Origin of the sequence: Labrys sp. WJW (assembly GCF_001676615.1) — a bacterium.
GTDB lineage: Bacteria > Pseudomonadota > Alphaproteobacteria > Rhizobiales > Labraceae > Labrys > Labrys sedimenti.
Window position 1 is genome coordinate 1 of record NZ_LYXZ01000025.1, and the last position, 56496, is coordinate 56496.

Below are 56496 nucleotides of genomic sequence, written 5' to 3' on the forward strand. Positions count from 1 at the left end.
GAGCCTGATCTGTGAATCAGACTCGATGCTGTAAGTTCTTGTTGTCGCATCTCTTTTGCCGAAAACCGGCACCCACTTTTCGGCGCGATGCTCTAGAACGATCAGCTACCTAAACCGTCGGATGGAAGTGCCGACCTTTGTCATGCCCGGGCTTGACCCGGGCATCCAGAACCTTGGCAACCAGGTCGGTGAGGTAAGACTGGATTGCCGGGTCAAGCCCGGCAATGACAAAGGTCGAGCCGCCATGGTGCAGGAAGGCGTTTGCCGATCTAGCGGCGCAGGTCCGGAGGGGTCGCTTCCTTGGTGAGTTCGGCGATCGCCTCGTCGAGCGGCAGCACCGACTGGGCCTGGGAGCCGAGGCGGCGGATCGAGACGGTGCGTTCCGCGCCTTCCTTCTTGCCGAGGGCGAAGATGACCGGGGTCTTGGCGAGCGAATGCTCGCGGACCTTGTAGTTGATCTTCTCGTTGCGCAGATCGATTTCGGCGCGCAGACCCGCAGCCCTGAGGGCCGCGACGACCTCCTGGGCATAATCGTCGGCATCCGAGGTGATCGTGCACACCATCACCTGCTCGGGCGCCAGCCAGAGCGGGAAATGCCCGGCATGGTTCTCGATCAGGATGCCGAGGAAACGCTCCATCGAACCGCAGATGGCACGATGGATCATCACCGGAGTCTTCTTCTCGCCGTCCGAATCCACGAAGAAGGCACCGAAGCGTTCCGGCAGATTAAAGTCGACCTGCGTGGTGCCGCACTGCCAGTCACGGCCGATGGCGTCCTTGAGGGTGTATTCGAACTTCGGCCCGTAGAAGGCGCCTTCGCCCGGATTGATGCCGGTCTTGATACGCCCGCCGGACTGCTCCTCGATCTGTTCGAGCACCCGCATCATCACCTCTTCGGCACGGTCCCAGAGCTCGTCGGAACCGACGCGCTTCTCCGGCCGGGTCGAGAGCTTGACCACGATCTCGTCGAAGCCGAAATCGGCATAGGTCGACAGGATGAGATCGTTGATCTTCAGGCATTCGGCCGCCATCTGCTCGTCGGTGCAGAAGATGTGGGCATCGTCCTGGGTGAAGCCGCGCACACGCATCAACCCGTGCAGGGCGCCCGAGGGCTCATAGCGATGCACGGCGCCGAACTCGGCCAGGCGCATCGGCAGGTCGCGATAGGACTTCAGGCCGTGCTTGAAGATCTGCAGGTGGCCCGGGCAGTTCATCGGCTTGATCGCGAAGATGCGGTCGTCATCCGTGTCCTCGCCGGCCGATTTGGCCATGAACATGTTCTCGCGGTACCAGCCCCAATGGCCGGAGATCTCCCACAGATGCTTGTCGAGCAGCTGCGGGGCATTGACCTCCTTGTAGTCGGCCTTCAGGCGCCGGCGCATATAGGCGATCAGCTCCTGGAAGATCGTCCAGCCCTTGCCGTGCCAGAACACCACGCCGGGGCCTTCCTCCTGGAAGTGGAACAGGTCCATCTCCCGGCCCAGGCGGCGATGGTCGCGCTTTTCGGCTTCCTCGATCTGCTTGAGATAGGCGTCCAGTTCCTCCTGGTTGCGCCAGGCGGTGGCGTAGATGCGGGTCAGCATCGGGTTGTTCGAGTCGCCGCGCCAATAGGCGCCGGCCACCTTCATCAGCTTGAAGGCGGTACCGATCTGGCCGGTCGAGACCATATGCGGGCCACGGCAGAGATCGAACCAGTTGTCCTGGTAATAGATCTTCAGGTCCTGGTCGGCGGGGATGGCTTCCACCAGCTCGACCTTGAACTTCTCGCCCTTGTCGGCGAACACCTGCTTGGCCTTGTCACGGCTCCAGATCTCGCGGGTGAAAGGGGCGTTGCGCGCGATGATCTCGCGCATCTTCGCCTCGATCTTCGGGAAGTCTTCCGAAGAGAAGGGCTCGGCTCGATGGAAATCGTAATAGAAGCCGTTCTCGATCACCGGGCCGATGGTGACCTGGGTATCGGGCCAGAGCGACTGCACGGCCTCAGCCATGACATGCGCGGCATCATGGCGGATCAGCTCCAGGGCTTCCGGGCTCTCGCGGGTGACGATCTCGATGCGGGCATCGCTGCCGATCTCCTCGGCGAGGTCGGTCAGGACCCCGTCGAGCTTCATGGCGATGGACTTCTTGGCGAGGGATTTGGAGATGCCCTCGGCAACCGCCTTGCCGGTCACGCCGGCCTCGTAGGAACGCTGATTGCCATCGGGAAAAGTCAAAACAGGCATAGTTTTCTCCAGGCTCACTCCTGCCAACCAAGCAGGTAAGCGATTTCAGGTGATAGAGGAGAGGCTACTGCCCCTCGTCGCAGGTAAAAGGCCGCCGGCGGCCATAGCGCCACGGTCTATACCAGCTGGTGTCGGCGGGCAATCGTTCCGGCACGGGATCGATGCCCGATCCACCCCAGGGATGGCAGCGGCAGATCCGGGCCAGGCCCATCCAGCCGCCTGCCCACAGGCCATGGCGTTCGATCGCCTCGTCGGCAAATTCCGAGCAGCTCGGAAAATAGCGGCATTGCCGCCCGATCAGGGCCGAAAGCGTGACCTGATAGGTGCGGATGAGGAGACGGGCGGCGGTGCGCGGCCAGGTCGTGGCGAGAGGCGACAGGTGCAAGGCCCTCCGGATGGGACCGGCGTCAAAGTTCGAGTGCGATGTCGGTCTGGAGGGTCTCGACGATCTCGATCATGCGCCGGACCTGGTCGAAGGCCGATTGCAGCCTTTCTTCGAGCTCGATGAGTTCGTTGAGTGAGGTGACGGTGAACTTGGTTCCGCGCAGGAATTCGCTGCGCTTGAGGGAAAGGCTGCGATCCGCCCAGATGGATTTATAGGCGAGCACCAGTTCATCAGGATACCCCTTGAACAAGGCGACAAGATCCTTGTCCGTCTCGATACGGCTATGAACTTCGAACTTCTTGCCGCCGATCAGCCCCGACTTGACGTTTCGCCGCAGGATCAGTTTCAACATGGGCGCCCCCGTCCTTACCTAGAGCAAAGCGCGTTCAAGCGTGAACGGCAATTGACTCAAACTTCTCGTTCCGGCGCGTCTTTGCGATTCTTGATGATGTCGCTAAATCACAAAACGCTCGAAACGAGATGCTCATTTCCGGAAAAACCGGCAAGTTCAAGGGCAGAATGGGGCTTTTCCGTTACAATGCGCAAGAGGCCGTGTGTTTCCTGGGATCGCTGGCTTCCAGCCTGCATCTTCCTCTCCAGCGGACAAAGCGTTCCCAAGAGCAGGCTGGAAGCCTGCGATCCCAGGAAACGCGCTGGAAGGACCAGCCTACTCCGCAGCCTTCGCCTCGATGCTGTCGAAAGCGGAGACCACTGCATCGAAAGTGAGCAAAGTGGAGGCGTGACGGGCCTTGAAGTCGCGCACCGGTTCCAGCACCGCAGCTTCGGCAAAACGGCCCTCGGGAGGCGGACCGTTTTCCTTGAGCATGCGACGCATGGTCTCGCGCGCCGCGCGCAATTCATCTGCGCTGGCACCGATGATGTTGCGGGCCATGATGGAGGAGGAGGCCTGTCCGAGGGCACAGGCCTTTACGATATGGGCGAAATCGGAGACCTTGCCGTCCTCAACCGCCAGCTCCACCGAGACGGTGGAGCCGCACAGTTTGGAATGGGCCGTGGCTGCGGCATCTGCGCGCGGCAGATGGCCGATACGCGGAATATTGGCTGCCAATTCGAGGATACGTTTATTATAGACGTCGTCGAGCATGGGGGACGCTTGATTGTATGCGCTTCGTTCTCAACTATATAGGCATGAATGGGTCGGTTGGGGAGGGGTGTTCTCCAGGCCGGTATGATCTAAGGCCGCAAGGCGGATTTTGACGATCTGTCTTGACGGTGGGAGTAGCTTTTGATGGATGCACTGGTGGATAAGCCTGCGGCCAAGTTGGAACGTGATGACACGGTCCATGCCCCGCTGCCTCGCCCGACGCGCAAGGAAGCCGAAGCCGCCGTGCGGACGCTGATCCAGTGGGCCGGCGACGATCCGGATCGCGAAGGGCTGGTCGATACGCCCAAGCGGGTGGTCAAGGCCTGGCGCGAGATGTTCAAGGGCTACGAGCACGACGCCGGCGAAGAACTCGACACCATCTTCGAGGAAGTCGGCGGCTATGACGACATGGTGCTGGTGCGCGACATTCCCTTCTACTCCCATTGCGAACACCACATCGTGCCGATCCTGGGCCACGCCCATATTGCCTATTACCCGAGCGGTGGCGTCGTCGGCCTGTCCAAGCTGGCGCGCGTGGTGGAGATCTATGCCCGGCGCCTGCAGACGCAGGAGCATCTCACCGCCAACGTCACCCAGGCCATCGAGGAACGCCTCAAGCCGCGAGGACTGGCCGTGATGCTGGAAGCCGAGCATATGTGCATGGCCATGCGCGGCATCCAGAAGCAGGGCGTTTCGACGGTGACGACTGGCTTCACCGGCATCTTCAAGTCCGAACCACAGCAGCAGATGCACTTCCTGAGCTTGGTACAGCGCGCCTACAAGGCACGCTGAGCGACACCCGGCAGCGGGGCTGCTCGTCACGAGCGGTTTCGTTCGGCGTCCGAGCGTCTTATTCCCTTTATGAGTCGTGCTGCACGCTGGAGCGCGTGTGGCATGGATCGTGCACGGGGTGGGGCAGCCATGTCTCGAAGGAGTACCGATGATGCTGCAATCGACTGAGCTCAAAACGCTGTTCCCGGAAGCCGAGGATATTCCTGCCGAGTTCCGTCTTCCGGGCGAGATCCATCAGGATCGCGTGCTGGTGAACGGCCAGTTGCAGGCATGGACCGGCGAGAGGCAGAGCGTGATCTCGCCCATTCACCTGCGCGATGGGGAAGGGCGGTTGCTGCCGGTCACGCTCGGCTCGATTCCGGTCGGCGGCATCCCGGAGGCAGATGCCGCGCTGGCCGCCGCGGTCGGCGCCTATGACAATGGCCGCGGCGCCTGGCCGACGATGCGGGTCGCCGATCGCATTACCTGCATGCTCGATTTCATCCGCCAGATGGTGGCGCGTCGCAGCGAGATCGTGCGGCTGATCATGTGGGAGATCGCCAAGTCGCTGCCGGATGCCGAGAAGGAGTTCGACCGCACCGTCGACTATATGCGCGCCACCGTCGATGCCGTGCGCAATCTCGACAATGAGAATTCGCGCTTCCAGATCGTTGAGGGCACCATCGGCCAGATCCGCCGCACGCCTCTCGGCGTCGTGCTCTGCATGGGTCCCTATAATTATCCCTTGAACGAGACCTTCGCCACGCTGATCCCGGCCCTGATCATGGGCAACACCCTGGTGTTCAAGCCGCCGCGCTTCGGCGTCCTGCTGTTCGAACCGCTGCTGGAGGCGTTCCGGAGCGCCTTCCCGCCCGGCGTGATCAATTTCGTCTATGGCAAGGGGGCGGAAATCGTGCCGCATCTGCTGGAATCGGGGAAGGTGAACGCGCTCACCCTGATCGGCTCCAGCAAGGTTGCGGACCATCTCAAGAAGTTGCATCCCAAGACCAACCGGCTGCGCGCCATTCTCGGGCTCGATGCCAAGAATGCCGCCATCGTCCTGGCCGATGCCGATCTGGAACTGGCCGTGAAGGAATGCCTCGCCGGTGCGCTATCCTTCAACGGCCAGCGCTGCACCGCGCTGAAGATGCTGATCGTCCACCGCTCCATCGTCGATCGCTTCCTGGAACGCTTCACCGAGGAGCTTGCCAAGCTCAAGATCGGCATGCCCTGGGACAAGGGCGTCAGCATCACGCCGCTGCCCGACAGGGCCAAGACGGACTATATGGCGGCCTGTGTCGAGGATGCCGTGGCCAAGGGCGCCAGGGTGGTCAATGAAGGCGGAGGGGACGAGGTCGAGACGCTGTTCCGGCCGGCCGTGGTCTATCCGGTCGCCGAAGGCATGAAGCTCTATCGCGAGGAGCAGTTCGGGCCGATCGTGCCGGTGATGCCCTTCGACGACATCGAGACGGCGCTCGACTATGTCATCACCTCCGAGCACGGCCAGCAGGTCAGCATCTTTTCCACCAGCGCCGATGACATCGGCACCCTGGTGGATCCGCTGGTGAACCAGGTCTGCCGGGTCAACATCAACTGCCAGTGCCAGCGCGGACCGGATGTCTTCCCCTTCACCGGCCGCAAGGATTCGGCCGAGGGGACACTCTCGGTCACCGATGCGCTGCGCTCCTTCTCAATCCGTTCCATGATCGCCGCCAAGCAGACCGAGCCCAGCAAGAAGCTGCTCGACGAGATCACCCGCAGCCACAAGTCGAAATTCATCCATACGGACTTCATCTTCTAGGGAAGCGCCGATAAATAAGTGCTGCTGTCATCCCCGGGCTGAGCCGATCTTGAGCGAAGCGAGAGAGGGCGAGGGAAGGGGATGATAGTCTGGAAGCAGTGCATTTATCCCTCAACGTTTCCTAAGCCCGTGCAAATCCTGTCATCCGTTCCGCGAGTATCAGCATGACGACCTCGTTCCCCGCGCCCGGCGACAAAGCCTCCCTGGAGGAAGGCCTCGTCTTCACGCCGAAATTCGATCGTGACGGCCTGATCACGGTGGTGACGCTCGGCGCCGAACATGGCGAGGTGCTGATGGTCGCGCATATGAACGCGCAATCCCTGGCCCGCACGCTGGAGACCGGCGAAGCCTGGTACTGGTCGCGCTCGCGCCAGGCACTCTGGCGCAAGGGCGAGACCTCGGGGCAGTTGCAGCGTGTGGTGGAACTGCGCACCGATTGCGACCAGGACGCCCTGGTCATGCGCGTCGAGGTCGGCGGCGATGGCGGCTGTTGCCACACCGGCCGCCATTCCTGCTTCTACCGCGTGGTCAAGAGCGAGGATGGCGGGCCGGCACGGCTGGTGATGGCGGAATAGTGCCAGCCTGCAAGAAGACTGACCAATCGAAGTTGGGCGGTCCCAGGAAGTGTCTTCCCAGCAGGGTACACATCCTCCGTTCACTTCTCCACGAAAGCCTTGAGGCGGGCGAAGGCGGCATCCCACTGCGCGGAGACTTCGTCGAGATAGGAGCGCGCGGCCTCGATCGGTTCCGGGCGATAGGCAAACTGGGTCTCGCGCCCGACACGAAGGCTGGAGACCAGTCCCGCCCCTTCCAGGACATGCAGATGCTTGGTGATGGCCTGGCGCGTCAGGCGCGTGTCGGTCGACAATTTGGCGATCGATTGCGCCTGCCCGCCGCTGAGCCGGCCAAGCAAGGACAGCCGGGTCGGGTCTCCCAGCGCGGCAAAGGTCGCCGCATGGTCTTGGGGCGGTGGGGCGATATCAAGTCTCGACATGGGTTTTGATGTTTCTCACTTGCTCCGCCCAGCCGCCATCGTTCATGCGGAAGGCTTCGGCCCGGCGGTGGGTCGGAATGGCGTCGAACCCGGACTCGATCACGCTGAGATGCGTCCCTGCCCCTTCCGGCCGTAGATGAAATTCAACCAAAGTCGGCTTTTCTTTCGAATAGTCGACATCCGGATCGACGGCGTAGGGATGCCAGGTGAAGGAGAACAGGCGGGGCTTGTCCATGCTGACGACCTTGGCCTCCCAGGCGACATGCTCATAGCCTGGATAGGTGATGTGGCCGCGCGAGATCTGGCCGGGCACGAAAGGTCCGTCCAGCTTGACCCGGAACCACGTGCCGAATTCCTCGTGATCGGTCAGGGCACGCCACACACGGTCGATGGAAGCGTTCAGCGCGATGGTCTTTTCGATACGATCTGACATAATTGCAACCTCCTGGTTGCGCATTTATGCCAGATCGCTTCATGTTGTGCAACCTTTTGGTTGCTTAACGTGCCGATATATCAGCCGGTCCGTTTCATGCTGAGTACCGCCAGGAAGCTGATGATCGCCGCCGCACTGACATAATAGCCCACCCAGGGCAGGCCGCCGTTCTGCAGCAGGATCTGTGCCAGATAGGGCGCGAGCGAGGCGCCCAGGATGCCGCCGAGATTATAGGCGCTGGAGGCGCCGGTGTAGCGCACCCTGGTGGGGAACAGGTCGGGCAGCAGGGCGCCGAGCGGCGCGAAGGTCAGCCCCATCAGGGCGAGCGACAGCGACAGGAAGGCGAGGACCTCGAAGCTGTTGCCGCTGCCGAGCAGGAGGGGCAGGCAGAAGCCCGAAGCCGCCGCCAGTGCGCTCGAGATCAGCAGCACCGGGCGGGCGCCGAAACGGTCGGACAGGGCAGCGGAGATCGGGGTAGCGATCGCCATGAAGACGACGGCAATGCAGAGCAGGCCGAGGAAGTCGCCGCGTGCGATATGCAGCGCATTGACGCCGTAGCCCAGGGCGAAGACGGTGGAGATATAGAACAGGGCGTAGCACACCACGATGGCGAGGGAACCTTGGATCAGGGGGACCCAATGGTCCCGGAGCACCTCGAGCAGCGGCACCTCGACGCGCTCGTTGCGGGCCATGGCTTCGCGGAATTCCGGCGTTTCGGTGATGGAAACCCTGAGATAGAGGCCGATGGCCACCAGTGCCGCGCTGATCAGGAAGGGGATGCGCCAGCCCCAGGAGAGGAAGCTTGCCTCGCTGAGGAACATCAAGAGCAGGAGGAAAAGGCCATTGGCCATGAAGAAACCGATCGGCGGCCCAAGCTGGGGGAACATGCCGAACCAAGAGCGCCGCCCCTGCGGGGCGTTCTCGGTCGCAAGCAGCGCCGCGCCACCCCATTCGCCGCCAAGGCCGATGCCCTGGCCGAAACGCAGGATGCACAGCAGCAGCGGCGCCAGGAAGCCGGCCTGCTCATAGGTTGGCAGCGCGCCGATCAGCGTGGTCGACAGGCCCATCACCAGCATGGAGGTGACCAGCGTCGATTTGCGGCCGATGCGATCGCCGAAGTGGCCGAACAGGATCGAGCCGATCGGGCGGGCAAGAAAGGCGATGCCGAAGGTGAGGAAGGCGTTGAGGGCCTGCGAACCGGGCGCCGTCGACGGGAAGAAGGTCTGCCCGATCACCAGCGCCGCAGCGGTGCCGTAAATGTAGAAATCGTAGAACTCGATCGTGGTGCCGACCAGGCTCGCCAGGACGATGCGGCCGATTCCACCCGGCACCGCTTGGGTACCGGAGCCCCCAGCAGAGCTGGCTTCAGCGTTTCCTGCCATGTTATTTTCCGTCTATTAATTGTGAAATATCGCGAGAGACCTGATTCGGCGGAAGGCCGAAACATTGACGTTATCGCGCCCGAGCCCTGGAAGTGAAACAGGAAACGCAAATGTCTGCCAAAGATGATGTGACGATTGCTTTCTATGCTGAACAGGCGGGCGCCTACACCAAGCGGGGACAAGTGGCGCAGAAACGGCGCCTCGATCAGTTTCTGTCCCATGTCGTTCCGGGCGGAGCCATCCTGGAACTTGGTTGTGGTGCTGGGCAGGACAGCGAATACATGCTGGCAGGCGGCTTCGACGTCACGCCGACTGACGGCACGCCGGAAATTGCGCATGCCGCCGCCCAGCGCCTCGGCCGGCCGGTCGACGTGCTGCTGTTCGAGGCGATTGAGGCCGTCGAGATCTATGACGGCGTCTGGGCCAATGCCTGCCTGCTCCATGTGCCGCGCACTGAGCTGTCCGCAATCATCGCCAGGATCCATCGAGCCTTGAAGCCCGGCGGCGTCTTCCACGCCAGCTTCAAGGCCGGCGAGGCCGAGGGCAGGGACCAGTTCGGCCGCTATTACAATTATCCTTCGGCCGACTGGCTCGGGCAGGTCTATCGGCCCGGTCCCTGGGAGAGCATCGCGATCGAGGCCGCCAAGGGCGGCGGCTATGACAACAAGCCGACCGACTGGCTCTTCGTCCTGGCCCGCAAGGCTGGACGCTGAGATGGCGCCGACGCAGAGCATGAGGCACCGATAGCCGAGGCTATACTACTTGCTCTGGCCTTACGACAGCTTCCGGGAGTAGGGACCTCGCATCGGCACAGGCCTTTGCGGAGGTGCTGCGCATGAACCAGGAACCATCATGAATCGCGCCCAGAAAGCCGCCCTTGCCAGCGCCGGCGTCGGCCTCGTCGTCCTTGCGCTCAAATTCGGCGCCTATTGGCTGACGGGCTCGCTCGCGCTCTATTCGGATGCGCTGGAGAGCATCATCAACGTGGTTGCGGCGGGCGCCGCCTTCATCGCCTTGCGGGTGGCCTCCAAGCCTGCCGATGGCGGCCATCCCTATGGGCATCACAAGGCGGAATATTTCTCCGCCGTGATCGAGGGCGTGATGATCGTGCTGGCGGCGATCCTTATCCTGGTCAAGGCCTATGACGGCATTCTCGCACCCAGGCCGCTGGATGCGCCTGCGCTGGGCCTGGCGGTGAATGCCGTAGCGACCGCGATCAATCTCGGCTGGGCCTTGACGCTGCTGCGCTGGGGCCGGGCTTGGCGCTCGCCGGCCCTCGCGGCCGACGGTCGGCATGTGATGACGGATGTCTGGTCGTCCGGCGGCGTCCTGATCGGTGTTGCCCTCGTGGCCGTGACGGGCTGGCTGATCCTGGACCCGATCCTGGCGGCGATCGTCGCCGTCAACATTCTGTGGTCGGGCTGGGTGATGATCCGCGATTCCGTCTCCAGCCTGATGGATGCCTCCGCGCCGCCGGAAATCCTCGACCAGATCGCCAAGATCATCGCCACCCACAGCGAGGGCGCCCAGGAGGCACACGATGTCAGGACCCGTCAGGTCGGCAGCGTCATCTTCATCGATTTCCACCTGGTGGTGCAGGGCACGATGTCGGTGACCGAATCGCATGCCATCTGCGACCGCATCGAGCTGGCGCTCCGCCAGGCGATCGAGGGCGCGCGGGTGACCATCCATGTCGAGCCCGAGGAGAAGGCCAAGCATAAGGGCGTGCCCGTCCTGCTGGCCTCCTGAGGAAAGCGATCCGCGATCAGGCTTTGCGCACCTGCCGCAGCATGGCGCGCACGATCACGCGGTGAAAAGGCAGCACGGCGGCGAGATAGGCCCGGCCGAGACGGTTGTGGGTAAGGACCAGCGTGGTCAGCGTGATGCGCTGGCGCTCGCGGCGCCGCGATATGTCGACGACGATGCGAAAGTCGAGATGGCTGTCGTCGAAGCCGGCGACCAGCCGATCCGGCGTCTGGCTGAGGACGGGAAAGATGCCGAGGACGCCCAGGCCCGCCGGCGAGGAGGGCGGCCGGGTATGCAGGCCGAAGGGTGCGGCGACGAGGTTCCTCAGAGCCAGAAGCGTGGCGATCCAGCGTGGTGAGCGGGCCATGATGCGTTTGGCCGCCCGTCTTGCGTCGAGTTTTGAGGGAGCCATGTCCAGCGCATAGGCGTCGGCGAACTGGGCGCCGGGAAGAAGGCTGGCAAGACCGGTGTCGGGCGCGACGGCGACGGTGTTCATGGAAACGATGCTCCACGCGCTCCAAGGTCTCGGCAGAACGGAGCGATGCCGCAGAGTATAGAGCCGCCGAGGACGAGGGGCGCGTGCTGCGATGTCGCACGCGCCCGTAGGTTCAGACCATATCAGGCAGCGGGGCTTCCTCCGGCGCGGGCGCGGAGGGCAGCACGATGACCTTGGTGCCCGTCGGTACGCGATTATAGAGGTCGATGATGTCCTGGTTCATCAGGCGGACGCAGCCCGAGGACACTTTGGTGCCGATGGTCGCCGGATTGGTGGTGCCATGCAGGCGATAGAGCGTGTCCCGGCCGTCGCGGTAGAGATAGAGCGCGCGCGCACCGAGCGGGTTGTCGACGCCACCGGGCATGCCGTTGCGATAGGGCTCGTTCAATTCCGGATCGCGGCGGATCATGTCGGGCGTCGGGGTCCAGCGCGGCCATTCGGCCTTGCGGGATATGGTGGCCTCGCCCTGGAAATTGAACGCCTCGGTCTTGCCGACGCCGACGCCGTAGCGGATCGCCCTGCCATTTTCCTGGACGAGATAGAGGAAGCGCTGGTTGGGATCGACGACGATGGTGCCGGGCTGCTCCGCGGTCTCGTAGGGAACCTCGCGGCGCCAATATTTCGGCGGTACCTTGGCGAGGTTCACGGCTTGGACGGGAAAGCGGTCATCCTCGATGCCGCCGTAGAGGGAGACATAGTAGGGATCAGGTGTAAAGGCCGCCTGCTGCAAATTGGCATTTCTTCGGCCGCCTCCCGTTGCACAACTGGCAAGAAAAAGCGGTGCACCCAGAAGAAGTATGCGTCGCGTCAGTATCATTTCAACCCCGAATATCCAGTACCATGTTTCAATGGTAACTATCAGCCGACAAATCTGAGGAGCGGTTGCTCCAATGAATTGGGGCGATAGAGGCGCATTGCGGCAGGATTGCGCATTGAAGCGAGACACAACGGCGTGATCGGCAAAAGCGCACGCAACTGTGATCGAATGGCAACAGAATCGCGCCCGGCAGCTGGTGTTCCGCCTGTTCGGCCGCTGCCCGTCCATGCTTCGGGTGCAGAGCGAGACAACGGAAGACACGACCTTTGTCATGCCTGGCGTGATCCGGGCCTCCAACGGCCTCGCTCTCTTCCTTATCCGCAAGGGGCTGGGTTGCCGGGGCAAGCCCGGCAATGACAAAGGTCGAGCAATTCGGTTCGATTATCTTGCGCCGCGCCCTCAGCGCGCGATCACCTCGACATCGCCGTCATGACCGGCCTTGACGTCGAACTCGCGCGTATAGACCCGGCCTTCGTGGCGAGCCACCACGGTATAATTGCCCTCGGCCAGGATCAGGGAGGGAAAGGCGCCGATGGATTCGCGGATGACGTCGCCGCCCGGCGTCAGCACCGACCAGGCCGTGTTGGCGATCGCCTCGCCGCCGGCCTGGCTCACCAGCTTGAGCGTCAGGGTGGCCGCCATCTGGTGGAAGTTGGCCTCCGTCAATTTGCCGGCGCCGATGGAGATTTCGGCGGAGACGGTGGCATTGGAATCGCCATAGGTGCATTCGACGAAATAGCGGCCTTCGGGCAGGCGCAGAATGCTGGTGGCAGGCACGCCCTCGGCGATGAGGCGGCGCTCGCCGGTGGGCTGGATCACCATGACGCGTGCGGTCAATTGCTCGGCCGGGATGGGCTTATCGAGCACCGAGGCCTCGACCTGCAGACCACCGGCCTTGATCACCAGGCCCTGACGCACGGGTGCCTTGTCGACCTCGAACTCCTTGGTCGCAGCGGCGAGTCCATAGGCGGCGTGCACGACATAACGCCCGGGTGCCAACGAGAATTCCGGAGCCGGTTCGTCGGATTCGGCCATCTTCACCGCATCGGCTTCGCCCTTGCCGAGGCGGAACACCCGCCATTTCAGACCCGAGGTGATCGGCGCGCCTTTTTCGGCGAAACTGGCGGAGAGTTCGACCTTGCGCGTGACGGCCGGCTCCTCCGCCGCAGCCGGGGGCGCTGCCTGGGCAGGTGCCTGCGGCGCTGCTGCGGGGACGGCTGCAGGACCCGGCGGCGTCTGCGCGGCCGCGGGCAGGGCCATCAGGGCGCCCGCCAGCAGGAGGACCGGAGTCTTGAAGATTGAAGTCTTGGCAATCATGGCCGCCACGATTCACGGAAAGGCGGCGATTTCAAGCCCCATCTTCACGGTGGGGGTGGTCGCCCGCTGCCTTGGCGGAGGATAAGGCGTCGGACAAGTCCTCGGCTTGGCGCTGTAGGCGCTCCGCCCGGGCGGCGGCCAGGATCGCGGCGAGCAGGCCGGGGAAGCGCGATTCGATGTCGTCGGCGCGCAATGTGATCAGGCGATGCGTGCCCATGGGGCGCGTGCGCGTCAGGCCGGCTTCGCGCAGCCGGACATAGTGATAGGTCAGGTTGGTCTTGGAGCTCAGGCCGTTGAAGGCGGAGCAATTCTGCTCGCCATCCTCGAAGAGGCCGAGAATGATGTCACGGCGAATGGGATCGCTGAGCGCTTCGAGGACCGTCGTCAACTCGATCTGGTCGGTCTCCGGATGAAAGATCGTCTTGGCCATGACAAGGACATATCGACTGAATGCCATTGGTTCAAGAGTCATTGAACTCATTGACAGGGAGAGGGAAGAGTCCATAAGTTCAATAATTATTGAACTTATGGACTCGCCATGTATCGAACCCTGGCCTGGCTCGCACTGGGCGCCTTCGCCATCGGCAGCGAAGGCTTGATGATTGCCGGCATCCTGCCGCGCATCGCCGAGGATCTCGGCATTCCGGTCGCCCATGCCGGTCACCTCGTCACCATTTTTGCGCTCGCTTACGCGGTTGGCTCGCCCCTGATCGCGGTGGCGACGGCACGTTGGGAGAGACGTACCCTGCTGATCACGGCCATGGCCGTGTTCGGCCTCGCCAATCTGGCAGCGGCCTTCGCCACCGGCTTTCTCACCTTGGCGGCGAGCCGCGTCGTCCTGGCTCTGTCGGCCGGGACCTTCATGCCGGCCGCCTTTGCCTATGGAGCGATGTCGGTCGAGCCGGCCAAGCGCGGGCGGGCCCTGTCCTTCATCTATACCGGCATGACTGTGGCACTGGTGATCGGCGTGCCCTTGGGCACCGCCATCGCGGCACATCTGGGCTGGCGGGCGACGTTCGGCATGGTCGCCGTCATGAGCCTGCTGGTGCTGGCCGGCATCGTCCTGAAGCTGCCGGCGGTGTCGGGGCCGCCGGCACCGAGCCTCGCCGATCGCCTGGCCGTGGCCCGCCGTTCCGACGTGCTCGAAGTCATCGGCCTGACGGTCGTCGTCCTGGCTGGTGCCTTCGGCGTCTACACCTTCATCGGAGCCTATCTCGAGACCGTACTGGGTGCCTCGCCCGAGGCGGTTGCCGGTTTCCTCATTCTGGCAGGCCTGGCGGGGGCCGCCGGCAATACATTGGGCGGCCATGCGGCCGACCGCTGGAACCACCGGCGCTTTCTCACCCTCGTCCTCACGGTGCTGGTCGTGAGTTTCGGCATCCTGCCGCTGATCCCGACCTTCCTGCCGGGGCTGGCCGGCTGGATCGGCGCAGGGCTGGTGCTGATCCTGTGGGGGCTTTTCGGCTGGGCTTTCCCGGCCGTGCAGCAGGTGCGCCTGCTTGCCATCGACCAGCGCCTGGCCTCGGTCGTGCTCGCCCTGAACGCTTCGGCCATCTATCTCGGCACCGCGGCCGGGGCGGCTGTCGGTGCCGTGGTGGTCGAGCGCTATTCGGTTCAGGCCATCGGCTGGGTGGGAGCGGGCACCGAGGTGCTGGCGCTCGCCTTCCTGCTGGCGACACCCTATCGCCCGGCGCGAGAGATGCCGGCGGGAGCGGAGACCGGCGTCATTCCCCGCCAGGATGCGGCGGAATGACCCTGCCGCAACCCGATGAACGAGAAGGGACGACAATATCCTTCTTATCAGACAGATAGGCGCGATTGCCTAACCGCATCCCGCAACCGTCCGGCCGCAAAGATGGGGAGGACTCGGGCTTATCGCGCCGGAGGTCCTACCCAAGGCCTGCGGCAGGGCTTATGTGAGCGTTCGTCTCCTCGGGCAAGGCGCGTTCGATCAACACGCCGCCTCGCTCCAACGCCGCGCCTGGACGCGGCTTTGCGATTTTCGGCATAGGCGCTGGATCGCAATGCAATGGGAATGTACGCCATGGATGCCATCGAGCTTCTGAAGACCCGCCGCTCTGTGCCCCCCGCCATGTTGTCGGCGCCGGGACCGGACGCCGCCCAGCTCGAGACGCTGCTTGCCATCGCCACGCGCGTGCCGGACCACGGCAAGCTTCATCCCTGGCGCTTCGTGATCTATCAGGGCGCTGCGCGCGAGAAGGCCGGGCAGGTCGTCTACGATGCCTTCATGGCAGCATGCCCGGATGCGGAGGAAGCGGCCCGTAAGAAGGAATCGACGCGCTTTACCCTGGCACCGCTGGTGATCGGCGTGGTCTCGACCGCCGCCAACCATGTGAAGATCCCGCTCTGGGAGCAAGAATTGTCGGCGGGAGCGGTCTGCGAGAATCTCGTGATTGCCGCCCATGCGCTGGGCTTCGGCGCGAGCTGGCTCACGGGCTGGATGGCCTATGACGAGCGGGTGCTCGCCAAGCTCGGCATCGGCTCGCATGAAAAGCTCGCCGGCTTCGTGCATATCGGCACGCCCAGGGAAGCCGTGCCCGACCGGCCGCGCCCCAAACTCGAAGATCTCGTCACCTATTACGGGCAATATGCAGGTAATTAATTACCGTATATGTAAGCTATTGTTTTCAAACAGATAATTCTTGCGTCTGTCTGAATTATCGCGTTGACGTCCTTCCGGCTCTCGTGTAGAAGCACCCCAACTCGGCGGCCGTCTGGCCGCCTTGTCGTTTTCAACCGTCGGATCGACAGCGCAACCATAGGCGACACCATGTCCACCTTTACGCTCAAGACCGCCGATATCGAGAAGAAGTGGGTCATCATCGACGCCAAGGGTCTGGTTGTCGGTCGTCTGGCTTCCGTGATTGCCATGCGCCTGCGCGGCAAGCACAAGCCGACCTACACGCCCCATCTCGATTGCGGCGACAACGTGATTGTCATCAATGCGGAGCAGGTGGTGTTCACCGGCCGCAAGTACAATCAGAAGGTCTATTATCATCACACCGGCCATCCGGGCGGCATCAAGGAGCGCAGCGCCAGGTTCATCCTGGAAGGCAAGTTCCCCGAGCGCATCGTCGAAAAGGCCGTGGAACGCATGATCCCGCGCGGCCCGCTCGGCCGCAAGCAGATGCTCAACCTGCGCGTCTACAAGGGTACCGAGCATCCGCACGAGGCTCAGCAGCCCGAAGCGCTCGATGTCGGCGCCATGAACGCCAAGAATGTGAAGGGCTGATCCGATGGCCGATACGCTCAATTCGCTGCAGGCTCTCGGCGAGGCTGCTGCCGCTGCCGAAGCGCCCAAGCATGTCCAGAAGCTGGACGCCCATGGCCGCGCCTATGCCACCGGCAAGCGCAAGAACGCCATTGCCCGCGTCTGGATCAAGCCGGGTGCCGGCAAGGTTACGGTCAACGGCCGTGAACTGGCCGTCTACTTCGCCCGCCCGGTGCTGCGCCTGCTGATCCAGCAGCCGCTGACCGTTGCCAACCGCACCGACCAGTACGACATCAACATCACCGTTGCCGGTGGTGGTCTGTCGGGTCAGGCTGGCGCCGTGCGTCATGGCGTCTCCAAGGCCCTGACCTATTACGAGCCCGAACTGCGTTCGGCTCTGAAGAAGGAAGGCTTCCTCACCCGCGACAGCCGCGTGGTCGAGCGCAAGAAGTACGGCCGCGCCAAGGCTCGCCGCTCCTTCCAGTTCTCGAAGCGCTAAGCTTCCGGACAGCACTTTCGAAACCCCGCTTCGGCGGGGTTTTTTGTTGGCTGTTCAAGGCTTGGGCGGAGCCGTCGACCCGCGGACCACCAGTTCCGTCGAAAATTGCTGCCGGCCGGTTTCTTCGGGCGTGTCGAGAATCATCTCGACGGCGAGTTGGCCCATCGCCGTGATCGGCTGGGCGATGGTGGTGAGCGGCGGTTCGGAGAAGGCGCTTTCCGGCACGCCGTCGAAGCCGATGACCGAAACGTCCTGCGGTACCGACAAGCCTTGCTGCTGCAGCCATTCGAGGGCGGCGAAGGCGATGCGGTCCGACATGGCCAGGAGAGCGGTCGGCGGGGCAGAGGTTGCAAAGAGCTGGGCCATCGCATCGAGGACGTCCGCCTCCTCGTTCTGCGTTTCGAAGATCGGCACGCCGGCGGTATCGATGTCATGTTCGGCAAGGGCGGCGAAATAGCCGAGCACCCGGTCGCGCGAACTCGAATAGATCGCGGCATCGACTTCCCGCATGGTGGCAGGGCCGGTGCGCTCGTCTGCAAAGGGCATGGACAGGATGGCGAAGCGTCGATGGCCGAGGCCGGCCAGGTGGTCGGCTGCTGCCTTGGCTCCGGCAAAATTATCGACGCCGATGGCCGCGATGTTCTCGTCGCGCGTGCCCAGATGCAGGGCCACGAAAGGCAGCTGGCGCTCGCGCGTCAGCTCGACCAGCCGCGGCCCCTCGTCGATGCAGAACAGGATGAAGCCGTCCACCAGGGCGCTCTGCACGTTCCAGGCGAGTTTCTGGTCGTTCATGGCCGAGACCAGGGCGATGCCGGCACCCCTTTCGTCGCAGGCCTTGGAAATCGCCGCCATCATCAGGCGGGCGAACGGGTCCTCGAAGAAATAGGAAAGGGGTTCGGCCGTGACGATGCCGAGCGCGTTGACCTTGCCGGCACGCAGCAGGCGTCCCTTCGGATCGGGTCCGCGATAGCCGAGCGAGGCGGCGATCGCTTCGACGCGTTCGCGCACTTCCGGTCGCACCAGGCGCGGTCGGTTGAAGACGTTGGAAGCGGTGCCTTGCGACACGCCCGCCGCCTTGGCCACATCCGCGAGCCGTATGACCTTGTCCAAAGGCTTCTCCCATTGCGTTTGCGCGATGCTCGGCGTGCCTGCCGCCCCGCTCGCTCCCTTCGATGGGACGGCGAAGTGATGCGTCCGACTGTAGCATGTCATTGGATCGATTCAATTTTGCTTGACCCTTGGTGGATTTTCCGCTAGATTTTGAATCGATTCAATCATGCGTAAAAGAGTTTTCTGCCCGCGGCTTGCGGGTTGTTTTTGCATAGTTGATTGAATCGATTCAATAAATTCACGCGCGGAGCATCCGTCATGATTCCCTCGAGCTATTTCTTCAAGACGGCCTATCGGCGGCGCTGGGAGCAGCCGGTCTCGCCGGAAGCCATGCCGGCGGTCCAGCCGAACCGGGCCTGGTACAGCACCCTGGCAACGGTGATCAGCCACTGGCGCGTACCCAAGCCATCCGGGCGAGGCGGTCGCAAGGGGCGGTGAAGGAGGCGGGCTCCTCTGCGGGGCACGAGTGCTCGGGCCGGGCATCCGCAGCCGGCAACGGCCGGGCTGGAATATCGGGATGGGCAGGGAAGGTGGAGGGACATCGAAGCGAACTCCGAACTCGAGACCCGGCTCCGCTCGCTGCACGATGGAAAGATGCCGCCCGAAACCGCTTCCGTGGCAAGCTCGACCCTTGTCGATTCGGAGCGGTGCCATGTCCGTCAGCGTCAGCGATATCTGGTTCAAGGGGTATCGCTCCCTGCGCTCCATCCATTTCGAGGTCGGTGATCTCAGCGTGTTCGTCGGCGCCAACGGCACCGGCAAGACCAATCTCTACCGGGCGCTGCAACTGATCCAGGCGGCGGCACAGGGCAGCTTCGCCCATGAGCTGGCCCGGGAGGGGGGATTGGCCGCTGCGCTATGGGCCGGTACGCGCCCGAGGAACGAACCTGCCCGCATCCATCTCGACGTCGGCTTGAGCAGCGAGAGCGCCCGCTATCGCTACCGGATCGAGGCAGGGCTGGTGCAGCAATCCGGCGGCGTCATTCTCGGCACCGGCTTTCTCGGTGAGCCCCAGGTCAAGGTCGAGACCCTCAAATTCAGCCATCGCGGGCGCGAGCAGACGGTGCTGGAGCGCAAGGGACCGGTGGTTACCATTGCTGGCCAGGACGGCAAGCGGCGACCGTTCGGTGTTCCCCTGCTTGCCTCGGAAACCGCACTCGCAACGCTGCACGATGCCGATCGCCTGGCCGACATCGCCGCGGTGCGGCGTGCCCTCCTGGAATGGCGTTTCTATCACGGGCTGCGCACGGACCGCGATTCCGCGCTTCGTCGGCCCTGCTATGCGGTCACGACGCCAACCCTGGCCTCCGACGGCCATGATCTGGCGGCCGTGTTCGCCACGCTCGTCCATATCCGAGCGGATGCCGAAGCCCTGCAGACCTGTATCGCCGAGGCCTTTCCCGGCGCGCAGCTGGTGGTGCCCATGCCCGATCGCATGGCCTCTTTCGGCATGATATTCCCCGATAATCCCAAGCGCATCTACGAGGCGAGCGAACTCTCCGACGGCACGCTGCGCTATCTCGCGCTGGCGGGCGCGCTGCTGTCGGCCCGCCTGCCGCCCTTCATTGCCCTGAATGAGCCGGAAGCCAGCCTGCACCCCGATCTCCTGGTTCCGCTCGCCGGCATGATCGCGCGCGCCTCGCAGAGGGCCCAGATCTGGCTGGTGACCCATTCGCAGGTCCTGGCGGATGCCATCGAAGACCTTTCCGGCATGCCACCGCACCGCGTGATCAAGCGCGATGGCGAGACCTGGCTCGAAGGCCTACGGCTGTCGGGCGATTTCGGCGAGGATGACTGAGGGCGGGGTCCTCAGCGCGCACCATATTGTTCGTCGCTGACCTTTTCGAGCCAGTCGACCGCCTTGCCGTCCAGCTGCTCCTGGATGGCGATATGCGTCATTGCCGTGGTGCTGGCGGCGCCGTGCCAATGCTTCTCGCCGGGCGCGAACCAGACCACGTCGCCCGGCCTGATCTCCTCGATCTGGCTGCCCTCGCGCTGAACCAGGCCGCAGCCGGCGGTCACGATCAGGGTCTGGCCGAGGGGATGGGTATGCCAGGCGGTGCGGGCGCCGGGTTCGAAGGTGACGCTGGCGCCGATGGCGCGGGCCGGCTGAGGTGCGCTGAACAGCGGATCGATGCGGACAGTCCCCGTGAACCAGTCCGCAGGCCCGCGTCCGGAAGGCTGCGAGCCACTCCGTTTGATTTCCATGACGATCCTCGCGCTCGATGTGAGAAGGCCGGATCTTAGCGGCGAAGGCAGCATGGCGATAGCCCATTCGAGCCCGCCTCCCGCCACTGATGACGAGAAGCGGGTCCGGCCGGGAACAATGTCGCGGAATCAACCAGCGAGCCCGCGATCACCTGAAGCTCGGCCAGCACTATGGGAGCGACTTATTGGGTCACCGCTTCCGAGGCGTATTTGAAGGCGGGCGCCGCCTCCAGCTGCTCCTTGGTCATCGCCAGCATGCCGCGGGCGGGATAATCCCGCACCTGGTTGACAGGCTGGGCCTCGGGAGTGCCAGGTGCTGCCGACGGGGTGCCGGCAGGTGCTGGAGCGCCCGCACCAGGCTGGGCCGGGGCCGGTGCCATGTCGGACCAGGTTATGGCGGTGTAGGGCAGGGCGACATTCTTCTCGCCGATGCCCAGGAAGCCGCCGACGCCGATGACGACGCCGACGACCATGCCTTTCTTGTCGACCAGCACGTCGTTGACGTTGCCGACATTCTCATCCTTGGCATTGTAGATCTTCACGCCGACGAGCTGGCTGGCCCGGTATTGGCCGGGCTCGGCCTTGGTGACGAAGGAAACGGCACCAGTCGGCGCGGGGGTAGTCTGCTGTGCCAAGGTTGCGGTGGGCAGCCCCAGCAAGGTGACGAGGGCGAGAGTGCAAGTGGCTTGTCTCAGGATCATGGAAACCTCCTTTGATGAGCCGTTCCACCCCACCGAACCAAACTGGCGATGCGATGTTCCGATCGGGCTGCTTCGACGGCCCCGATGCGGAGCCGCAGCCATTGCCATCGGGCATATTCCCTTTGTCACGCATTGCCCTTAAAGCCAGGGGCGACATTCGTTAAGCAAAGCAGCGCCAGAGCAAAGTGCGATTTCTTCGAATCGCACTTTCTCTCTACCTCTTTGTTTTGACGCGTTTTCTTAGTCGAAAAGTCCATCAACTTTTCTGAAAAACGCTTTGGAGGAGATTCCCATGGCTGGCCCGACCGACGATCCGCTTCGTCCGCGCCCGACCGATAATGCCGTCTTCCGCAAGGAGGTGCTCGGTGGCGCCACCGAGCCGACCTATGGCGGTATCCTGTCGTTCATGCGCCGGCGTTTCCAGCGCGACCTCACCGGTATCGACGTCGCCGTCTGGGGCATTCCCTTCGACGCGGCCGTCTCCAACCGGCCCGGCGCCCGCTTCGGACCGCAAGGGGTTCGGCGGGCCTCGGCGATCTTCGACGGCGACCCGCAATATCCTTTCCACGCCGATCCGTTCGAAAACCTCGCCGTGGTCGATTATGGCGATTGCTCCTTCGACTATGCGCGCCATGGCGAGATCCCGGCCTGCATCGAGGCGCAGGCGCGCGATATCATCGACACCGGCACCATGCTGTGCTCCATCGGCGGCGATCATTACGTCACCTGGCCGTTGCTCAAGGCCCATGCCGCCAAGCATGGCCCGATGGCGCTGGTGCATTTCGACGCCCACCAGGACACCTGGTATGATGACGAGGGGCGCATCGACCACGGCTCCTTCGTGGCGCGCGCCGTGCGCGAGGGCATCATCCGGCCCGATCGTTCCATCCAGATCGGCATCCGCACCCATGCTCCAGACGATTGCGGGATCGAGATCCTCTATGGCGAGGATCTGGAAACCCTCAGCGTCGCCGAGGTGGTCGAGCGCGTGCGCCAGCGGGTCGGCGATGCCAAGGCCTATATCACCTTCGACATCGACTGCCTGGACCCGGCCTATGCGCCCGGTACCGGCACCCCGGTCGCCGGCGGTCCATCCTCACGCCAGGCCCTGATGATCCTGCGCCGGCTCGGCTTCCTCGACATTGTCGGCTGCGACCTGGTGGAGGTCGCGCCCGCCTATGATCATGCCGATATCACCTCGATTGCAGGTGCAACGGTGGTCCAGCATTATCTGGGCTTGATTGCTGAGCGGAAGCAGGGCAAAGCCGGGACATGAACAAAGATCGCAAAAACTCACTGACCTACGCCGATGCCGGTGTCGATATCGATGCCGGCAACGCCATGGTCGATGCCATCAAGCCCTTGGTCCGGGCGACCCGCCGCGTCGGCGCCGATGCCGAGATTGGTGGTTTCGGCGGCCTGTTCGACCTCAAGGCCTGCGGCTTCAAGGATCCCGTCCTGGTTGCGGCCAATGACGGTGTCGGCACCAAGCTGAAAGTGGCGATCGAGACCGGTATTCATGACACGGTCGGGATCGACCTGGTGGCAATGTCGGTGAACGACCTGGTGGTGCAGGGCGCCGAGCCGCTGTTCTTCCTCGATTACTTTGCCACCGGCAAGCTCGCGCCGGGGCAGGGCGTTGCCATCGTCAAGGGCATCGCCGAAGGCTGCAAGGATGCCGGTTGCGCGCTGATCGGCGGCGAGACCGCCGAGATGCCCGGCATGTATGCCGATGGCGACTATGACCTTGCCGGCTTCTCGGTCGGCGCCGTGGAGCGCGATGCCATCCTGCCGCGCGGCAGCGTGGCCGAAGGCGACGTCATCCTTGGGCTGGCTTCGTCGGGACCGCATTCCAACGGCTACTCGCTCATCCGCAAGATCGTCGAGCTCTCCGGTCTCGGCTGGGACGCGCCCGCCCCCTTTGCCGAGGGCAAGACTCTCGGCGAAGCGCTGCTGACGCCGACGCGCATCTATGTCAAGCCGCTGCTGGCGGCGCTGAAGGCGACGGGCTCTGCCGTGAAGGCGCTCGCCCACATCACCGGTGGCGGCTTCCCGGACAATATTCCGCGCGTGCTGCCGGATGGTATCGCCGCGTCCATCGACCTCTCCTCCTTCACGCCGCCGCCGGTCTTCGGCTGGCTGTCGCGTACGGGCGGCGTCGAAGCCCACGAGATGCTGCGCACCTTCAATTGCGGCATCGGCATGATCGTGGTCACGGCCGCCGCCGATGCGGCAGCGGTGGAGTCGGCTCTCGCTGAAGCCGGCCTGCCGCCGGTTCGCCTGGGCACGGTGGCAAGGCAGGAAGGTGCCGAGCGGGTCGTCTATCGCGGCACGCTGACGCTATGAAGGGACGCAAGCGCGTTGCCATCCTGATCTCGGGGCGCGGTTCCAACATGGCCGCGCTCATCGAGGCTGCGAGGGATCCGTCCTATCCGGTTGAGATCGCTGCCGTTATCTCCAATCGACCGGAAGCACCGGGTCTAGCACGGGCGCGCGAGGCCGGCCTCATCGCCGAGGCTATAGACCACAAGGCTTTTGCCAGCCGTTCCGATTTCGAAGCGGCGCTGGAAGCGCGACTGGAAGCGCATGTCGTCGATCTCGTGGTGCTGGCAGGCTTCATGCGCCTGATGACGGCGCCTTTCGTCCAGAGCTGGGCTGGGCGCATGATCAACATCCATCCGGCCCTGCTGCCGGCCTTTCCGGGGCTCGCCACCCATGAGCGTGCGCTCGAGGCGGGGGTACGCCTCCATGGCTGCACCGTCCACTATGTCACGCCCGGCATGGATGAAGGGCCGATCATTGCGCAAGCTGCAGTGCCCGTACTGCCTGGCGATACGGCTGCGGATCTCGCGGCGCGCGTGCTCCATGCAGAGCACAGGCTCTACCCGGCCGCTCTTGCCCGCGTGGCGCGCGGCGAGGCACCGGTCATGGGCGAGCGCGTCGAGATCGCGCCCGGCGATCTCCTGTTCTGCGAGTGACATCGGCGGCCGCGTTGTCGCCCTATTAAAGCGCGTTACGGGCTTAGCCTTTTCATATGGAATTTTCGAGGAACCAGAATGTCGATCATCAACGGTGTCGCGCTTCGCATGAAGAAGGGAACGGCTCTGTCATCAGCCGCAGCGTGCTGTGCCGTCATGCTGGCTCTCGCGGGTGCTGCGCCGGCCTTGGCCGAACCGGCCACCGCCGAAGGCGCGCGCAAACTGACCGAGACATTCCAGTCCTATATCGGTCCCGTGCCGTTCGAGAAGGGCTTCATCACCATCGCCCCCAAGGACGATGGCTATGACGTGACGCTCTCCTTCGACGGCAGCAAGCTCGACAAGGGCAAGGGCGTCGGCGAGGTGGCCCGTATCAATCCCTATGTCGTCAGGCTGACGCCACAGCCCGACGGCAAATGGGCGGTGAAGAGCGGCCCGGCTCCCATCGCTGTGGCCTGGAGCAGGGAGTGGGAGGGCAGTACGGAGACCGGCAGCCTGAATTTCGCTGCCTGTGCCGGTCAGGGCGTGTTCGCTCCCAAGCTGATGAGCTTCGAGACCCTGGTGGCGGGCTGCGACGGCAGCACCGCGGCCGTTCGCAATCACGATGCCGATGTCGATTTGTCGACCGGCAAGTTCGGTTTCCAGACCACCAGCAAGGCCGACGAGGCCGACGGCGTCGACGTCAAATTCGACAGCAAGCTGGAGGGGCTGAAGGGCAAGGTCCAGGACAAGAAGGATCGGCAATTCCCGGTTGCGTTCGAACTGGTCGGTGGCCAGCAGACGCTTTCGGCGACCGGCATGCGCTTTGCCGCGATCTACGATCTCGTCGCCTTCCTGCGCGACCATCCCTCCAAGGGGGAAATCGTGCTGGCGCAGGACGAGCTCAAGACCAAGCTGCGGACCGCGTTGCCGTTCTGGCGCGAGGTCTCCAGCACCTCGAGCATCGAGGGCCTTGGCGTCAACCTGCCTTTCGGCCAGGTCAAGCTGGCCAAGGCGACCCAGGCCTATAGCCTCACCGGGCTGGTGAAGCAGGGCTACTATTCCGATGCGCTGAACTATTCCGGTCTGGTGATCCCGGAGGTGATAGTGCCCGAATGGGCCCGCTCGCTGATCCCGGCCGAGGCGAACTATTCCACCAAGCTGTCCTTGAACGGTCTCGACGGCATGGCGGACGTGCTGATCCGCGGCCTCGATGCCACGCAGGACCCGCCTTTCAGCAAGATGATGGCCGTGGCGCTGATGACCCGGCTGCTCGACGGCGATCTCAACTACAAGGTTGATTTCAACGTCGCCGCTCCCGCCTATACCGTTAAGGGCGACGGCAGCGCGGCCGTCAATCCGGAGCCGACGGCGAGCCTTGCAGTCGCCGCCACCGGTTTCGATGCGGTACTCGAAGGCCTCAGCAAGGCTGATGCCGAGGACGCGCGCAAGGCGGTGTTCTTCCTCTCCTTCGTGAAGGGGCTCGCCAAGGAAGAAGGCAACGGGCAACTGGTGTGGAACGTCTCGTACGACATCGTCACCCATAGCGTGAAGGTCAACGACCAGGTCTTCCGCCTGCCGCAGCCCGATTGAGTCAAGCCTAAAGCGTTTTGTGATTTCTCGGGATCACCGAGAATCGCAAAGACGCGTGAGCCAATCCGTTGGATTGGCCCGGGAACAAAGAGTTAGAGCAAACAAGCGTTCGCGTGTGAACGCGCTTTGCTCTAGCGGGCGGTGCGCCTGCGGCCGATGACGGTCGTGAGGCCACCGACCAGCAGGAATGCCGCGCCGAGCAAGGCGGCAAGACCTGCAAAGAACCAGCGCCCAAGCAGACCGTCGAGCGTGGCGTCGGTCGGAACGGCCGGGTTATAGGCGACGGTCACGCTGTCGCCTTCGTGCAGGAAGGAACTGCGCACGAGGTTGGTGAAGCGGATGACACTGCCCTGCGGTGTCGAGAAGCTGACGACCGGATAGGGATTGACCGAAACGATGGTGCCGGAGGCAGAAGCCGTGCGGGGGCTACGCCATTCGTTCATGCCGAGCACGGGAGCGGTCAGCAATCCGACGAAGCCCAGGATGAGGAAGCTACGCCCCACGACACGCAGGACTGCCGGCCCCCGGACACGTTTTACACTCACCATCGCTTCGTTCCAGTCGCAGTTCCGATGCCCCGGGGTTTACGGCACTTGCTGCCCCAAGGGAACAGCTACAGCATCGAACCTGATTTCTGAATCAGGCTCGATGCTGAAATTCCTTGTTGCCGCATCTTTTTTGCCGAAAACCGGTACCCACTTTTCGGCGCGATGCTCTAGGTTGCGAGATCGGCGGGCTGCGGTCCGGCAGGAGTGAAGCAGCCGTCATTGCGAGCGCAGCGAAGCAATCCAGACTTGGCTCACACGGAGGACTGGATTGCTTCGCTGCGCTCGCAATGACGAAAATCCAGCTCGGCCATCAAAACGGCTTTCGTCCTAGAACAGGATGCGCCTCAGAGGGGCGGGTAGGGAGGACATATGCCGCAGCAACCTGTCCAGCGACAAGCTGCCGGATCCGGCAATCGATAGGACGAACATGCCCCCGGCGATGGCGAGGTCCTTCTCGAAATGCAGCAATTCGTTCTGGCTTGAGAAGTCCATGTGGAAAAGCGTTGCCGTCGCGAGGCAGAACAGGCCAAGCATGATGGCCCCAATGCGGGCAAGCACGCCGAGGGCAAGGGCCAGGCCTGCACCCAGTTGCAGCGTGATGACGCCGACGACCAGGGGCGCGCCGATGCCGATCACCGCCATGGCCTCCACGGTGCGCGTGAAATGCAGCGCCAGGGTCGTGCCTTCGTGAACGAAGATCAGGGCGAGCAGCAGCCTGCCGGCGAGCAGCATGGCATCGGCGAGCCCGGCCTTAATCTTGCTGATTGGGGTCATTGCAGCCACCTCCGGGAGAGAGGGCCGGCAAGTGCCTTGGCGCCTGCCGGCTCACACGTCACTTCGTCACCTTGGTATCGATGGCTTTCTGCAGGTCTTCGAGTTCCTCGCAGCCTTGGGGACACAGCTTGCCGAGTTCCGACAACTGCACCTTGGCCTTGTCGACGTCGCCTGTCTCGACATAGAGCTCGCCGAGATATTCCCGGGCGGCCTTGTGCCCGGGCTGCAGTTCCAGTGCCTTGGTGTAGTAGGTCACTGCCGTCTGGTAGTCGCCGGTCTTGCGCAGCGTGAAGCCGAGCAGATTGTAGACGTCGGCCTGCTGGGTGTCTTCGGCCAGGCCCCGCAGTTCCTCCAGCGCGCCGGTATAGTTCTTGGCCTCGATCTTGGCCTTGACGGAGGTCAGGTCGGGGGCATCGGTGGACTCGATATTGTCGACGGCATAGGCGGGTATCGAGAGCAGGGTGGTGGTCACCGCGGCCAAAGCCAGCGTGGCCACCGCGGTTGCGATTGCATATTTCAGCATGGTTTTCTCTCCTGAGGGCAGGGATATCGGGTTTCAGAGCTGCGTGGTCGGCGTGAAGCCATAGGCATTGCCGTCCTTTACGAAGGTCCCGCTGCCGGGGAACGGGAAATGCGAACCGCAGATCCTGACATTGTCGGCGATTACCCGGTCGATGAGCTTGCGCCGGGTGGCGATGGCCATGGGGCCATCCTGGTCATAGGCGCCTTGCCAGTCCGGATGCGGGGCGAGAAGGGCGGGCACGTACATGATGTCGGCCGAGACCATGAACTGCTCGTTGCCGGAACCGAGGAGGTAGACCGAGTGCCCCGGCGTGTGGCCTGGTGCCGACAGGATCTGGATGCCGGGCGCGACTTCCGCACCGTCCTGCACCAGCTTCCAGTTCTTCCATTTCGGAAAGTTCTCGACGATGCGCTTGCCGGCGGGCCGCCGCCCCTCGGCGAGCTTCTCGACACGCGACGGGTCCGTCCACCAATTATACTCCGTGGCGCTGACGATCAGTTCCGCATTGGGGAAGACGGGCGCGTTGGTGCCCTTTTCCATCAGCCCCCAGACATGATCGGGATGGAAATGCGAAATCATGATGGTGTCGATGGCCTTGTAGTCGATGCCGGCTGCGGCCATGTTGGCCGGCAGATGCGTGGCATTGGCCTGCCATTGGCCGACACCCGAGCCGGCATCCATCATGATCAGCTTGCCGTTGACCTTGAGCACGACCACCGTGAGGGGGATCGGCATGAACTCGGTGGTCAGGCCGGCCTTCGACAAGGCCGCCTTGGTATCCTCCACCGAGGCATTCTTGATGAAGGTCGGGTCGTGGGGCTTGCGCCAGATGCCATCATAGATGGCAGTCACCTCGATGGATCCGACCTTGTATTTGTAGAAGCCCACGCTTGGCTCGACCGGCGTCTGGGCGAGGGCAGGGGCTATGAATTCAAGTCTTCCCGCCAGGCCGAACGCCGCGGCGGCCGCCGCAGAACCCAGCACCGTACGGCGCGTCATCTTCAGCATTTTGGTCACTCCTGTTCAACGGCTCATGCCGGACGGCGCACTGGCAATCAGTGCCTCCGCTGAGTGACCAGACCCGAAGGCGCCCGGAGTTATTCCCGCGCGATGCAAAGTTTTTTCGAGAGCCCGTATCCGGCGCGCTGGGGTCGAGATACGCCGGGGCAAGGTCCCGCCCGTTCTAGACGGACGGCAGCGGCGTTTTTCCGCGTAGGGGCGATGCCTCCAGCAGGAGGCCCTGCAAGGATTGGCGGAGGGCCGGGGTGCAGGCGAGAACCTCGTGGTCCTCCAGCAGGCCGGGACCGTGCGGAAAGCCGCCGGTCCAGCCGCCGGCCTCTTCGACCAGGAGCAGGCCGGCGAGAACATCCCAGCTCTTGAGCGAGAGTTCGCAGAAGCCGTCGATGCGGCCGCAGGCGAGCGCTGCCAGTCCCATTGCCGCAGAGCCGTTCTGGACGAAGGCGTAGCCCTGCGCGAGGAGGCCATGGACCAGCCGTAGATAATCAGCCGCAGGGTGCCTGCTCGAATATCCTGCATCGACGATCGCATCCCATGGGCCTTGCGTGGTCCGGACCCGGATGGGCCGGCCGTTGCAGAAGGCGCCATGGCCGCGCCGGGCGGTGAAGATTTCGTCGCTGACGGGATCGTAGACGATGCCGCTCTGCGTCCGGCCATCGATGCAAAAGGCGATCGACACGGCGAAATGGGCTAGGCCGCGGGCGAAGTTCAGGGTGCCGTCGATCGGATCGATGACCCAGAGATGCCGCGCGGGAGCACCGCCGGTTTCCTCGGTCAGAATGCCGTCGGCCGGGAACGCCCCGGCGAGTTGGTCGATGAGGAAACGATCGATTTCCAAATCGGCCTGGGTCACCGGATCGTGCCGGCCTTTTTCGATGTTGGACGCGGCCTCGCAGGAGCGGAAGTGGCGACGTGCGATCGCTCCGGCCTCACGGGCACAGTCCTGGGCGAAGTGATGCCGCCGGTCGATATCGTCACCGGTCACGATTTCCGCTCGCGCCTTGCCAGCAAAGAGCGCCTGACGTCTTCCTCCGCCTCGTCGAGCAGGGAGGTGATGGCCTTGGCCGTGGCGGCCGGATCTCGCCTGGCGATGTTGTCGACGACGGCCTGATGCAAGGCGAGCGAATGGCCCTGGCCCTCGGGATTGTCGTCCGTCAGACGGAAGCTGATCACCAGGGCCGTCTCGATCAGCGCCGCGAGCGAGCCGATCAGTTCGTTGCCGGATATACGCAGGATGGCCTGGTGAAATGCCAGGTCCGGCACGGCGAAGCGTTCGCTGTCGTCGCCGGCCTGTTCCATTTGTGAGATCAGCCGCTGCAGCTGCGCAATCTGTTCGGCGCTGGCCCGCTCGGCGGCGAGGGCGGCTGCCATCGGCTCGATGGCGCGGCGCAGTTCGAACAGGGAACGCGCCTCTTCAGCCGTGGTTCTCGACCCGTAGCGCCAGACCAGCACGTCGGGGTCGAGAAAGTTCCAGTCCTGCCGGGGGCGTACGCGCGTGCCTACCTTGGGGCGCATTTCCACCATGCCCTTGTTGGCAAGCACCTTGACGACTTCCCGCAGCACCGTGCGGCTGACGCCATGGGCCGCGCTCCAGTCATCGGCATTCGGCAATTGATCGCCGGGCGCGAGTTCGCCCCGCACGATGCTCTGGCCGATGTCGTTGAGGAGGCGCGAATAGAGGCTTGTGCCGGTGGCATTCCCTCCCCGCGAAGTCATGGGCGAAACCTTGGAAGGAGGGACTGCATTCTTCATTCTATCCTTGTTGGCTAGATATCATGCCGCCGATATGCATCTCAGGACGATATGACGGTGGGGTGGAACGGCAAGCTTGCCTTGGTAAAGCTGCCGCGTCCAATCCCCACCGCGCCTGGATTCTTCAGATCACAACTTCATGTCGAGATTGATCCTGAAGGCATGGCCCTGGGTGTGGCTGGCAAGCTGGCCGGAATAGGTGGCGCCCAGGGTTGCGTTCGCCGAGAGCGCGACGTCGACGCCGGCCTCGACAGCCAGCGCATCCTTGGCGAGCGGCGCGCCGGCTATCGTGAAGGACGCGCCATTGTTGAAGGCGAGCTTTGCGTTCTGGGTCACGTCGTCGAAGGCGTGCTGCCAGCCAAGCGTGCCGCGCAGGGTCAGCGTGGTCCCGGCAAGGTCGAAGGCGGTCGAGGCATGGAGCCCCAATGTGGTGTAAACCATGTCCGTCGAGCTCTTCGGACTGGCCAGCGCAGCCGTGGTGCCGCCCTTCTCGGCAAAGCCATTCGTGTCCAGATGGACATAAGCGAGATTGGCGAAAGGCTCGAAGACGTTACGGCCCAGATCGAAGCGATAGCTGAGTTCACCAAAGGCCTGCGCCGTCGCGGCGTCGTAATGCCCCGAAAGCGTCTCGCGGAAGGCGGGGAACACCACGTTGCGCTTGGTGTCGACATTGTGCCAGCCATAGATGGCGCCGGTTCGAAAGCCGAGCTGCCCCCATCGCGTGCCGCCATAGAGGCCGACCTGGTAGTTGTTGCTGGACCCGTCCGAACTCCGGGCGGAAACGTCGAAGCTGGTGTGGCTGTAGCCGGCGAGGACGCCGAGGCGCCAGTCCCCGACCGGCGCATCGATGCCGCCGATGAAGCCGCCGCTGGTGCGGTCAAAAGAGGCGGCGTCACCCGAGCCTTCGGCCCTGCCAGTGGCGGCGAAGGGCGTGCCCCAGACGACGATGCCGTCGGTGCTGCCAGTGGCGACCCCGCCGGACGTTCCGGCGATGCCGCCGAAGGCCGAGCGCAGGCGCCGGTTGGCCGCATCACGCGGGTAGCGGCTGTCTTCGATAAGGGCACCCTTGATATCGGCGTGGATCTCGCCCGAAAGTGCGTTTCCGAACGGGCGCACGTAGCGGTAGAAGCCGATTGCGGTCTCACCGGGATGGTTCGGGTCTTCCTCCCGGTTCAGAATATGCATCGACCAGCCGTCGGGCGTGTTCTTGAAGACCAGCCCCTCGATCTCCTGCTCGCCGTCGATCTTGAGATTGCCGATGAGCTCGACCTGCCCCGTCAGCAGATTGGCGCGGTAGATCAGCTTCTGGTCGTTATCGGTCGAAAAATACATCCAGCCATTGAAGATCTTGCCGCCTTGCGCCTGATCGATGGTCTGCGACAGGGGAATGTATTTCTGGAACGACCAGTCCGAAATATTGTAGACGGCGAGTTCGGTCGCGTTTTCATAGGCCATGCCGTAGCCGACACCGTTCTTGGCGTCCACGGCCACCCAGCTGGCGACGTCATGCGTACCGTGCGGTGGATTGAGCGCGAATGCCTGGCCCAGATAGGTCAGTGTCTTGGCGTCATAGATGGCGAAGACCGGTCGTTCGTATTTCTCGTTGGTGGTCGGCGAGCGGTTGCTCGTGTCCAGGGAGATGTAGAGCTTGCCGTCGGCATAATCGATGTCGCCGATATGGTTGAGCCCGATATCCGAAAACTGGGAGGGGTTCTTCAGGATGTCCGGAATGGCGGGCGTGACCAGCAATTTGGGATCGAAGGAGCCATTGGTCATTTCCAGGGCATTGGTGCCGGAAAAATACCAATTGGTGCCATCGGTGGTGACGCCTTGCCCACGGGAGGCGTCCACACCCGAGAACATCGTCTTTTCGACCATGATCCACGGCTCGACCGCGAGGGCCGGCAGGCTGGTGGCAGCCAGCAGCGACAGGCCGGCAAGGCATGGCCATGCGGCCCTGCGCAGCCGATATTTGGGGTGGGCGCAGGTAAGGGGAGGGCAAGGAGCGGCGTCTTCAGGCGGCTTGCTCGGCCTGTCAGGCGTTGTCGCGGTCATGGTCTCGATCTCTCGGGGTAGGGGTCTTGTGGTTGCGCGGCAGGCGCGCGGCAGCATCCGCCGGCCCGCAGGTCGGCGATGACGTTCGAAAATTTGGCTAAGGCAACGTGACCCGGCCGGGGCGTTAACCGCCCGGCCCTGGACATTGGCAGGGACTGGGAAGAGGCGCGCCATTACGGGCAAATTCGTATCGGCGCGAGGAAGGTACAGTCAGAGCTTCGGCTTGCTGAAGCGTGCCGTCATCCGCAGTGCGGAGAGGGGGATCCCGGCGAAATGGCGAGCTGAGTGAGAATTTCCTATCGATGGTCATTATGCGCGGTCGCGAGCAGACTGCTTCGATGCACAGTCCGATGAGCGGCCTGGCCCAGTGCTTGCTCGACGAGGTGCTTCATAGAGATCGCTCGTGACAATAGTATGAATAATATGAAGAATAGAAGGGGGCATCGTCGAGCCTGGCCGAGGCGGCTCGGCTGGCGAACGCGACGTCGGAATTCCGGCAGATAGCCTGGGAAAAAGAGCGGAACTATTCCGCCGCTGCCCGATTGAGCGAAGCGATCAGGTCGGTGAAGCGCTCGCCCTGCACCGCGACATGGTCATAGAGGCGCGTGGAGGCGAGGGTGCTGTCGCCGGCCAGCAGGGCATCAACGATGGCTTCATGCTCGGCCAGCGACGTGCGCATGCGGTTGCGCACGCGTAGTTGCAGCCGGCGGAAGGGGGCGAGGCGCTTATGCAGGGCCGTGGCTTGCTCGGCGATGAAATCGTTGCCGCTTGCCACATAGATGGCGCGATGGAAGCGCTCGTTCTCGTAATAATAGACGTCCATGTCGCCGCTGTCGGCCGCCTTGCGGCAGGCTTCGAGCGTCTCCCTCAGTGCGGCCTCGTCGCTCGGCAGCAGGCGGCGGGCGGCGAGGCGCCCACAGATCGCCTCGAATTCGGCCATCAGGCTGAACATGTCGATCAGGCGCTTGGGGTCGGGCGCGCTGACGATGGCGCCGCGATGCGGGCGAATCTCGACCAGGCCGGCTGCCGCCAATTGCTGGAGAGCCTCGCGGATCGGTGTGCGCGAGACCCCGAACCGGGCCGCCAGCGAGACCTCGTCGAGCCTGTCGCCGGGCTTGAACACGCCGGTGGCGATTTCCTCTTCGATCTGGTTGCGCAGGCGGGTCGCGGGTTTTTCGCTCATGGCCGATATCCTCCGCAATCTCGTACGACTCCCGGCACGAGGGAGTCAATCTCGTAAAACTTGTATACAATTTTATTGTAACTGTTTCAAAATTGCAATAATGATGAATGCAACCGCAGGCGGAACCAGCCAGCCTCGGATGGATTGAAGAGGAAAACGCCATGTCGCTCACCCGGAGGCAGATCCTGACTGCCGCACTCGCAACGCCATTGGTCATCCGGTCCGCCGGGGCTGCCCGCGCCGCCACCACGCTGAAGATGTCGCACCAGTTTCCCGGCGGCACCATCGAGCAGGGTGATTTTCGCGACCGGCTCTGCCGCATCTTCGCCGCCGAGGTGGAGAAGCGCACCGGCGGCGCCCTGAAATTCGACGTCTATGCCAATGCCTCGCTGATGAAGACCAACGCACAGTTCTCGGCCATGCGCCGCGGCGCCTTGGACATGTCGCTGTTTCCAGTCGCCTACGCCGGCGGCGAACTGCATGCCACCAATCTGGGCCTGATGCCCTGCCTGGTGACGAGCTATGAGCAAGGTGCGGCCTGGAAGAATGCCGAGATCGGCAAGGCGCTCTCCGGCATCCTGGAGGCCAAGGGCATCAAGATCATCGCCTGGGTCTGGCAGGGCGGCGGCGTGGCCTCGCGCGGCAAGCCGGTATTGACGCCGGACAGCTCCAAGGGGCTGAAGATCCGCGGCGGCAGCCGGGAAATGGACCTGATGTTCACCGCCGCCGGGGCGCAGGTCTCCACCATGCCCTCGAACGAAATCTATATCGGCATGCAGACCAGTGCGCTCGATGCGGCCGTGACATCCTCGACAAGCCTGATCTCCTTCCGCCTGGAAGAACTCGCCAAATCGCTGACCTCGGCGCGGAAGGGTTCCTTCTGGTTCATGCTCGAACCGCTGCTGATGTCCAAGACCATCTTCGATGCCCTGCCTTCCGATCAGCAGAAGACACTCCTCGATGTCGGCGCCGAGATGGAAGGCTGGGCCACCAAGCAGGCGCAACATGACGACGAGGAGGTCGCCAAGGTCTATGCCGCCAAGGGTGTCGAAGTCGCCGATTTCAGCGCGGCCGATCTCGCCGAATGGCGCAAGATCGCCGAAGCCAGTTCCTGGAAGGATTATGCGGCCCGTTCGAGCGAGGCCGCGGAATTGCTGAAGCTCGCGCAGAAGGTGGCGTGAGATGAGCGGCTCGATCCAGCACGACGCCATCCTCGCTGGCGACGAAGCCGGTCCGGCCGAGCGGGCGGGGATCGTGCATCGTGCCTTCGCCGCGGTCAACGCCGTCGCCTTCCGGCTTTCGGCCGTGGCTCTGCTGGCGGCGGCAGTCGTCCTCACCTTCGGCGTCATCACCGGCCATATCACCCGCCAGTCGGTGCTGTGGCAGGACGAGGTCACCATCTACCTGATCGCCGGCGCCATCTTTCTGTCGGCGGCCTCGGTGCAGGCTGTGCGCGGCCATGTCGGCATCGATATCCTCGATCATTGGCTGCCGGCTGCCGCCGGTACCAGGCGGCTGGTGGTCGATGCGCTGGTTCTCTTCTTCTGCATCCTGTTCGCCTGGAAATCCGGCTCGCTGCTGCATGAAGCCTGGGTGGACGAGCAGACCTCACACTCGGCCTGGGGGCCGCCTCTGTGGATTCCCTATTCCCTGTTGACGGCGGGCATGGTGCTGCTGGCGGCGCAAGTCGCCCTGCAGGTGGCGGAACGCTCGCTGCCGATCTTCGTCATCGTGCTGCTCGCCTTCGCCGCTTTCGCCCTGTGGTCGCGGCCGCCGCTGCCGCTGCTGACCGGCTTGCCGCAATGGGGCATCGGCGTCGCCTACTGCACCGCGACGCTGATCGTATTGTTCTCGGGCATGCCGATCGCCTTCGCGCTCGGCGTGGTGGCTCTGACCTTCATGATCCTGTTCATGCCGGCGGCCTCGATCGATACGCTGGCGCAGAACTTCTACGAGGAACTGGCCAATGTCATCATCCTCGCCATTCCGCTCTTCATCCTGAAGGGCGCGGCGATCGGTCGTTCCAATGCCGGCAAGGATCTCTATTCGGCCTTGCATGCCTGGCTCTATCGCATTCCAGGCGGCCTCGGCGTCGCCAACACGGTCGCCTGCGGCCTGTTCGCCGCCATGGCGGGCTCCTCGCCCGCCACCTGCTCGGCCATCGGTGCAGCCGGCATCCCGGAGATGCGGGCCCGTGGTTATTCGGGCGGCTTTGCCGCCGGCATCATCGCGGCGGGGGGCACGCTCGGCATCCTCTTGCCGCCCTCGGTGACCATGCTGCTCTATGCGGTGGCGGCCGAGGTTTCGCTCGGCAAGCTGTTCCTGGCCGGAATCGGCCCCGGCCTGCTCTTGATGACGATGTTCGCCGTCTACGCCATGCTGCATTACCGCAAGGAGAAGCGGCAGGCCCTGGTGCAGGCTGAGCGCACGGGCATTCGTTCGGCCATCCTGCACGAGGAGAGCTACACCTTCGCCCAGAAGCTGCGCATGATCGGCTGGGTGGTGCCCTTCGTCTCGATCCTCGCTGGTGTGATGGTGGTGCTCTATGCCGGCTGGGCCACGCCCTCGGAGACGGCCGGCGTCGGCGCCGTGCTCGCCTTGGCGGTGATCTCGGCCATGTACGGCATCTGGCGGCCTTCCAAGGTGATGCCGATCCTGTCGGGCACGCTGCGGGAATCGACCATGCTCCTGATGATTATCGGCATGTCGCTGCTCTATTCTTATGTGATGAGCTATCTTCAGATCAGCCAGTCGGCGGCGGCCTGGATCATCAGCCTGGACCTGTCGAAGTGGCTGCTGCTCACCGCCATCCTGCTCTTCGTGGTCGTCCTCGGCTTCTTCCTGCCGCCGGTCTCGATCATCCTGATGACGGCGCCGATCATCCTGCCGCCCTTGAAAGCGGCCGGCTTCGACCTGATCTGGTTTGGTGTGGTGATGACCATCGTCATGGAGATGGGCCTCATACATCCGCCGGTCGGGCTCAACATCTTCGTGATCAAGAATATCGCGCCGGACATCCCGCTCGGGGATATCATGCGCGGGACGCTGCCTTTCGTCGGATTGATGGCGTTGGCGGTGGTGCTGGCCTGCCTGATACCCGGCCTCGCCACCTGGCTGCCCGGTCTGATCATGGGGTAATCCAATGAATTGGCATGGTGAACAGCGATGAGCAGAAATTTCCTGCAGGAATTCCTGGAAGCAGTGGCCGAGCGGGGGAGGGGGCTCATCGGTCTTGAGCGCCCTGCATCCCCGGTGCGATCGGGCGATCTGCTGGCGCTCAGCAATGCGCTGCTGACGGGCCGGGGCGAGGTTTCCGGCGTCGCCCTGGCGCAGCAATGGCTCGACGCTTATGCCGCAGCCGACGAGGAGCAAAGGCGGCGCCATCTGGCGGCGCTGGCTGACGGCTTCGGTCCTGACCAGCCGCGCCTCGATGCGGCGATAGAGGCCTATCTGCAGGACAAGTCGCCCCGGGCGATGGCCGAGCTCAGCGTGGCCGCAGAGCCGAGACGCCAGGAGCTCTTCCGCCGGCTCAACCGCCCCGCCGGCGGCACGGCCGCCCTGGTGCGGCTGCGCGAGGACGTACTCGCCGACCTGCAGGGCAATGCGAAGCTGGAGGCCCTCGATGCGGACCTTGCCCATCTGTTCTCGTCCTGGTTCAACCGGGGCTTCCTGATGCTGAAACGGATCGACTGGACGACACCGGCGAACATCCTTGCCAAGATCATCCAATATGAGGCCGTACACACCATCCATAGCTGGGAGGATCTGCGCAGCCGGCTGGAGCCTTCGGATCGGCGCTGTTTTGCCTTCTTCCATCCGCAGATGGCCGACGAGCCGCTGGTGTTCGTCGAGGTGGCGCTGACGCGGGACATACCGGCGACGATCGCGCCGCTGCTCGCTCTCGAACGCAAGCCGATCCGGGCCGAGGATGCGACCACCGCGGTGTTCTATTCGATCTCCAATTGCCAGACCGGCCTGCGCCGCGTCTCCTTCGGCAATCTCCTGATCAAACAGGTGGTCGAGGAACTCCGGCGCGACCTGCCGAAGCTGAAGACCTTCGTGACTTTGTCGCCGGTTCCCGGCTTCATGGGCTGGCTGAAGCGGGAGCTCGCCAAGGAGGACCCCCATATTCCGGGTGTCGCCGACCTCTCGGTGCTGGAGGGGCTGTTCCAGCCAGCCGAACAGGGCGGCACCGGGCCGACGGAAGCCATGCGTGAGGCGCAGCTGGCCGCCGCCGCTCATTATTTCCTGGTGGCCAGGACCCCGTCGGGTGCGCCGATCGACCCGGTGGCGCGGTTCCATCTCGGCAATGGAGCCCGCCTCGAGCGCATCAACTGGCGGGGCGACGTCTCGCCCAACGGATTGCGCCAGGCCGGCGGCTTCATGGTCAATTATCTCTATGACCTCGATGCCATCGAAGCCAATCATGAGGCCTTCGCCAATCAGGGCGTGATCGCCGCCAGCGCGGCCGTGCGCAAGCTGCTGAAAGCCACGGAAGCGAAACCGGCGCGTCGCAAACCAGCCGTACCGGCCTTGCCGCCGCCCGCCCGCAGCGCCGATGCGGCCCAGCGGCCTCGTCCCAATTCTTGAGGAAATTTGCGTGTCGAACCATCTGTTCAGCCTGATCCGTTCCCGGATGCCGGAAGCGGGAAAACCCTTCCTCACTCTCGCCGATGGCCGCGGCTTTGATTATGGCGCCGTGCTTGCCTGGTCGGGCCGCTATGCCAATGCCTTGCGCGGCTATGGGGTCGAAACGGGCGACCGCGTGGTCGTCCAGGTCGAAAAGAGCCCGCAGGCGGTGTTTCTCTATCTGGCCTGCCTGCGCGCCGGCGCGGTGTTCGTGCCCCTCAACACCGCCTATACCAAGGCGGAGCTCGATTATTTCGTCGGCGATGCCGAACCGCGACTCCTGGTCTGCGCGCCGGAAAAGGCGGATGAACTCGGCGAGATCGGCACCCGGCTCGGTGCTGCCGTCGCGACCTTGGGAAGCCATGATGACGGCTCGCTCGCCGAAGCGGCGAAAGCCGCACCGGAGAGCTTCGACGATGTCGCGCGCGGCGAGGACGATCTGGCGGCGCTGCTCTATACCTCCGGCACCACGGGGCGTTCCAAAGGCGCGATGTTGACGCATGGCAACTTGGCTTCCAACGCCGTTACCCTGGCTGCCTATTGGCGCTTCAGCCAGGCCGACGTGCTGCTGCACGCCCTGCCGATCTTCCACACCCATGGCCTGTTCGTGGCCATCAATACCACGCTGATGGCGGGATCCTCGCTGATCTTCCTGCCGCGCTTCGATGCGGCAGAGGTGCTGCGCCATCTGCCCGGCGCCACCTGCATGATGGGCGTGCCGACCTTCTATGTGCGCCTCCTGCAGCAGGAGGGCCTCACTGCCGAGGCGACCGCCCATATGCGGTTGTTCGTATCGGGATCGGCGCCACTGCTGTCGGAGACCCATGAGCAATGGAGAGCGCGCACCGGCCACGCCATTCTCGAACGCTATGGCATGACCGAAACCAACATGATCACCTCCAACCCCTATGACGGGGCACGCGTGGCCGGCGCCGTCGGCATGCCGCTGCCGGGCATCGCGCTGCGCATCGTCCAGCCGGAGACGGGCGAAGCCTTGCCGCAGGGCGAGATCGGCATGATCGAGGTGAAGGGTCCCAATGTGTTCAAGGGCTATTGGCGCATGCCGGAGAAGACCAGATCGGAATTCCGGCCCGACGGCTTCTTCATCACCGGCGATCTCGGCAAGATCGACGCCCAGGGCTATGTCCACATCGTCGGACGCGGCAAGGATCTGGTGATTACAGGTGGCTACAACGTCTACCCCAAGGAAGTGGAGACGGAAATCGACGGCATTCCCGGCGTGTTCGAGAGCGCCGTGATCGGCGTGCCGCATGCCGATTTCGGCGAGGGAGTCACGGCGATCGTGGTGCGCAAGCCCGGCGCCACCGTGGAGGAAAGGACGATCCTTGCCACCCTGGAGGGGCGCCTCGCCAAGTTCAAGCAGCCCAAGCGCGTGCTCTTCGTCGACGAATTGCCGCGCAACACCATGGGCAAGGTCCAGAAGAACGTGTTGCAGACAACCTATCGCGATCTCTACGCGCGGGGGTGAGGCGTGAAAGCCTTCTCCCCTTGTGGGAGAAGGTGCACCGAAGGGGCGGATAAGGGGAGAAACGCACCCTTGAAAGGTATGCGCCAACACCCCTCATCCGTCATTGCTGCGCAATGCCACCTTCTCCCACAAGGGGAGAGGGTTTATCGCGCGCGCGATTTCCGCGTCAGCCCAGCTTCGGCTCGAGCTGCGTCGACCACAGCGAGGCGTCGGCGGCGTCGCGCAGCGTGACGGTCATCACCCGCGTGTCGGCGGCGATGGCGACGTGGCCGAAGAATTGCAGGCCGGCTGCGGGCGACAGGTTCTGCTGGCCGCCTTCCGGCGCCTTCACATATTTGAGCTCGGGACCGAAGGTCATGTCGAGGTCGTTGGGCCCGAACGTGCCCGAATGGAGCGGGCCGGAAACGAATTCCCAGAAGGGATCGAAGTCCTGGAAGGCCGCCTTGTCCGGATTGTAGTAGTGGGCGGCGGTGTAGTGGACGTCGGCCGTCAGCCACACCGTGTTCTTCACGCCGGCCGCCTTGATGAAGCGCAGGAGATCGGCGAATTCGAGTTCGCGGCCGAGCGGCTTGCCGTTGTCGTTGTTGGAGACGGCTTCGAAGCCCTTCTTCTGCTCGGCCTTGTCCCACACCACCAGCGCCAGCGGCATGTCGGCTGCGATCACCTTCCAGGTCGCCTTGGAATTGGCGAGTTCGCGCTTGAGCCAGGCAAGCTGCTCGGCGCCGAGGAAGGCCGCTTCCCCGCCTTCCGTGGTCTGCAGATTGGCGCCGTTCGGGCCGCGATAGGTGCGCATGTCGAGCATGAAGACATCGAGCAGCGGGCCGTAGGGGATCTTGCGATAGACGCGGCGCGGCTCTGCCAGCGTGGTGGCGATCGGCATATATTCGTGGAAAGCCTGCGCAGCGCGTGCCGCCAGGGCCGCGATCGACTTTTCCTTGTAGCGATCGTCGCTGAGCAGGTCCTTGGACGAGGACCAGTTGTTGGTCACCTCATGGTCGTCCCACTGGGTGATGACCGGAACCTCGCGGTAGAGCGCGCGGAAGTTCTTGTCCATCAGGTTGTATTTGTACTGTCCGCGATACTCGTCGAGGGTCTCGGCGACCTTGGACTTTTCCGGCGTGACGATGTTCTTCCAGACGGTGCCGTCGGGCAACTTCACCTCGGGCTTGATCACGCCGTCGGCATAGATGTTGTCACCGGAATGGATGAAGAAATCCGGGTTGTGCTTGAGCATGGCCGAATAGATCTTCATGCCGCCGCGATCGGCATCGATGCCCCAGCCCTGGCCGGCGGTGTCGCCGGACCAGACGAAGGAGACGTCGCGCAGCCCGGCCGGGGCCGAACGCAGGTGCCCGGTGACCACTTCGCTCTCGACGCTGGTATGGGCGAGGTCCTGGAAGCGCACGCGGTAGAAGATCTCCTGGTCCGCCGGCAGGCCCTCGGCCAGGATCTTCACGGTGTAGTCGGTCTCGGGGGAGGCGGTCACCGTCGGCAGCCGGTTCACCGTCTTGAAGCTCTCGGTCGTCGACCATTCGAAGATCGCATTGGCCGGGCGGTCCGTGCGCGACCACAACACCGCCCTGTCGCCGGCAACGTCGCCCGACTGCAGGCCGGCCGTAACCTCGGGGCGGTCGGCAGCGCGGGACAGGCCCGGCACGGCGAACGTGCCCGTGGCTCCGAGGAGGCCGGTTGCTGCGGTTGCGGTGAGGAAGCGGCGGCGGGACAAAGGTCTTTCGATGAAGCGCATGGCGACTCTCCAGCTTGAATTGCGCTCCTTCTTGGCCATCGACATGACAGTGGCATGTCAAATGGTTGGAGGAATTATAAACTGTGTGCAGTGAGGCGGGTTCAGAACAGGCCCTGTAGAAAATTTCACAGGCAGCACGCTTTCACCTGTGGCACAAAGCGTTTGGGGATTTGGCGGAAACGTCAAGAATCGCAAGACGCGCCGAACCAAAGAGCTGAAGCAAAGAAGAGTTTCCGCCCAAATGGCTTTGCTCTCGGGGATAGGGATCTTTCATCTAGCAGACCGGGTATTTTATGATTTTCCTGAAGAAATCTGAGCGTAAATGCGGTGTTCGTCGCTGGGTCATCCTGGCCAGTGTGGCGCTTGTCGCGCAGGCCTCATCACAGGCCCTGGCCGAACCCGCCACCGAGCAAGGTGCCAAGGCGATCCGAGACGAGATTGCCCGTTATCTCGGCCCGAAAGTGTTCGAGAAGGGTATCGTCGCCGTCAAACCCAATGGCGAGAGCTATGATCTCACCTATGATGTCAGCAGCAGCAAGCTCGGCCTGCCTGCAGACGGCGCCCAATTCAGCTTCGGTCCGTTCACCGCCCGCCTGATCCCCCAGGGAGAGGGCAAGTATGCTTTCGAGCAGAGCAGTCCTTCGCTCGATATGGTCTACAAATCGGGCAAGGCCGGACCGCAGAGCGAACTGGTCCAGCGCTTGAAGAATTGTACCGGGAAGGGGATCTATGACCCCAAGGCCGAGCAATTTACCGATCAGACCATGCGTTGCGAGTCAGCCGTTCTTACGATGCGCACGCCGCTCGAGGACATCGACGCCACCGTTGGCAAGATCGATTTCACCATCACCGGCAAAACGGGGGAGGCCGGCACGGCGGATCTGAACGTGACCGGTGACCTGCTGGACCTGGTCGAGACGGTCACCGTCAAGGATCCCGCCAATCCCGCGCCGCCGATGGTGCTGCGCGCGGATCGCGTGCACGAGACCTTCGTGGCCAATGGCTCCAGCGGTTCGCAATTCATGCAGGCCCTGGCCTATTTCGCGGGCCGCAAGGCTGGGGACAATGGCAAGGCGGCCCAGGAGCAGGCGCGGGCCAAGCTGAAGGCCGTGTTGCCGCTGTGGAAAACACTGTCCGCGCAGATCCGTTATGACAACATGACGGTGGGAACACCCAAGGGCATCATCCGGATTGCCACGGTGGATACCAACCTCGCTTCGAACGGCCTGGTGAAGACGGGCAATGTCGGCCTGAATCTGGCCATGAGCGGTCTTGTGCTGCCGGACGGCATGCTGCCCGACTGGGCCAGGTCCCTGGTGCCGGAAAAGGCGACGCTCGATTTCAACCTGACCGGTCTCGATCTCGAGACGATCGCCGGCAAGATGATCGAGGTTGGCACCGACACCAAACCGGCTCAACCGGATGCGCTCAAGGCGGCGTTGATGCCATTGCTTCTGGCGGGCCAGCCCAAGCTCGCTTTCGGCCAGAGCCTGACGGCACCTGCCTATGATGTGAGGGGACAGGGGGAGACCTCGCTGCTGCCAGCGCAACAGGGCAAGGCGACGGTTTCGGCTTCCAACCTGGACGAGATCACAGCCTCTCTCGGCAAGGCCGGTGCCTCCGATGCCGGGCCGCAACGTGCGGCCATGGGCATCGCCTTCCTCAAGGGGCTGGCCAAGACCGGGCCGGACGGCCGGCTGACCTGGGACATCGACTTCGACAGTCTTGCTCGCAAAGTCACGGTGAACGGTCAGTCCTTCGGGCCGGGCGCGCAGAAATAGAGCGCTTCCAAACAGCCGGCAGGATTCCGAGGGCGGCCTTTATCGAAAGGCCGCCCTCTTTGCGTCCGGAGCAGGGCGAGAGGTCAGGCCAACTCCTTGGCCAGCAAATGGCGAACTTCCGCCACAAGGGCGGATTCGCCGGCCTGGGGCGGCAGGATGGAGAATTCGATGTCGGGCATGGCCGGCAGGCCGAAACCGGCATCGAGAATGGCCATGCCGGCGGGTATGGCGGAACGGTTGAGGCAGGCCACGCCCAGGCCGGCAGCGAGCGCCAGGTGCAGGCCGGCAACTCCGGCGGCCGAATGGGCGATCTCATAATCGATATCGCTTTGGTTGAGCGCGCGGATGATCAGGCGCTGGAGGGCACAGGCCTCTGGAAGCACGACCAGCGGCAGGCGCTGGGCAGCATCAAGGGCGAGGGCCGGCGAGGCGACCCAGCACAACGGCTCGCGGCCGAGCCGGATGCGGCCGTCTTCGTCGGACGCACTGTCCTTGTCGAGAAGGCGCATGGACAGGCCGATGTCGAAGTCGCGACGGCTCTCGATCATCAGGCTCTGGCGGGTCGCGACATGCAGCCTGAGCTGCGGGTAGCGCTCACGCAGGCGCTTGAGCAGGAGCGTGATCGTCGCCGGGCGGAAATAGTCGGTGATGGCCAGGCGCAGATCGCCGGCGAGCGGCATGCCCATGACATCGCGGAAAGCCTCCTCGCTGAGTGCCAGCAGCCGGCGCGCATGCACGACCAGGCGCTCGCCGGCCGGTGTGAGGCTGGCGCCGAGCTTGCCGCGCACCAGCAAGGGTACGCCGCAATGCTGCTCGAGCTTGCGCATCTGCTCGCTGACGGCCGATTGCGAGCGATGGACCCGTGGCGCCGCTGCCGACAGGCTGCCCGTTTCGGCGATGGCGACGAGGGTCTGCAGGAGATCGAGATCGAAAGGGCGCATTTATCCATCCGTTTTTCCGATGGATGATATCATACATTCCCGGTTTTCCGATTGAAAGCGTGCCCTTATACAACCGCGATCCGCGTTGGAGGAGCCGACGGGTTGTCGGAGTTTCGAATGTCAAGTCTACGATTGTATATGTTCCAGTCCGGCACCCAGCGCTGCAAGCTGCACCACATCAAGATGAACCAGGGCGAGGGGGACGACTACGAGATCCCGGTGCCCTGGTTCCTGGTGATGCATCCGGAAGGCGCGGTGCTGATCGACGGAGGTCTGGCGGCGGAAGGCCTTGCCGATCCCAGAGCCTATTGGGGCGGCAGCGTCGAGGTCTTCCGCCCGGTGATGACACCGGAACAAGGCTGCCTCGCCCAGCTCGAAACTCTCGGCATCCGGCCCGGCGATATCCGCTTCGTGCTGCTCTCGCACCTGCATTCGGATCATACCGGCGCCGTCGGGCGCTTTCCCAATGCCACCTACATCGTGCAACGTCGGGAATATGAATATGCCTTCGCTCCGGACTGGTTCTCGGCGGCCGCCTATGTCCGCCGGGACTTCGACCGGCCGGACCTTGCCTGGCAGTTCCTGGAGGGCGAGGCCACGGACGACTTCGACCTCTATGGCGATGGCGTCATCCGGATCCTGTTTACGCCGGGCCATTCCCCCGGCCACCAATCCGTCATGGTCGATCTTCCGAACAGCGGGCCGTATCTACTGGCGATCGATGCCGCCTATACCTGGGACCACTGGAACGAGAAGGCACTGCCAGGCCTGATGAGCTCGGCCAGCGATGCGGCGCGCTCGGTACGCAAGCTGCGTTTTCTCGCCGACCGGATGGGAGCGACGGTGGTACCGGGCCATGATCCCGAGGCCTGGGCCGGTTTCAGGCAGGCGCCCCGCTTCTACGATTGACCGCCACTCAGGCCTCCAGCGCCTGGGCGAGATCGGCGATCAGGTCCTCGGCGTTCTCGATGCCGACACTCAGGCGGATGGTGGCGTCGGTCACGCCGAGCTGCGCCCTCAGCTCGGCCGGAACGCCCGAATGGGTGGTCGAGGCGGGATGGCTGGCAAGGGACTCGGTGCCGCCGAGGCTGACGGCGAGCTTGAACACTTTCAGCGCGTTGAGCATTCGGAAGGCCTCGGCCTGGCCGCCCTTGATCTCGATGGAGAAGGTCGAGCCTGCGCCGGTGCATTGCCGCTCGAATACCCGGCGTGCCGGACTGTCCTCCGGCAGCGCATGCAGGGCATGCACGGCGACGACGCCGGCATGGGCGGCCAGGAAGTCGGCGACGGCCACGGCATTGCGCGCGGCGGCCTGCATGCGCAGCGACAAGGTTTCGAGCGAGCGGCCGAGCATCCAGCAGGTGTGGGGATCCAACTGGGTGCCGACGGCGCTACGCAGGGCTCGCACCGGCTTCAAGGCCGTTTTGCTGCCGATCGCCGCGCCGGCGATGAGATCGCTGTGGCCGCCGATATATTTGGTGGCCGAATAGACCACGATATCGACGCCATGGCCGAGAGGCCGCTGGAAGAGCGGCCCCAGCAGCGTGTTGTCGCAAATGATCACCGGGCGTGCACCCTGCATGTCGGCAATGCGATCGGCAACGGCGCCGACGAGGGAGAAGTCGACCAGCGTGTTGACCGGATTGGAGGGCGTCTCGATCAGGATGGTGCTGACCCGGCCTGCCGCCATCGCCTTGTCGGCAGCCTGGTTGATCGAGGCGGCATGAAGGCCGTCCATGAAGCCCGCATGCCCGATGCCGAAATCGGCGAGGGTGCGGGCGAGCAGCGTCTCGGTGCCGCCATAGAGCGGCTGGCTGTGCAGCACGACATCGCCGGGGCGGGCATAGGCCAGCACGGCCATGGAGATGGCGGCCATACCCGAGGAGAACAGAAGGGCGGCTTCGCCGCCTTCATAGATGGCGAGGCGGTCCTCGACGATCTCGGTATTGGGATGGTTGAAGCGCGAATAGACCAGCCCGGCCGCGCTGCCGGCGGGCGGGGTGCGCCGGCCCGAGGTGTAGTCGAAGAAATCGCGCCCGTCCTCGGCCGACTGGAACACGAAGGTGGAGGTGAGAAACACGGGCGGCTTCACCGAACCTTCCGAGAGGGCCGGGTCATAACCATAGCCCAGCATCAGGGTCTCGGGATGCAGGGCGTGGTTGTTGAGCATATGTTTGTGGCTGCGATCGACGGCCATGACCGGCTCCTTTCACGTGTAACGTCGGAAGCGGTGGTGTGGCACGTATGGTGCGGTCGGCCATGAAGTCTGTCAAAGGGAAGGAGTCGATCGCCGGATCGACCGACTCCTTCGGCGAATTGGGAGGGCATCAGGACCTCGACTCCGCTGCCAAGGGCTCAGCAACGAAATCGGGTGCTTCATGCCGGCTCAATACTCGACGACGCCATCGAGCGCGTAGTGTTTGATGGTCTTCCGGTTGGCGATCAACTCGTCGATCGTGGGCTCACCGGTCATGGCGCGGCGGATAGCGAGCTTGGTCGCCTCGTAGTTGGTGCGATAGAGGTCGGCCTTGTCGAGATTGGGGTCCGCCGGGCAGCGCGGATCGAGCCAGATCGTGATGATGATGCAGATCTTGTCTGTCTGGTCCTTTGGCAGCACGCCCTCGATGACGCAGTCGACGATCGCGTCGCCGGTCGCTCCTTGAACGACTCCGCCGAGAAGCTCGACATAGGCGGCATTGTGGATCGTCACCTTCGTCGTCATCATGGTGGCGGGACGGACGAGCTGGTTGAGGTCACGCACCACGAACATGCGGGTATGTCCGACCGTCTGGCCGAGCATGGCGGCGAAGCCGTGGCCGACCGGCCCGTCGACGGAGCCGATCAGCACCTCCGGCATGGCATCCGTGTATTGGCCTTCCTTGGCGAGCACGGTGGCTTCGCCGGTGCGAAAGATGATGTCGGTCAAGTCACTGCTCCTGTTCCGGTCTCAATCGGCACGATGAGACCTTTTTGCGGCAGCGGATGATGGGCCGGCGGTCCTGAAAACCGCAAGCCTTGGGGCTTGTGAAAAAAGGACGCATAGTCGTTCTCGGGAGTCGGGGAGCCTGGCTCCAAGCCCGCGTTGTGACGAGTTCTCGCGACAATTGGTGGTTCCATCGATCACAAGGCGCTTTGGCGCTATGGTCGCAGTTCCAACCTCGTGGTGGCTCCCTTCGTCATTGCGAGCCGAGCGAAGCAATCCAGTCTTTCACGCATGGCACCAGCTGGATTGCTTCGCTCCGCTCGCAATGACGGTCGAGCAACAGGACCATGATTGTAGCTCTAGCCTGGCAGGCCGAGTTCCGCCCGCACCTTTTTCGACAAGCCACGCGAGACGATGAAATGCGACTGACGCAGATAGTCGCGCAGTTCCTCGTCGCTCAGGCCTGGCTCGGCATAATGCTGGATCCACTTCATGCCGCGCGAAGCCAGATAGGGGGCGGGACGCAGGCCGGGCTGCTCCCTGAGCACCTCATAGGAGATCTCGCTCACCTTGAAGGTGTAGCGCGGTACACCGTCCTGCTGGCCGCCGATGGCGAAGACCTTACCGCCGACCTTCCAGACATGGGCTCCGCCCCATTGCACCACATGGCTGGTGGCGGGCAGCGCGCCGCAGAAGGCGTTGTACTCCTCGTGGGTCATGCCGCCAAAGCTGGGAGCTTGCGGATCGCCACCTTGTTGTCGTGGAAGGCACCGCCGCCGACGGGGGCGGGCGCATCGGCCCCCGTCAGGGTGTTGATGCCCTTGCCGTCCTCATAGGCGCTGTTCGGCCAGATCGACTCGGCCACCAGCACGCCGCGACGCAGGCCCTCGAAGAGCTTGGCGTGCAGGCGGACCTTGCCGCGCGGGCTTTCAAGCTCGACCTTGTCGCCGTCCTCGATGCCGTGGGCGGCGGCATCGTCGGGATGGATCAGCACATCGGGCCGTTCTTCTTTGGCGAGCGAGGTCGGGGTTTCCGTGAAGCTCGAATTGAGGAAATTCCGGGCCGGGCTGGTGGTCAGGCGGAAGGGGAAGGCCTCGTCCGCCAGCTCGATCGCCGTCCAATGATCGGGGAAGGCGGGCATGTCATGCACCGGCCCGAACTTGGCGGGCGCCGCATAGGGATTCTTCGGCCAGTCTGCCTTGAGGCGGAACTTGCCGTCGGGCCAGCCGAAGCCTTTCAGGAAATGAGCCTCCTCGAAAGGCTGCTGCACGTCGAGCCAGCGCTTTTCCTCCAGCTCTGCCAGTGTACCGCGATTGGAGGCCTGCAGGGTGCGGTCGATCAACTCGCGCGGATCCATGGCGAAGGCGGGGTGTTCGGCGCCGACGCGGGCAGCGATGGCGCTGATCACCTCGTGATTGTTGCGGCATTCGCCCGGCGGTTCGATCAGCTTGGGGCCGAGCAGGATGTGCTGCTGCCCGCCGCCCTGGTAGACGTCGTCATGCTCGACGAACATGGTGGCCGGCAGGATGATGTCGGCCATGCGGGCGGTATCGGTCATCACCTGCTCATGCACGACGGTGAAGAGGTCCTCGCGGGCAAAGCCCTGCTTCACCTTGTCCTGGTCGGGCGCGACCGACATCGGATTGGTGTTCTGGATCAAGAGCATTTTCACCGGGCCGCCGCCGCACAGGGCTTCGGCATCGCCGGTGAGGATGGGGCCGATACGCGTCTGGTCGAGCTCACGGACCTTGGGGTCGCGCACGTCCAGGCCCTCGATCAGCGTCTTGCGCCAGCCGAACATACCCGAATTGGAGTGCAGCGCGCCGCCGCCCTCATGTTGCCAGGCACCCATCACCACGGGAATGGCGCTGACCGCATGCATCGAAGCCGCGCCGTTGCGCGAGCGGGCAAAGCCATAGCCGAGGCGGAAGAAGGTCCGGGGCCGCTCGCCCAGCAGCTTGGCCAAGGCCTCGATATCGGCCACCGGCACGCCGGTGATGTCGGAAGCCCATTGCGGCGTGCGGCTGGCGAGATGGGCCTCGAATTCGGCCGGATGATCGGCGAATTTGGCGAGATAGGCCCGGTCGGCATGGCCGTCGCGGAACAGCACATGCATGAGGGCGCAGGCCAGCGCCCCGTCCGTGCCGGGCTTGAGGATGATCTTGACGTCAGCCTGCTGCATGGTGGCGTTGTCATAGACGTCGACGGCCACAATCCTGGTGCCGCGCTTCTTGCGAGCGGAGGCGGCGTGGGTCATCACATTGACCTGCGTCACCACCGCATTGGTGCCCCACAGCACGATGCAGTCGGATTGCGCCATCTCGCGCGGATCGGTACCGGTCATGCGGCCATGGCCGGCGAGATAGCCGGACCAGGACAGTGACGTGCAGATGGTCGAATACTGGCCCGAATAGCGCTTGGCATTGCGCAGGCGGTTGATGCCGTCGCGCATGACCAGGCCCATGGTGCCGGCATAGTAGTAGGGCCAGACGCTTTCGGCCCCGAAATCGCGCTCGGCTGCCAGCATGGCCTCGGCGGTGCGGTCGAGCGCCTCGTCCCAGCCGATGCGTGTATACTGGCCAGATCCCTTCGGGCCGGTGCGCATCAGGGGGTGGAGCAGGCGATCCTTGTGATGCACGCGCTCGGCATAGCGGGCGACCTTGGCGCAGATCACGCCCTTGGTGAAGCTGTTGTCGGCGGCACCATAGACCCGCCCCATGGTGTTGCGGTCGAGCACCTCGATCTCGAGGGCACAGGTCGAGGGGCAATCATGCGGGCAGGCAGAGGCCCTGCGGATCGGGCCAAGCGGTTTGTTCATCGGGATCTCGTCATCTCACCGTCGCATCGTAGGGCGAGGAGGCCGTAAGAGCCAGCCTTGCGTGCAGGCATTGCGAGAATTGATCGATCCATTCATGCGGGGAATGGCTCGCATGCGTATCATCCAGGCAGGGCGCGGGCGGCCTCCAGCACCTCGGCGACATGGTCCGCCACACGCACCTTGGACCAGACGCGGGCGACGATGCCCTTGCCGTCGATCAGCAGCGTGGTGCGCTCGATGCCGAGATAGGTGCGGCCATACATCTGCTTTTCGCCCCAGACGCCATAGGCGTTGAGCATGTCGAGGCTTTCGTCGGAGGCGATTGCCGTGGTCAATCCGTGCTTTGCCACGAATTTCTGCTGCTTGCGCACAGGATCGTGCGAGATGCCGAGCAATTCCGCGCCCGCGGCGGCGAAATCCGCTTTGGCCGCCGAGAACTCCACGGCTTCACGCGTGCAGGCCTGGGTGTCCGCCTTGGGATAGAAGAAGATCACCAGTTTGCGGCCACTGAAGTCCTCGAGCCGGACGGTGCCGCCATCGGCGAGGGGGAGGGAAAAGGCGGGAGCGACCTCGCCGACCTGCAGGGGATGCATATGCCTTCCTTTTGGCAAAATGGTACGTCAGAGCACAATCGTGTATGTTTCGGGACAGGCGCGGTCCAGGCCGTTCTGCATCCGGGCACTCGTCTTTCGCGATGGATTGCCCCGATGCGTGTTTGCCCAGCGTATCCGCGGATAAGACGATTTGGAATTGTCGGCTTATCTCAACAATTTGCATCTTCATCCTACTGCGTCTCCTTAACGGTACGGCAACCTGGGTGAGGCCATCATCTCGCCGGCATTGCCGTGGGGCATGAAGGATCTATCGCAAGGGGCTGGCGAATCGTTGATGGCGAGGGACGCACACAACGCAGTGCATGAAGCGACGGCTGCCGCCGATGAGCAGGTGTCCCTGGAGACCGCTGCGAGCCAGTTGCCGTACGACCATCCTGTGGAAGAGCCACCGGCGGATCCTTCTCCCCGGCGGCGGCCTGGCAGCGGCCGCGTATTGCTGCGCAGCGCCGTCTCCGTGGCGGCCACGGCAGCGGTGGTGGTCGGGGCTGCCATCGGCATCTTCTACTGGCGGCTCGGCAATGGTCCTCTATCGCTGCCCTTCATCACCCAGACCGTGCATCAGGCCATCGCCGCCAAATTACCGCCGGGCTATCGTCTCAGCTTGGACGATGTCGCGATCGAACGACGCCCGGAAGGGTTGATTGCGATGATCCGCGGTGTGACCGTGAGGGATCATGACGTCGTGATCGCCTCGGCGCCGCGTATTTTTGCCGGTTTCGATCTGGCGTCTCTGCTGCTTGGCGACGTTACGGCCCGTTCGATCGTGGTCGAGGGGGCGGCGGCAACCGTCAATGTCAGCATCGACGGCCGGTTCACGCTTCAGGCCGGGGTCGACAGCTCGGCGCCTACCACGGGCGGAGCCCTTTCGCTTGCGGCAGTCCTGAACGGCTTCGACACGATGATCGCCTCGATCGGTTCCATCGACAGGGTCGAGCTGCGCGACGCCGCGCTGGCGGTGCATGACCAGGCGATCGGCCACGACATCGTCCATCGCGGTATCGACCTGACGGTCCGCCGTACCGCCACGGCCGGTGGCCTGTCGGTGGCTCTTGCCGCTGCGGGTGGTTCCATCAATGCCACTACGGAAGGTGGCGATGGCGAACCGCGCTCGATCGACATCAAGGCCAGCAATATCGGTGTCACCGAAGTCGTGGCGGCTCTGGCGCCGAGCGTCGAGCAGCCATCGGTCAAGGCCTCCTTCGATCTACTGGCTCGTGCCAGCATCAATCCCGATGGTTCCGTCGAGATGGCGCGGGTCAATATCACCAGCGCCGGGGGCAGCTGGAATGTCGAGCCGAAGGAGCCTCCCTTCGTTTTCGACGGCGCTCAGATCAGCTTGAACTGGGACAAGACGGTCGGTGCCGTCCAGATCGAGCAGGCGATGGTCAAGTCGGGCGAGGGCATCCTGGATTTCAAGGGAAAGGTCGTTCCGCCTTCCGATGCGACGGGTCCGGTGTGGACCTATGGCCTGCAGGCGCCGAACGTGCTGCTGGCCAGCCGCCGCGAGGAACGTCCGCCGCTGAAGCTCGACCGCATCGATCTTGCCGGTCGTTACGATCCCGCCACCAATCGCCTCAGCTTGGACAAGGGCGAGGTGCTGGGGCCGACGGTTGCCATTGATTTCAACGGTGCCGTCGGCTTCGGCGGCAAGACCCCGGCGATCGACCTAACCGCAAAGGCCAAGACCCTGTCGGCGGTGGCCTTGAACCGGGTATGGCCCGTCTTCTCGGTACCCGAGGTCAAGATCTGGCTGGAAGACCATATCAAGGCCGGTGTCGTCGATGGAGCGACGCTCAAGCTCGCCATTCCGCAAGGAGCGTTGGCTTCGGTCAACGGCAAGACGCCGCCTCTGCCGGACGAAGCTCTTTCGGGCTCGGTGCCGATGTCGAAGGGCATCGTCCAGATCATCGATACGCTGCCGCCGATCAGCGACGTCGAGGGCAGGGTCGACTTCTCCGGACGCCATCTCACCGTCAGTGTCGACAGCGCGGTGGTCGAGACCGGTGACACCGGCACACTCAACCTCGCCGATGGGTCCTACAAGATCGACGATTTTGCCCTGAAACCGCCGAACCAGTCCGCGGTCTTCGGGGTGAAGGGCCCCGCGCAGGCCGTGGCCAGGCTGATGACCATGCCGCCGCTGGCCGATGCCGCAAAGGGCATGGATATCAGGCCAGATGAGGTCAACGGCACTGCCGATCTCAAGGTCAAGCTCGACCTGCCGCTGATCGACCATCCTCGCCCCGAAGACATCAAATATGCGATCACGGGCGGCGTACAGGGAATGTCGATTGCTCATGTCGCCGGCAGCAGCCTGCAGAGCGGCACGATGAAGCTCTCGCTCGAGCCGGGGCTGATGCTGCTCACCGGCAAGGGTGTGTTCGATGGGCTGCCGGCCAATTTCGACCTGCGCAAGGCCGAGGGCCAGGAACCGCAGACGGCCCTCAGCGTCATCCTGGACGACGCCACGAGGAAGCGGAAGGGCTTCGATTTCGGGGATGCACTGACGGGGCCCATCCAGGCCGACATCCATCCGGTCGCCGATCCGCGCGACCCGCGCTACGATGTGGATATCGATCTGGCTGCCGTGCGCATCAAGGACCTGCTGCCGGGCTGGCAAAAGGCGGCCGGCGTGCCGGGGCGGGTCAGTTTCAGTTGGGACCCCGCCGACAAGGGCGGCGGCACGCTCGACAAGCTGACGGTGGAGAGCGGATCGGTGTCGCTGCGTGGCACCGTGACGCTCGGTCCGGACAACAAGCTGCGCAAGGCGATGATGGATGTGATCAGCCTGTCGCCGGGTGATGATTTCCAGGGTGTTTTCGAACCACTCGGCAATGGCTGGAAGGTCTTTGTGCGCGGGAACCGGCTCGATGCCCGCCCTCTGCTGTCGATGCTCCAAAAGCGTGCCAAGGGCAGCAGTGCCAGCACCAGCATCAATGCCGATATCAGGGTCGGCCAGGTGGTCGGCTTCAATGACGAGTCCCTGGCCGATCTCGGCCTGATGCTCGACAGCAAGGGTACGACGATCCGCAAGCTCGATCTCAGCGGCAGGCTGGCCAACGGCCAGGTCACCGCCTCGCTGGGCAATGAAGGGGGCAACGGCAATCTGGTCACTGTACAGTCCACCAATGCCGGCGCCGTCATGCGTTTCCTGGATCTCTACACCCGCTTGCGTGGCGGGGCGCTTGGTGCCCGCTTCTCGCCGGTGATCGACAATATGCGCGGCCGCCTGGTGATGCGCAGCTTCTCGGTGGAGAACGAGACCGCCCTGGGGCAATACCGCGACACGCTGAAGAACGCCGGCAAGCTGTCTTCCTACGCGCCAGGGAGTGGCGACTCTGCCCAGTTCACCAGGCTCGAACTCGCCTTCACCCGGACAGCCTCGCGGATCGGCATCCTGGACTCGGTCGTCTGGGGACCCGACGTCGGCGTCAGCCTGTCGGGTGCCCTCGACTACGGCACGGACAGGGTCAACCTCACCGGCACCTTCGTGCCCGCTTATGCCCTGAACAACATCTTCTCCAAGATCCCGCTCATCGGCGGTCTACTGAGCGGTGGCCAATATGGCGGCCTGTTCGCCATCAACTTCAAGGTGTCGGGCCGGATCAACGCACCGGTGCTCACGGTCAATCCGCTCTCGGCCATCGCGCCCGGCTTCCTGCGCAAGATCTTCGAGTTCCAGAAGCAGACCAATTGAGGAGACCCCGGCGTCTCGTTGACCTTGCGGGTTCAACCGCGCCGAAAGGGCAACTGAACCAGCAGGGTCAGGAAGGCGAAGACCAGGCTAACCACGACGCCGGACGAAAGCATGGCTAATTCCGTCGCCGGCATGATGACCGCGGTGACAACGGCAAGGCCGCAGGCGCCTCCGACCTGCAGCGAACTGTTGAGGAGGCCAGCGGCAAGGCCCTGTTCCTCGTCGGCGACGCCGCTGGTCCCGGCGACCATCAAGGCCGAGATGCTGAAGGCAAAGCCAAGGCCCCAGAGCAGCGAGACCGGCAGCAAGAGGGTCCACAGGTCCGGCTCGGGACCGAGGCGAAGTGCCAGCAGATAGCAGGGCACGAAGGCGGCGAGGCCGACGACCAGGATGCGCGTCACCCCGAACCTGTCGATCAAGCCGCCGAGCCTGGGACCGATCGCAACCACCATCAAGCCCGCCGGCAGCAGCACGAGCGCCATCTGCCAGGGCTGCCAGCCGAGGAGGTTCTGCAAGTAGAGGCCGAGCAGGAACTGGAAGCCCATGGCGCCGCCATAGAGCAGGGCGGCGCTCGCATTCGCGGCCACCAGCTTGCGATTGCGGAACAGGCCGAGACGGATCAGGGGTGCCTCGACGCGGCTCTCGATCGCGGCGAAGCCAGCCAGCAGCAGAGCCGCGGCAGCGAGGCCACCGATGGTCCATGGTGACAGCCAGCCGATTTCGGAGGCGAAGACGAGTGCGAAGACCAGGGTCAGCATGCCGCTGACCAGGCTCAGCGCGCCGCCGAGGTCGAGCCGTATTGGCCGGTCGGAGCGCGGGTCGGCGGGCACATAGCGCAGAACCGCCCACAGGATCAGCACAGCGATCGGTATGGGCAGGATGAACACGGCCCGCCAGTTCAGCGTGGCGAGCAGGCCACCGATCAACAGGCCGGAGGAATAACCGGAGGCCTCGAAGACGTTGAAGATGCCGAACGCCTTGTTGCGCTGGGGACCTTCGGGAAAGGTGGTCGTCAGCAGCGACATCGCCGCCGGTGCGGTGAAGGCCGCCGCCACGCCCTTGACGAAACGCGAGGCGATCAGCAGCGCCGGATCGCTGGTGAAGGCACCGAACACAGAAACGAGGATGAATACGGCCATGGCGGCAACCAGCATGCGACGCCGGCCGAACAGATCGGCACAGCGTCCACCCAGGAGCAGGAAGCTGCCGAAGGCCAGGATATAGGCGCCGGCCAGCCATTGCGCGGTCGCCGCGCTCAAGCCGAATTCCCGCTGAATCTGCGGTATCGCCACCACGATCATGGAGACGTCGAGGCCATCGAGCAGGATCACCCCGCTGGAGACGAGGAGGACGATCCACAGGCGGGCCGGCCAGCGAAACGCCGTGCCCGGATTGGACGGGAAAGGGCGGGCGCGATCGCCCGGGCAGGGCTCGCAGGAGGCAGTCTCGACGGACATGAGGTCACTCCAAAACGGAGCATAAAAGCCGGTTGTCGCCCAGCTCCAGGCTCCCTGATTGTCAAGTCTGACTGTCATGACCGATTGATAGGACATTGAAAAACGAGTAATTCTCGGTAGAGCATCAAAATTGGCTTGAAGATTGATGAAGCGTACAATGCCGGGGACTCGGGCCCTGAAGATCTTCGAGGCGGCCGGCCGGCATCTCAACTTCACCCGCGCGGCCGAGGAGGTCGGTCTGACGCCGGCCGCCGTCAGCTATCAGATCAAGGAGATCGAGGATCAGCTTGGCATCGTGCTTTTCATGCGGACCAGCCGCAGCATTCGGCTCACCCCTGCGGGAGGCCTATTGTTCGAGGCGGTGGGCGAGGCGTTGGCCGGTCTGCAGCGCGCCGTCGCCCGGGCCAGCAGATCGCAGCGCGCCTCGGCGCAGCTCTGCCTGTCGCTTGGCGCACGTTTCGCCACCAACTGGATGCTGCCGAGATTGCCAGCCTTCCACGCTATCCATCCCGAACTGAAGCTACGCTTCGACATTACCGACGAGGTCCGCGATTTCGAAATCGACGATATCGACCTCGCCATCCGTTTCGGCGACGGAAACTTCGACGGGCTGAGTTCGGTGCGGCTGTTCGATACGGTCATGGTGGCGGTCTGCAGTCCGCGGCTGCTCGAGGCCGGCCAGCATTTTAAAACGCCGGAAGATCTGATCGGCCGCACCCTGTGCTATCGCGATTGGCGCCGGGGCGATCTGACCTGGCCGGATTGGCGCATGTGGATGG

Annotated in this window: 54 protein-coding genes and 1 pseudogene (1 of these 55 only partly in view); 25 read left to right on the plus strand and 30 right to left on the minus strand. The window is 63.9% G+C overall.

Going from position 1 to position 56496, the window contains the following annotated elements:
• Positions 1-269: 269 nt before the first annotated feature.
• The 4 genes from thrS to BA190_RS16760 all read right to left on the minus strand — a co-directional run bounded on the left by thrS (position 270) and on the right by BA190_RS16760 (position 3712).
• Positions 270-2222, minus strand: a complete 1953-nt coding sequence (gene thrS, locus BA190_RS16745; RefSeq protein WP_068289789.1) for a threonine--tRNA ligase — start codon at positions 2220-2222, stop codon at positions 270-272.
• A gap of 64 nt (positions 2223-2286) precedes the next feature.
• A complete protein-coding gene (yidD, locus tag BA190_RS16750; protein ID WP_371260332.1) occupies positions 2287-2607 on the minus strand; it encodes a membrane protein insertion efficiency factor YidD in 321 nt (106 codons plus the stop codon).
• A 22-nt stretch (positions 2608-2629) separates the two neighbouring features.
• On the minus strand, positions 2630-2959 hold the full coding sequence (locus tag BA190_RS16755; protein WP_068289796.1) for a hypothetical protein: 330 nt from the start codon (positions 2957-2959) through the stop codon (positions 2630-2632).
• Positions 2960-3274: 315 nt separating this feature from the next.
• Complete coding sequence (locus BA190_RS16760; RefSeq protein WP_068289800.1) at positions 3275-3712, minus strand: iron-sulfur cluster assembly scaffold protein; 438 nt, start codon at positions 3710-3712, stop codon at positions 3275-3277.
• Between the two features lie 144 nt (positions 3713-3856).
• Here BA190_RS16760 and folE point away from each other — a divergent pair, with 144 nt between their 5' ends.
• The 3 genes from folE to hisI all read left to right on the plus strand — a co-directional run bounded on the left by folE (position 3857) and on the right by hisI (position 6859).
• Positions 3857-4504, plus strand: coding sequence for a GTP cyclohydrolase I FolE (folE, locus tag BA190_RS16765; protein WP_068289802.1), 648 nt, complete (start codon positions 3857-3859; stop codon positions 4502-4504).
• Between the two features lie 148 nt (positions 4505-4652).
• The gene (locus tag BA190_RS16770) at positions 4653-6284 is read left to right on the plus strand and encodes an NADP-dependent glyceraldehyde-3-phosphate dehydrogenase (RefSeq protein ID WP_245314763.1); all 1632 of its coding nucleotides are present in this window, start codon (positions 4653-4655) and stop codon (positions 6282-6284) included.
• A gap of 164 nt (positions 6285-6448) precedes the next feature.
• The gene (gene hisI, locus BA190_RS16775) at positions 6449-6859 is read left to right on the plus strand and encodes a phosphoribosyl-AMP cyclohydrolase (RefSeq protein ID WP_068289803.1); all 411 of its coding nucleotides are present in this window, start codon (positions 6449-6451) and stop codon (positions 6857-6859) included.
• A gap of 80 nt (positions 6860-6939) precedes the next feature.
• Here the strand turns inward: hisI and BA190_RS16780 are convergent, their stop codons facing one another.
• From BA190_RS16780 to BA190_RS16790, 3 genes are all read right to left on the minus strand, one after another.
• The gene (locus BA190_RS16780; protein WP_068289805.1) at positions 6940-7278 is read right to left on the minus strand and encodes a helix-turn-helix transcriptional regulator; all 339 of its coding nucleotides are present in this window, start codon (positions 7276-7278) and stop codon (positions 6940-6942) included.
• On the minus strand, positions 7265-7711 hold the full coding sequence (locus BA190_RS16785) for an SRPBCC family protein (protein ID WP_068289807.1): 447 nt from the start codon (positions 7709-7711) through the stop codon (positions 7265-7267). The genes BA190_RS16780 and BA190_RS16785 overlap by 14 nt, the downstream gene beginning before the upstream one ends.
• 80 nt (positions 7712-7791) lie before the next feature.
• Positions 7792-9093 carry an MFS transporter gene (locus tag BA190_RS16790; protein WP_082979795.1) on the minus strand — a complete coding sequence of 434 codons (1302 nt, stop codon included), beginning with the start codon at positions 9091-9093 and terminating at the stop codon, positions 7792-7794.
• Between the two features lie 110 nt (positions 9094-9203).
• On the opposite strand from BA190_RS16790, the gene BA190_RS16795 reads away from it, so the two are divergent.
• Positions 9204-9806, plus strand: a complete 603-nt coding sequence (locus tag BA190_RS16795; RefSeq protein WP_068289811.1) for a bifunctional 2-polyprenyl-6-hydroxyphenol methylase/3-demethylubiquinol 3-O-methyltransferase UbiG — start codon at positions 9204-9206, stop codon at positions 9804-9806.
• A gap of 139 nt (positions 9807-9945) precedes the next feature.
• Positions 9946-10842, plus strand: coding sequence for a cation diffusion facilitator family transporter (locus BA190_RS16800; RefSeq protein ID WP_068289813.1), 897 nt, complete (start codon positions 9946-9948; stop codon positions 10840-10842).
• A gap of 16 nt (positions 10843-10858) precedes the next feature.
• Here the strand turns inward: BA190_RS16800 and BA190_RS16805 are convergent, their stop codons facing one another.
• Together BA190_RS16805 and BA190_RS16810 are read right to left on the minus strand one after the other, a co-directional pair.
• Positions 10859-11335: a DUF2867 domain-containing protein gene (locus BA190_RS16805; RefSeq protein WP_068289814.1), complete on the minus strand. Its 477-nt coding sequence runs from the start codon at positions 11333-11335 to the stop codon at positions 10859-10861.
• 112 nt (positions 11336-11447) lie between these two features.
• On the minus strand, positions 11448-12152 hold the full coding sequence (locus BA190_RS16810; RefSeq protein WP_068289817.1) for a L,D-transpeptidase: 705 nt from the start codon (positions 12150-12152) through the stop codon (positions 11448-11450).
• A 160-nt stretch (positions 12153-12312) separates the two neighbouring features.
• Between BA190_RS16810 and BA190_RS36475 the strand changes: the two genes are divergently transcribed.
• Positions 12313-12585, plus strand: coding sequence for a hypothetical protein (locus tag BA190_RS36475; RefSeq protein ID WP_068289819.1), 273 nt, complete (start codon positions 12313-12315; stop codon positions 12583-12585).
• On the opposite strand, the gene BA190_RS16820 is transcribed toward BA190_RS36475, so the two are convergent.
• Positions 12552-13469: a hypothetical protein gene (locus BA190_RS16820; protein WP_068289820.1), complete on the minus strand. Its 918-nt coding sequence runs from the start codon at positions 13467-13469 to the stop codon at positions 12552-12554. The two genes, BA190_RS36475 and BA190_RS16820, sit on opposite strands and share 34 nt — an antisense overlap.
• Before the next feature lie 31 nt (positions 13470-13500).
• Positions 13501-13899 (minus strand): helix-turn-helix transcriptional regulator, encoded by a 399-nt coding sequence (locus BA190_RS16825; protein WP_068289823.1) that lies wholly within the window; start codon positions 13897-13899, stop codon positions 13501-13503.
• Positions 13900-14007: 108 nt separating this feature from the next.
• Between BA190_RS16825 and BA190_RS16830 the strand changes: the two genes are divergently transcribed.
• The 4 genes from BA190_RS16830 (at position 14008) to rpsI (ending at position 17200) form a co-directional block, all read left to right on the plus strand.
• Positions 14008-15222 (plus strand): MFS transporter, encoded by a 1215-nt coding sequence (locus BA190_RS16830; RefSeq protein WP_068289824.1) that lies wholly within the window; start codon positions 14008-14010, stop codon positions 15220-15222.
• Between the two features lie 291 nt (positions 15223-15513).
• Positions 15514-16092, plus strand: coding sequence for a nitroreductase (locus tag BA190_RS16835; RefSeq protein WP_068289826.1), 579 nt, complete (start codon positions 15514-15516; stop codon positions 16090-16092).
• A gap of 168 nt (positions 16093-16260) precedes the next feature.
• Positions 16261-16722 carry a 50S ribosomal protein L13 gene (gene rplM, locus BA190_RS16840; RefSeq protein ID WP_068289828.1) on the plus strand — a complete coding sequence of 154 codons (462 nt, stop codon included), beginning with the start codon at positions 16261-16263 and terminating at the stop codon, positions 16720-16722.
• A 4-nt stretch (positions 16723-16726) separates the two neighbouring features.
• Positions 16727-17200: a 30S ribosomal protein S9 gene (gene rpsI / locus BA190_RS16845; protein WP_068289830.1), complete on the plus strand. Its 474-nt coding sequence runs from the start codon at positions 16727-16729 to the stop codon at positions 17198-17200.
• A 54-nt stretch (positions 17201-17254) separates the two neighbouring features.
• Here the strand turns inward: rpsI and BA190_RS16850 are convergent, their stop codons facing one another.
• Positions 17255-18310, minus strand: coding sequence for a LacI family DNA-binding transcriptional regulator (locus BA190_RS16850; protein WP_068289832.1), 1056 nt, complete (start codon positions 18308-18310; stop codon positions 17255-17257).
• 258 nt (positions 18311-18568) lie between these two features.
• On the opposite strand from BA190_RS16850, the gene BA190_RS16855 reads away from it, so the two are divergent.
• Entirely contained in the window at positions 18569-18748 is a 180-nt protein-coding gene (locus BA190_RS16855) for a hypothetical protein (protein WP_068289835.1), read from the plus strand.
• A gap of 214 nt (positions 18749-18962) precedes the next feature.
• On the plus strand, positions 18963-20108 hold the full coding sequence (locus BA190_RS16860; protein WP_068289841.1) for an AAA family ATPase: 1146 nt from the start codon (positions 18963-18965) through the stop codon (positions 20106-20108).
• 11 nt (positions 20109-20119) lie between these two features.
• On the opposite strand, the gene BA190_RS16865 is transcribed toward BA190_RS16860, so the two are convergent.
• Both BA190_RS16865 and BA190_RS16870 read right to left on the minus strand, forming a co-directional pair.
• Positions 20120-20518: a cupin domain-containing protein gene (locus BA190_RS16865; RefSeq protein ID WP_068289843.1), complete on the minus strand. Its 399-nt coding sequence runs from the start codon at positions 20516-20518 to the stop codon at positions 20120-20122.
• A gap of 182 nt (positions 20519-20700) precedes the next feature.
• The gene (locus BA190_RS16870) at positions 20701-21219 is read right to left on the minus strand and encodes a PRC-barrel domain-containing protein (protein WP_068289844.1); all 519 of its coding nucleotides are present in this window, start codon (positions 21217-21219) and stop codon (positions 20701-20703) included.
• 292 nt (positions 21220-21511) lie between these two features.
• On the opposite strand from BA190_RS16870, the gene speB reads away from it, so the two are divergent.
• The 4 genes from speB (at position 21512) to BA190_RS16890 (ending at position 25769) form a co-directional block, all read left to right on the plus strand.
• Positions 21512-22495: an agmatinase gene (gene speB / locus BA190_RS16875; protein WP_068289847.1), complete on the plus strand. Its 984-nt coding sequence runs from the start codon at positions 21512-21514 to the stop codon at positions 22493-22495.
• Entirely contained in the window at positions 22492-23565 is a 1074-nt protein-coding gene (gene purM, locus BA190_RS16880) for a phosphoribosylformylglycinamidine cyclo-ligase (RefSeq protein WP_068289849.1), read from the plus strand. The genes speB and purM overlap by 4 nt, the downstream gene beginning before the upstream one ends.
• Entirely contained in the window at positions 23562-24197 is a 636-nt protein-coding gene (gene purN, locus BA190_RS16885; protein WP_068289852.1) for a phosphoribosylglycinamide formyltransferase, read from the plus strand. Before purM ends, purN begins: the two co-directional genes overlap by 4 nt.
• 78 nt (positions 24198-24275) lie before the next feature.
• Complete coding sequence (locus BA190_RS16890) at positions 24276-25769, plus strand: hypothetical protein (RefSeq protein WP_068289854.1); 1494 nt, start codon at positions 24276-24278, stop codon at positions 25767-25769.
• Positions 25770-25900: 131 nt separating this feature from the next.
• Here the strand turns inward: BA190_RS16890 and BA190_RS16895 are convergent, their stop codons facing one another.
• The 8 genes from BA190_RS16895 to BA190_RS16930 form a co-directional block, all read right to left on the minus strand.
• Positions 25901-26317: a DUF3592 domain-containing protein gene (locus BA190_RS16895; protein WP_068289859.1), complete on the minus strand. Its 417-nt coding sequence runs from the start codon at positions 26315-26317 to the stop codon at positions 25901-25903.
• 327 nt (positions 26318-26644) lie between these two features.
• Positions 26645-27091 (minus strand): DoxX family protein, encoded by a 447-nt coding sequence (locus BA190_RS16900; protein WP_068289861.1) that lies wholly within the window; start codon positions 27089-27091, stop codon positions 26645-26647.
• Between the two features lie 58 nt (positions 27092-27149).
• On the minus strand, positions 27150-27614 hold the full coding sequence (locus BA190_RS16905; protein WP_068289863.1) for a M48 family metallopeptidase: 465 nt from the start codon (positions 27612-27614) through the stop codon (positions 27150-27152).
• 33 nt (positions 27615-27647) lie between these two features.
• Entirely contained in the window at positions 27648-28622 is a 975-nt protein-coding gene (locus BA190_RS16910) for an MBL fold metallo-hydrolase (protein WP_068289868.1), read from the minus strand.
• A gap of 175 nt (positions 28623-28797) precedes the next feature.
• Positions 28798-29616, minus strand: coding sequence for an inositol monophosphatase family protein (locus BA190_RS16915; protein ID WP_068289869.1), 819 nt, complete (start codon positions 29614-29616; stop codon positions 28798-28800).
• Positions 29613-30347, minus strand: a complete 735-nt coding sequence (locus BA190_RS16920; RefSeq protein ID WP_245314766.1) for a FadR/GntR family transcriptional regulator — start codon at positions 30345-30347, stop codon at positions 29613-29615. The genes BA190_RS16915 and BA190_RS16920 overlap by 4 nt, the downstream gene beginning before the upstream one ends.
• A 165-nt stretch (positions 30348-30512) precedes the next feature.
• Positions 30513-32438 carry an autotransporter domain-containing protein gene (locus BA190_RS16925; RefSeq protein ID WP_068289878.1) on the minus strand — a complete coding sequence of 642 codons (1926 nt, stop codon included), beginning with the start codon at positions 32436-32438 and terminating at the stop codon, positions 30513-30515.
• Between the two features lie 523 nt (positions 32439-32961).
• Positions 32962-33621 carry a GntR family transcriptional regulator gene (locus BA190_RS16930; RefSeq protein WP_068289880.1) on the minus strand — a complete coding sequence of 220 codons (660 nt, stop codon included), beginning with the start codon at positions 33619-33621 and terminating at the stop codon, positions 32962-32964.
• A gap of 161 nt (positions 33622-33782) precedes the next feature.
• Between BA190_RS16930 and dctP the strand changes: the two genes are divergently transcribed.
• The 5 genes and pseudogenes from dctP to BA190_RS16950 all read left to right on the plus strand — a co-directional run bounded on the left by dctP (position 33783) and on the right by BA190_RS16950 (position 39739).
• Positions 33783-34802 (plus strand): TRAP transporter substrate-binding protein DctP, encoded by a 1020-nt coding sequence (dctP, locus tag BA190_RS16935; protein ID WP_068289883.1) that lies wholly within the window; start codon positions 33783-33785, stop codon positions 34800-34802.
• 1 nt (position 34803) lies between these two features.
• Positions 34804-35319 (plus strand): annotated as a pseudogene (locus tag BA190_RS36850) (TRAP transporter small permease); the annotation flags it as partial.
• Between the two features lie 96 nt (positions 35320-35415).
• On the plus strand, positions 35416-36759 hold the full coding sequence (locus tag BA190_RS16940) for a TRAP transporter large permease (RefSeq protein WP_068289992.1): 1344 nt from the start codon (positions 35416-35418) through the stop codon (positions 36757-36759).
• 27 nt (positions 36760-36786) lie between these two features.
• On the plus strand, positions 36787-38211 hold the full coding sequence (locus BA190_RS16945) for a malonyl-CoA decarboxylase (RefSeq protein ID WP_068289888.1): 1425 nt from the start codon (positions 36787-36789) through the stop codon (positions 38209-38211).
• 10 nt (positions 38212-38221) lie between these two features.
• A complete protein-coding gene (locus BA190_RS16950; RefSeq protein ID WP_068289890.1) occupies positions 38222-39739 on the plus strand; it encodes a malonyl-CoA synthase in 1518 nt (505 codons plus the stop codon).
• Positions 39740-39905: 166 nt separating this feature from the next.
• On the opposite strand, the gene BA190_RS16955 is transcribed toward BA190_RS16950, so the two are convergent.
• Positions 39906-41486 carry an alkaline phosphatase gene (locus BA190_RS16955; RefSeq protein WP_068289892.1) on the minus strand — a complete coding sequence of 527 codons (1581 nt, stop codon included), beginning with the start codon at positions 41484-41486 and terminating at the stop codon, positions 39906-39908.
• A gap of 293 nt (positions 41487-41779) precedes the next feature.
• On the opposite strand from BA190_RS16955, the gene BA190_RS16960 reads away from it, so the two are divergent.
• Positions 41780-43267 carry a hypothetical protein gene (locus BA190_RS16960; protein WP_068289898.1) on the plus strand — a complete coding sequence of 496 codons (1488 nt, stop codon included), beginning with the start codon at positions 41780-41782 and terminating at the stop codon, positions 43265-43267.
• 83 nt (positions 43268-43350) lie between these two features.
• Here BA190_RS16960 and BA190_RS16965 read toward each other — a convergent pair whose 3' ends face one another.
• Positions 43351-44208, minus strand: a complete 858-nt coding sequence (locus BA190_RS16965; RefSeq protein ID WP_068289900.1) for a LysR family transcriptional regulator — start codon at positions 44206-44208, stop codon at positions 43351-43353.
• Positions 44209-44325: 117 nt separating this feature from the next.
• On the opposite strand from BA190_RS16965, the gene attM reads away from it, so the two are divergent.
• Positions 44326-45117, plus strand: coding sequence for an N-acyl homoserine lactonase AttM (attM, locus tag BA190_RS16970; protein WP_082979801.1), 792 nt, complete (start codon positions 44326-44328; stop codon positions 45115-45117).
• Positions 45118-45124: 7 nt separating this feature from the next.
• On the opposite strand, the gene BA190_RS16975 is transcribed toward attM, so the two are convergent.
• From BA190_RS16975 to BA190_RS16995, 5 genes are all read right to left on the minus strand, one after another.
• Positions 45125-46405 carry a cystathionine gamma-synthase family protein gene (locus BA190_RS16975; protein ID WP_068289906.1) on the minus strand — a complete coding sequence of 427 codons (1281 nt, stop codon included), beginning with the start codon at positions 46403-46405 and terminating at the stop codon, positions 45125-45127.
• 189 nt (positions 46406-46594) lie between these two features.
• Positions 46595-47134 (minus strand): formaldehyde-activating enzyme, encoded by a 540-nt coding sequence (fae, locus tag BA190_RS16980; protein WP_068289909.1) that lies wholly within the window; start codon positions 47132-47134, stop codon positions 46595-46597.
• 356 nt (positions 47135-47490) lie between these two features.
• The gene (locus tag BA190_RS16985; protein WP_068289912.1) at positions 47491-47850 is read right to left on the minus strand and encodes an MmcQ/YjbR family DNA-binding protein; all 360 of its coding nucleotides are present in this window, start codon (positions 47848-47850) and stop codon (positions 47491-47493) included.
• Complete coding sequence (locus BA190_RS16990) at positions 47847-49949, minus strand: molybdopterin-dependent oxidoreductase (RefSeq protein ID WP_068289914.1); 2103 nt, start codon at positions 49947-49949, stop codon at positions 47847-47849. Before BA190_RS16990 ends, BA190_RS16985 begins: the two co-directional genes overlap by 4 nt.
• A 119-nt stretch (positions 49950-50068) precedes the next feature.
• Positions 50069-50542, minus strand: a complete 474-nt coding sequence (locus BA190_RS16995) for a peroxiredoxin (RefSeq protein ID WP_068289918.1) — start codon at positions 50540-50542, stop codon at positions 50069-50071.
• Positions 50543-50837: 295 nt separating this feature from the next.
• On the opposite strand from BA190_RS16995, the gene BA190_RS17000 reads away from it, so the two are divergent.
• Complete coding sequence (locus BA190_RS17000; RefSeq protein ID WP_162275129.1) at positions 50838-54260, plus strand: DUF3971 domain-containing protein; 3423 nt, start codon at positions 50838-50840, stop codon at positions 54258-54260.
• A 32-nt stretch (positions 54261-54292) separates the two neighbouring features.
• Here BA190_RS17000 and BA190_RS17005 read toward each other — a convergent pair whose 3' ends face one another.
• Entirely contained in the window at positions 54293-55717 is a 1425-nt protein-coding gene (locus BA190_RS17005) for an MFS transporter (protein ID WP_082979803.1), read from the minus strand.
• A 157-nt stretch (positions 55718-55874) separates the two neighbouring features.
• Between BA190_RS17005 and BA190_RS17010 the strand changes: the two genes are divergently transcribed.
• Positions 55875-56496 carry the 5' portion of a LysR substrate-binding domain-containing protein gene (locus tag BA190_RS17010; RefSeq protein ID WP_245314768.1) on the plus strand. Its footprint extends 326 nt past the window's final position, so 622 of the gene's 948 nt are visible here — the first part of the coding sequence; it begins with the start codon at positions 55875-55877; its stop codon lies off the right edge, out of view.

Coding starts and splice junctions, on each gene's coding strand:
- thrS (WP_068289789.1), bottom strand. CDS start 2,222: ATGCCTGTTTTGACTTTTCCCGATGGCAATCAGCGTTCCTACGAGGCC.
- BA190_RS16755 (WP_068289796.1), bottom strand. CDS start 2,959: ATGTTGAAACTGATCCTGCGGCGAAACGTCAAGTCGGGGCTGATCGGC.
- BA190_RS16760 (WP_068289800.1), bottom strand. CDS start 3,712: ATGCTCGACGACGTCTATAATAAACGTATCCTCGAATTGGCAGCCAAT.
- folE (WP_068289802.1), top strand. CDS start 3,857: ATGGATGCACTGGTGGATAAGCCTGCGGCCAAGTTGGAACGTGATGAC.
- BA190_RS16770 (WP_245314763.1), top strand. CDS start 4,653: ATGATGCTGCAATCGACTGAGCTCAAAACGCTGTTCCCGGAAGCCGAG.
- hisI (WP_068289803.1), top strand. CDS start 6,449: ATGACGACCTCGTTCCCCGCGCCCGGCGACAAAGCCTCCCTGGAGGAA.
- BA190_RS16780 (WP_068289805.1), bottom strand. CDS start 7,278: ATGTCGAGACTTGATATCGCCCCACCGCCCCAAGACCATGCGGCGACC.
- BA190_RS16785 (WP_068289807.1), bottom strand. CDS start 7,711: ATGTCAGATCGTATCGAAAAGACCATCGCGCTGAACGCTTCCATCGAC.
- BA190_RS16790 (WP_082979795.1), bottom strand. CDS start 9,093: ATGGCAGGAAACGCTGAAGCCAGCTCTGCTGGGGGCTCCGGTACCCAA.
- BA190_RS16795 (WP_068289811.1), top strand. CDS start 9,204: ATGTCTGCCAAAGATGATGTGACGATTGCTTTCTATGCTGAACAGGCG.
- BA190_RS16800 (WP_068289813.1), top strand. CDS start 9,946: ATGAATCGCGCCCAGAAAGCCGCCCTTGCCAGCGCCGGCGTCGGCCTC.
- BA190_RS16805 (WP_068289814.1), bottom strand. CDS start 11,335: ATGAACACCGTCGCCGTCGCGCCCGACACCGGTCTTGCCAGCCTTCTT.
- BA190_RS16810 (WP_068289817.1), bottom strand. CDS start 12,152: ATGATACTGACGCGACGCATACTTCTTCTGGGTGCACCGCTTTTTCTT.
- BA190_RS16820 (WP_068289820.1), bottom strand. CDS start 13,469: ATGATTGCCAAGACTTCAATCTTCAAGACTCCGGTCCTCCTGCTGGCG.
- BA190_RS16825 (WP_068289823.1), bottom strand. CDS start 13,899: ATGGCCAAGACGATCTTTCATCCGGAGACCGACCAGATCGAGTTGACG.
- BA190_RS16830 (WP_068289824.1), top strand. CDS start 14,008: ATGTATCGAACCCTGGCCTGGCTCGCACTGGGCGCCTTCGCCATCGGC.
- BA190_RS16835 (WP_068289826.1), top strand. CDS start 15,514: ATGGATGCCATCGAGCTTCTGAAGACCCGCCGCTCTGTGCCCCCCGCC.
- rplM (WP_068289828.1), top strand. CDS start 16,261: ATGTCCACCTTTACGCTCAAGACCGCCGATATCGAGAAGAAGTGGGTC.
- rpsI (WP_068289830.1), top strand. CDS start 16,727: ATGGCCGATACGCTCAATTCGCTGCAGGCTCTCGGCGAGGCTGCTGCC.
- BA190_RS16855 (WP_068289835.1), top strand. CDS start 18,569: ATGATTCCCTCGAGCTATTTCTTCAAGACGGCCTATCGGCGGCGCTGG.
- BA190_RS16860 (WP_068289841.1), top strand. CDS start 18,963: ATGTCCGTCAGCGTCAGCGATATCTGGTTCAAGGGGTATCGCTCCCTG.
- BA190_RS16865 (WP_068289843.1), bottom strand. CDS start 20,518: ATGGAAATCAAACGGAGTGGCTCGCAGCCTTCCGGACGCGGGCCTGCG.
- BA190_RS16870 (WP_068289844.1), bottom strand. CDS start 21,219: ATGATCCTGAGACAAGCCACTTGCACTCTCGCCCTCGTCACCTTGCTG.
- speB (WP_068289847.1), top strand. CDS start 21,512: ATGGCTGGCCCGACCGACGATCCGCTTCGTCCGCGCCCGACCGATAAT.
- purM (WP_068289849.1), top strand. CDS start 22,492: ATGAACAAAGATCGCAAAAACTCACTGACCTACGCCGATGCCGGTGTC.
- purN (WP_068289852.1), top strand. CDS start 23,562: ATGAAGGGACGCAAGCGCGTTGCCATCCTGATCTCGGGGCGCGGTTCC.
- BA190_RS16890 (WP_068289854.1), top strand. CDS start 24,276: ATGTCGATCATCAACGGTGTCGCGCTTCGCATGAAGAAGGGAACGGCT.
- BA190_RS16895 (WP_068289859.1), bottom strand. CDS start 26,317: ATGGTGAGTGTAAAACGTGTCCGGGGGCCGGCAGTCCTGCGTGTCGTG.
- BA190_RS16900 (WP_068289861.1), bottom strand. CDS start 27,091: ATGACCCCAATCAGCAAGATTAAGGCCGGGCTCGCCGATGCCATGCTG.
- BA190_RS16905 (WP_068289863.1), bottom strand. CDS start 27,614: ATGCTGAAATATGCAATCGCAACCGCGGTGGCCACGCTGGCTTTGGCC.
- BA190_RS16910 (WP_068289868.1), bottom strand. CDS start 28,622: ATGCTGAAGATGACGCGCCGTACGGTGCTGGGTTCTGCGGCGGCCGCC.
- BA190_RS16920 (WP_245314766.1), bottom strand. CDS start 30,347: ATGACTTCGCGGGGAGGGAATGCCACCGGCACAAGCCTCTATTCGCGC.
- BA190_RS16925 (WP_068289878.1), bottom strand. CDS start 32,438: ATGACCGCGACAACGCCTGACAGGCCGAGCAAGCCGCCTGAAGACGCC.
- BA190_RS16930 (WP_068289880.1), bottom strand. CDS start 33,621: ATGAGCGAAAAACCCGCGACCCGCCTGCGCAACCAGATCGAAGAGGAA.
- dctP (WP_068289883.1), top strand. CDS start 33,783: ATGTCGCTCACCCGGAGGCAGATCCTGACTGCCGCACTCGCAACGCCA.
- BA190_RS16945 (WP_068289888.1), top strand. CDS start 36,787: ATGAGCAGAAATTTCCTGCAGGAATTCCTGGAAGCAGTGGCCGAGCGG.
- BA190_RS16955 (WP_068289892.1), bottom strand. CDS start 41,486: ATGCGCTTCATCGAAAGACCTTTGTCCCGCCGCCGCTTCCTCACCGCA.
- BA190_RS16960 (WP_068289898.1), top strand. CDS start 41,780: ATGATTTTCCTGAAGAAATCTGAGCGTAAATGCGGTGTTCGTCGCTGG.
- BA190_RS16965 (WP_068289900.1), bottom strand. CDS start 44,208: ATGCGCCCTTTCGATCTCGATCTCCTGCAGACCCTCGTCGCCATCGCC.
- attM (WP_082979801.1), top strand. CDS start 44,326: ATGTCAAGTCTACGATTGTATATGTTCCAGTCCGGCACCCAGCGCTGC.
- BA190_RS16975 (WP_068289906.1), bottom strand. CDS start 46,405: ATGGCCGTCGATCGCAGCCACAAACATATGCTCAACAACCACGCCCTG.
- BA190_RS16985 (WP_068289912.1), bottom strand. CDS start 47,850: ATGACCCACGAGGAGTACAACGCCTTCTGCGGCGCGCTGCCCGCCACC.
- BA190_RS16990 (WP_068289914.1), bottom strand. CDS start 49,949: ATGAACAAACCGCTTGGCCCGATCCGCAGGGCCTCTGCCTGCCCGCAT.
- BA190_RS16995 (WP_068289918.1), bottom strand. CDS start 50,542: ATGCATCCCCTGCAGGTCGGCGAGGTCGCTCCCGCCTTTTCCCTCCCC.
- BA190_RS17000 (WP_162275129.1), top strand. CDS start 50,838: ATGGCGAGGGACGCACACAACGCAGTGCATGAAGCGACGGCTGCCGCC.
- BA190_RS17005 (WP_082979803.1), bottom strand. CDS start 55,717: ATGTCCGTCGAGACTGCCTCCTGCGAGCCCTGCCCGGGCGATCGCGCC.